43 protein-coding genes (2 of these 43 running past the window's edge) are annotated in these 57,671 nt (G+C 67.4%); 34 read left to right on the top strand and 9 right to left on the bottom strand.

Annotation, left to right across the window (positions count from 1 at the left end; all coding sequences use genetic code 11):
• From AC1HFW_RS25465 to AC1HFW_RS25445, 5 genes are all read left to right on the top strand, one after another.
• A protein-coding gene (locus tag AC1HFW_RS25465; protein WP_479285526.1) for an oxidoreductase crosses the window boundary here: on the top strand, positions 1-157 show its final stretch. The gene continues 698 nt to the left of window position 1, outside the view; only the last 157 of its 855 coding nucleotides appear in the window; the start codon falls outside the window, past its left edge; the stop codon is at positions 155-157.
• Between the two features lie 141 nt (positions 158-298).
• On the top strand, positions 299-907 hold the full coding sequence (locus tag AC1HFW_RS25460; RefSeq protein ID WP_479285525.1) for a TetR/AcrR family transcriptional regulator: 609 nt from the start codon (positions 299-301) through the stop codon (positions 905-907).
• The gene (locus AC1HFW_RS25455; RefSeq protein ID WP_479285524.1) at positions 904-2,124 is read left to right on the top strand and encodes a multidrug effflux MFS transporter; all 1,221 of its coding nucleotides are present in this window, start codon (positions 904-906) and stop codon (positions 2,122-2,124) included. The genes AC1HFW_RS25460 and AC1HFW_RS25455 overlap by 4 nt, the downstream gene beginning before the upstream one ends.
• 188 nt (positions 2,125-2,312) lie before the next feature.
• Positions 2,313-3,620: a chloride channel protein gene (locus tag AC1HFW_RS25450; protein WP_479285523.1), complete on the top strand. Its 1,308-nt coding sequence runs from the start codon at positions 2,313-2,315 to the stop codon at positions 3,618-3,620.
• Positions 3,621-3,630: 10 nt separating this feature from the next.
• On the top strand, positions 3,631-5,898 hold the full coding sequence (locus AC1HFW_RS25445) for an FdhF/YdeP family oxidoreductase (protein ID WP_479285522.1): 2,268 nt from the start codon (positions 3,631-3,633) through the stop codon (positions 5,896-5,898).
• Positions 5,899-5,902: 4 nt separating this feature from the next.
• Here the strand turns inward: AC1HFW_RS25445 and AC1HFW_RS25440 are convergent, their stop codons facing one another.
• The 3 genes from AC1HFW_RS25440 to AC1HFW_RS25430 all read right to left on the bottom strand — a co-directional run bounded on the left by AC1HFW_RS25440 (position 5,903) and on the right by AC1HFW_RS25430 (position 8,789).
• The gene (locus AC1HFW_RS25440) at positions 5,903-6,991 is read right to left on the bottom strand and encodes an alpha/beta hydrolase (RefSeq protein WP_479285521.1); all 1,089 of its coding nucleotides are present in this window, start codon (positions 6,989-6,991) and stop codon (positions 5,903-5,905) included.
• 46 nt (positions 6,992-7,037) lie between these two features.
• Complete coding sequence (locus tag AC1HFW_RS25435; protein ID WP_479285520.1) at positions 7,038-7,688, bottom strand: TetR/AcrR family transcriptional regulator; 651 nt, start codon at positions 7,686-7,688, stop codon at positions 7,038-7,040.
• Positions 7,689-7,823: 135 nt separating this feature from the next.
• Positions 7,824-8,789 carry a DMT family transporter gene (locus tag AC1HFW_RS25430; protein ID WP_479285519.1) on the bottom strand — a complete coding sequence of 322 codons (966 nt, stop codon included), beginning with the start codon at positions 8,787-8,789 and terminating at the stop codon, positions 7,824-7,826.
• A gap of 107 nt (positions 8,790-8,896) precedes the next feature.
• On the opposite strand from AC1HFW_RS25430, the gene AC1HFW_RS25425 reads away from it, so the two are divergent.
• Positions 8,897-9,748 (top strand): LysR substrate-binding domain-containing protein, encoded by an 852-nt coding sequence (locus AC1HFW_RS25425; RefSeq protein WP_479285518.1) that lies wholly within the window; start codon positions 8,897-8,899, stop codon positions 9,746-9,748.
• Between the two features lie 19 nt (positions 9,749-9,767).
• Here AC1HFW_RS25425 and AC1HFW_RS25420 read toward each other — a convergent pair whose 3' ends face one another.
• Complete coding sequence (locus AC1HFW_RS25420; protein WP_479285517.1) at positions 9,768-10,352, bottom strand: TetR/AcrR family transcriptional regulator; 585 nt, start codon at positions 10,350-10,352, stop codon at positions 9,768-9,770.
• Positions 10,353-10,494: 142 nt separating this feature from the next.
• On the opposite strand from AC1HFW_RS25420, the gene AC1HFW_RS25415 reads away from it, so the two are divergent.
• Genes AC1HFW_RS25415 through AC1HFW_RS25400 form a run of 4 tightly spaced genes read left to right on the top strand, consistent with a single transcriptional unit; the run spans position 10,495 to position 15,608 of the window.
• The gene (locus AC1HFW_RS25415; protein WP_479285516.1) at positions 10,495-11,652 is read left to right on the top strand and encodes an ATP-NAD kinase family protein; all 1,158 of its coding nucleotides are present in this window, start codon (positions 10,495-10,497) and stop codon (positions 11,650-11,652) included.
• Between the two features lie 59 nt (positions 11,653-11,711).
• On the top strand, positions 11,712-13,088 hold the full coding sequence (gene gcvPA, locus AC1HFW_RS25410) for an aminomethyl-transferring glycine dehydrogenase subunit GcvPA (protein ID WP_479285515.1): 1,377 nt from the start codon (positions 11,712-11,714) through the stop codon (positions 13,086-13,088).
• Positions 13,085-14,641 (top strand): aminomethyl-transferring glycine dehydrogenase subunit GcvPB, encoded by a 1,557-nt coding sequence (gcvPB, locus tag AC1HFW_RS25405; protein ID WP_479285514.1) that lies wholly within the window; start codon positions 13,085-13,087, stop codon positions 14,639-14,641. Before gcvPA ends, gcvPB begins: the two co-directional genes overlap by 4 nt.
• Positions 14,642-14,651: 10 nt before the next feature.
• Positions 14,652-15,608: an LLM class oxidoreductase gene (locus AC1HFW_RS25400; protein WP_479285513.1), complete on the top strand. Its 957-nt coding sequence runs from the start codon at positions 14,652-14,654 to the stop codon at positions 15,606-15,608.
• A 27-nt stretch (positions 15,609-15,635) separates the two neighbouring features.
• On the opposite strand, the gene AC1HFW_RS25395 is transcribed toward AC1HFW_RS25400, so the two are convergent.
• Together AC1HFW_RS25395 and AC1HFW_RS25390 are read right to left on the bottom strand one after the other, a co-directional pair.
• On the bottom strand, positions 15,636-16,157 hold the full coding sequence (locus AC1HFW_RS25395) for a cupin domain-containing protein (protein WP_479285512.1): 522 nt from the start codon (positions 16,155-16,157) through the stop codon (positions 15,636-15,638).
• 125 nt (positions 16,158-16,282) lie between these two features.
• Positions 16,283-17,263 carry an AraC family transcriptional regulator gene (locus tag AC1HFW_RS25390; RefSeq protein WP_479285511.1) on the bottom strand — a complete coding sequence of 327 codons (981 nt, stop codon included), beginning with the start codon at positions 17,261-17,263 and terminating at the stop codon, positions 16,283-16,285.
• Positions 17,264-17,408: 145 nt separating this feature from the next.
• Here AC1HFW_RS25390 and AC1HFW_RS25385 point away from each other — a divergent pair, with 145 nt between their 5' ends.
• The 3 genes from AC1HFW_RS25385 to AC1HFW_RS25375 all read left to right on the top strand — a co-directional run bounded on the left by AC1HFW_RS25385 (position 17,409) and on the right by AC1HFW_RS25375 (position 21,599).
• On the top strand, positions 17,409-18,164 hold the full coding sequence (locus AC1HFW_RS25385) for an SDR family NAD(P)-dependent oxidoreductase (protein WP_479285510.1): 756 nt from the start codon (positions 17,409-17,411) through the stop codon (positions 18,162-18,164).
• Positions 18,165-18,309: 145 nt separating this feature from the next.
• On the top strand, positions 18,310-19,803 hold the full coding sequence (locus AC1HFW_RS25380; RefSeq protein WP_479285509.1) for an aldehyde dehydrogenase family protein: 1,494 nt from the start codon (positions 18,310-18,312) through the stop codon (positions 19,801-19,803).
• A gap of 8 nt (positions 19,804-19,811) precedes the next feature.
• On the top strand, positions 19,812-21,599 hold the full coding sequence (locus tag AC1HFW_RS25375; protein ID WP_479285508.1) for a thiamine pyrophosphate-binding protein: 1,788 nt from the start codon (positions 19,812-19,814) through the stop codon (positions 21,597-21,599).
• Between the two features lie 35 nt (positions 21,600-21,634).
• Here AC1HFW_RS25375 and AC1HFW_RS25370 read toward each other — a convergent pair whose 3' ends face one another.
• Positions 21,635-22,936, bottom strand: a complete 1,302-nt coding sequence (locus tag AC1HFW_RS25370; RefSeq protein WP_104021697.1) for a citrate/2-methylcitrate synthase — start codon at positions 22,934-22,936, stop codon at positions 21,635-21,637.
• 176 nt (positions 22,937-23,112) lie between these two features.
• Here AC1HFW_RS25370 and AC1HFW_RS25365 point away from each other — a divergent pair, with 176 nt between their 5' ends.
• The 6 genes from AC1HFW_RS25365 (at position 23,113) to AC1HFW_RS25340 (ending at position 28,403) form a co-directional block, all read left to right on the top strand.
• The gene (locus AC1HFW_RS25365) at positions 23,113-24,117 is read left to right on the top strand and encodes a Bug family tripartite tricarboxylate transporter substrate binding protein (protein WP_479285507.1); all 1,005 of its coding nucleotides are present in this window, start codon (positions 23,113-23,115) and stop codon (positions 24,115-24,117) included.
• A gap of 5 nt (positions 24,118-24,122) precedes the next feature.
• The gene (locus AC1HFW_RS25360; RefSeq protein WP_479285506.1) at positions 24,123-24,743 is read left to right on the top strand and encodes a carboxymuconolactone decarboxylase family protein; all 621 of its coding nucleotides are present in this window, start codon (positions 24,123-24,125) and stop codon (positions 24,741-24,743) included.
• A complete protein-coding gene (locus AC1HFW_RS25355) occupies positions 24,740-25,741 on the top strand; it encodes an ornithine cyclodeaminase family protein (RefSeq protein ID WP_241070147.1) in 1,002 nt (333 codons plus the stop codon). The genes AC1HFW_RS25360 and AC1HFW_RS25355 overlap by 4 nt, the downstream gene beginning before the upstream one ends.
• Before the next feature lie 107 nt (positions 25,742-25,848).
• A complete protein-coding gene (locus tag AC1HFW_RS25350) occupies positions 25,849-26,967 on the top strand; it encodes a cupin domain-containing protein (RefSeq protein ID WP_479285505.1) in 1,119 nt (372 codons plus the stop codon).
• Positions 26,968-26,983: 16 nt separating this feature from the next.
• On the top strand, positions 26,984-27,889 hold the full coding sequence (dapA, locus tag AC1HFW_RS25345) for a 4-hydroxy-tetrahydrodipicolinate synthase (protein ID WP_479285504.1): 906 nt from the start codon (positions 26,984-26,986) through the stop codon (positions 27,887-27,889).
• Positions 27,890-28,007: 118 nt separating this feature from the next.
• Entirely contained in the window at positions 28,008-28,403 is a 396-nt protein-coding gene (locus AC1HFW_RS25340; protein WP_479285503.1) for a hypothetical protein, read from the top strand.
• Positions 28,404-28,456: 53 nt separating this feature from the next.
• Here AC1HFW_RS25340 and AC1HFW_RS25335 read toward each other — a convergent pair whose 3' ends face one another.
• Positions 28,457-28,912: a lysozyme inhibitor LprI family protein gene (locus AC1HFW_RS25335; protein WP_238888972.1), complete on the bottom strand. Its 456-nt coding sequence runs from the start codon at positions 28,910-28,912 to the stop codon at positions 28,457-28,459.
• A 381-nt stretch (positions 28,913-29,293) separates the two neighbouring features.
• Between AC1HFW_RS25335 and AC1HFW_RS25330 the strand changes: the two genes are divergently transcribed.
• From AC1HFW_RS25330 to AC1HFW_RS25280, 11 genes are all read left to right on the top strand, one after another.
• Positions 29,294-34,648, top strand: coding sequence for an autotransporter domain-containing protein (locus tag AC1HFW_RS25330; RefSeq protein WP_479286554.1), 5,355 nt, complete (start codon positions 29,294-29,296; stop codon positions 34,646-34,648).
• Positions 34,649-35,172: 524 nt separating this feature from the next.
• Positions 35,173-37,869, top strand: coding sequence for a hypothetical protein (locus tag AC1HFW_RS25325; RefSeq protein WP_479285502.1), 2,697 nt, complete (start codon positions 35,173-35,175; stop codon positions 37,867-37,869).
• Positions 37,870-37,892: 23 nt separating this feature from the next.
• Entirely contained in the window at positions 37,893-39,758 is a 1,866-nt protein-coding gene (locus tag AC1HFW_RS25320; protein ID WP_479285501.1) for a TULIP family P47-like protein, read from the top strand.
• Positions 39,755-41,149, top strand: a complete 1,395-nt coding sequence (locus AC1HFW_RS25315) for a TULIP family P47-like protein (RefSeq protein WP_479285500.1) — start codon at positions 39,755-39,757, stop codon at positions 41,147-41,149. Before AC1HFW_RS25320 ends, AC1HFW_RS25315 begins: the two co-directional genes overlap by 4 nt.
• On the top strand, positions 41,146-42,495 hold the full coding sequence (locus AC1HFW_RS25310) for a hypothetical protein (RefSeq protein WP_479285499.1): 1,350 nt from the start codon (positions 41,146-41,148) through the stop codon (positions 42,493-42,495). Before AC1HFW_RS25315 ends, AC1HFW_RS25310 begins: the two co-directional genes overlap by 4 nt.
• Positions 42,496-42,510: 15 nt before the next feature.
• Positions 42,511-46,260, top strand: a complete 3,750-nt coding sequence (locus AC1HFW_RS25305; RefSeq protein WP_479285498.1) for an autotransporter domain-containing protein — start codon at positions 42,511-42,513, stop codon at positions 46,258-46,260.
• A gap of 156 nt (positions 46,261-46,416) precedes the next feature.
• Positions 46,417-46,851, top strand: a complete 435-nt coding sequence (locus AC1HFW_RS25300) for a hypothetical protein (protein ID WP_479285497.1) — start codon at positions 46,417-46,419, stop codon at positions 46,849-46,851.
• A gap of 80 nt (positions 46,852-46,931) precedes the next feature.
• On the top strand, positions 46,932-48,128 hold the full coding sequence (locus AC1HFW_RS25295) for an NAD(P)/FAD-dependent oxidoreductase (protein ID WP_479285496.1): 1,197 nt from the start codon (positions 46,932-46,934) through the stop codon (positions 48,126-48,128).
• Positions 48,129-48,371: 243 nt separating this feature from the next.
• Positions 48,372-48,659, top strand: coding sequence for a co-chaperone GroES (gene groES, locus AC1HFW_RS25290; RefSeq protein WP_006221616.1), 288 nt, complete (start codon positions 48,372-48,374; stop codon positions 48,657-48,659).
• Positions 48,660-48,696: 37 nt separating this feature from the next.
• On the top strand, positions 48,697-50,337 hold the full coding sequence (gene groL, locus AC1HFW_RS25285; protein ID WP_006391317.1) for a chaperonin GroEL: 1,641 nt from the start codon (positions 48,697-48,699) through the stop codon (positions 50,335-50,337).
• A gap of 201 nt (positions 50,338-50,538) precedes the next feature.
• Positions 50,539-51,498 (top strand): YihY/virulence factor BrkB family protein, encoded by a 960-nt coding sequence (locus AC1HFW_RS25280; protein WP_479285495.1) that lies wholly within the window; start codon positions 50,539-50,541, stop codon positions 51,496-51,498.
• A gap of 60 nt (positions 51,499-51,558) precedes the next feature.
• Here the strand turns inward: AC1HFW_RS25280 and AC1HFW_RS25275 are convergent, their stop codons facing one another.
• The gene (locus tag AC1HFW_RS25275; protein WP_479285494.1) at positions 51,559-52,044 is read right to left on the bottom strand and encodes a MarR family winged helix-turn-helix transcriptional regulator; all 486 of its coding nucleotides are present in this window, start codon (positions 52,042-52,044) and stop codon (positions 51,559-51,561) included.
• 120 nt (positions 52,045-52,164) lie between these two features.
• On the opposite strand from AC1HFW_RS25275, the gene AC1HFW_RS25270 reads away from it, so the two are divergent.
• From AC1HFW_RS25270 to AC1HFW_RS25255, 4 genes are all read left to right on the top strand, one after another.
• Positions 52,165-52,698 carry a sigma-70 family RNA polymerase sigma factor gene (locus AC1HFW_RS25270; protein ID WP_061073327.1) on the top strand — a complete coding sequence of 178 codons (534 nt, stop codon included), beginning with the start codon at positions 52,165-52,167 and terminating at the stop codon, positions 52,696-52,698.
• Positions 52,688-53,683 carry a FecR family protein gene (locus AC1HFW_RS25265; protein ID WP_061073326.1) on the top strand — a complete coding sequence of 332 codons (996 nt, stop codon included), beginning with the start codon at positions 52,688-52,690 and terminating at the stop codon, positions 53,681-53,683. Before AC1HFW_RS25270 ends, AC1HFW_RS25265 begins: the two co-directional genes overlap by 11 nt.
• Before the next feature lie 109 nt (positions 53,684-53,792).
• Positions 53,793-56,177 carry a TonB-dependent siderophore receptor gene (locus tag AC1HFW_RS25260; protein ID WP_241073565.1) on the top strand — a complete coding sequence of 795 codons (2,385 nt, stop codon included), beginning with the start codon at positions 53,793-53,795 and terminating at the stop codon, positions 56,175-56,177.
• 130 nt (positions 56,178-56,307) lie between these two features.
• Positions 56,308-57,671 carry the 5' portion of a 2-hydroxymuconic semialdehyde dehydrogenase gene (locus tag AC1HFW_RS25255; protein WP_116519845.1) on the top strand. It continues 94 nt past the right edge of the window, so only the first 1,364 of its 1,458 coding nucleotides appear in the window; its start codon is at positions 56,308-56,310; its stop codon lies off the right edge, out of view.

Genomic DNA, 57,671 nt, shown 5'->3' with positions numbered 1-57,671 from the left:
GGCCATGGTCGAACTGGCCAACGCCGCCGAGCCGCCGCTGCGCCTGCCGCTGGGCAGCGACACCCTGGCCGCCATCGCCGACAAGCAGGCCTACGTGGCGCGCGAGACCCGGGCCTGGGAGGCGCTGGCGCGCTCGACCGATTTCGCCGCGGGTTGAGTGCGCGGCGCTTGCCGCCCCGGTGTATGCCAGGCGCTAGACTACCGACCGGTAGTTAGTTTAAAGTCCGTCCACCTGAAGACCGGCCCTTGTCGGTTCCCCGCCCCCGGCCTTCAGCGGACCGACCAGGAATTCCCCGCCATGACACGCACTGCTTCCGTCCAGCGCATCCTCGACGCCGCGCTCGGCCACTTCGCCAACCGCGGCTACGACGGCGCGTCGCTCGCCGACATCGCCGACACCGTCGGCATCCGCAAGGCCTCGCTCTATACGCACTTCGCCAGCAAGGACGTCCTGTACCGCGAGATCTTCGCCGATGCGCTGGCGCTCGAGATGCAGCTGGCGCGGGGCTGCTTCGACGCCGAGGCCGGCAACGCCCTGCCCGGCTCCGCCTATTGCGCCCACCTGGTCGGACGCCATGGCGACTCCCTGCACCTGCGCTTTTTGCTGCGCGCCAGCTACGTGCCGCCCGACGCGCTCGAGACCGCCATCACCGCCGACTATGAAACCTACCTGGCGCAATTGCGCACGGATTTCGACACCCGGCTGCGCGCCTGGGTCGGCAAGCGCGCCCGGCTGTCGAAGGCGGCCGCGGCGCGCTACGCGGAAGCCTACCTGGGCATGATCGACGCCGTGCAGGTCAAGCTGGTCTACACCAATGCCGACCAGGCGGGGCAGCGGCTGGCGGCCATGCAACGCCTGCAGGCCGACGCCCTGGCGCACGCCATCGGGCCGGAGCGCGCGGCATGAACGGCGCCGCCACGACCCAACGCGGCGGCCTGATCGGCGCCGGCCTGATCCTGCTGCTGGCGCTGCTGACCGCGCTCGACGCCATGGCGATCGACATGTACCTGCCGGGCATGCCCGCCATCGCCGAGGACTTCGGCGTCTCGGCCGGGCGCATTCAGCAGACGCTGTCCGTGTTCCTGGCCGGGCTGGCCATTGGCCAAGCCCTGTATGGCCCGTTGCTGGACCGCTACGGACGCCGCCTGCCGCTGCTGGCCGGCGTGGCCATCTTCGTCGCGGGCTCGGTGATGGCGGCTGTCGCGCCCACGGTGGAATGGCTGCTGGCGGCGCGCTTCGTGCAGGCGCTGGGCGCGGCGGCCGGACTGGTGACGCCGCGCGCCATCGTCGCCGACCTGTGCGGCGTGGCCGAGTCGGCGCGCATCTTCTCGCTCCTGATGCAGGTCATGATGATCGCCCCCATCGCCGCGCCGATCCTGGGCGGCAGCCTGCTCGCGCATGGCGGCTGGCGCGGCATCTTCTGGGTACTGGCGGGCCTGGGCGCGGCCGGGCTGGCATGGGGCTGGCGCGCCCTGCCCGACTCGCTGCCGGCCGAGCGCCGCGCGCCGCTGCATGCCGGCGCGATCCTGCGCGCCTACGGCAGCCAGCTGCGGCATCCGGTCTTCATGGCCTACACGCTGGCCGGCGGCTTCGTGCTGGGGTCGCTGTTCAACTACATCAGCGCGTCGGCCTTCGTGTTCACCGGCCACTTCGGGCTGAGCGCCACGCAGTTCAGCTATTTGTTCGCCGGCAACTCGGTGGCCCTGGTGCTGGGCGGCATGATCAGCAACCGGCTGCTGGGAAAAGGGCGCACGGCCGGCGCCATCCTGCTGGCGGGCATCGCGGCGCACGCGCTGGCGGGGCTGGTCCTGTTCCTGCTGGCGCGGGCCGGCCACGCGCCGTTCGCCGTGTACGCGGGCCTGCTGGCCGTGGCCGTCGGCGCGCTGGGACTGATCTTCGGCAACCTCACCGCCCTGACCATGAGCCACGCCGGCAGGCAGGCGGGCGTGGCGTCGGCGCTGATGGGCACGCTGCACTACCTGATGTCGGCCGCCATCGGCTATGCCGTCAGCCTGGCGCCGCAAGGGCCGGCGCTGCTGCCGCTGGCGATCTGCGCCTGCGGCGCGCTGGCCGCGGGCCTGTGCATGATCGCCATGGCCTCGGCCCGGTCGCCGCGCCGGTAAACGGGGTCATTTTCCCGGCGCCGCGGGGGGGAAAAGACAATGGCGCCCCAGGCCTGCGCCCGCACTACCATCCCCAGGGGTGACGGCCCCGGTCGTTAACGATTCGTTGACGTTGCCTGGTCTACCGTCCATCATCATCCACCGAAAGCGGGCCGCTGCCCGCCGCCCCGACAGGAGCCGATCCAGGCATGAACGAAGCGCCGGCTGACGCCCCACCGCGCTCTCATCCGCGGTTTTTGCTCGCCATCCTCCTTACCGGCCTGTCCGCCGGGCTGGGCGGCATGCTGCTGGGCATGTTGCTGCACGCCGTGCAGCATGTGGCGTACGGCTACAGCCTGGACCACATCGTCGGCCCCGAATCCTTCCTGCAGGGCGTGCAAGCCGCCGGCGGCCCGCGGCGCCTGGCGGTATTGATACTGTGCGGCCTGGTGGCCGGCGGCGGCTGGTGGCTGGTCTACCGGTTCGGACGGCCGCTCGTCAGCGTGACGCAGGCGGTGCAGGATCCCTCCGTGCGGATGCCGGCCAAGACCACCCTGGCGCATGCGATCCTGCAGATCGTCACGGTCGCGCTGGGATCGCCGCTGGGGCGCGAGGTGGCGCCACGGGAGGTCGGCGCGCTGGCGGCCAGCGGCGTGTCGGCGTGGCTGCGCCTGCCGGCCGACCAGCACCGCCTGATCGTGGCGTGCGGCGCCGGCGCGGGCCTGGCCGCGGTGTACAACGTGCCGCTGGGCGCGGCGCTGTTCGTGCTGGAAGTGTTGCTGGGTTCGTTCGCGTGGCCGGCCGCCGTGGTGGCGCTGGCGACGTGCTGCATCGGCGCCGTGATCGCCTGGATCGGGCTGGGCAACGAGATCCAGTACGCCGTGCCGCCCATGACCGCGGACGCCAGCCTGGTCGTCTGGTCGGTGATCGCGGGCCCCGTCTTCGGCGTGGCCGCGCACGGCTTCGTGCAGCTGACCTCCGCCGCGCGGCGCCATGCGGCGCGCGGATGGCGGCTGCCGGCGGCGGCGCTGGTGAACTTCACGCTGATCGGGGTCCTGGCGGTTTTTCTGCCGGCGCTGCTGGGCAACGGCAAGGGCGCGGCGCAGCTGGGCTTCAGCAGCGAGCTGACGCTCGGCATGGCGGCCCTGCTGCTGGTCCTGAAGGTGGCGATCACCAGCGGCTCGCTGCGCGCCGGGGCCTCCGGCGGCCTGCTCACGCCCGGCATCGCCATCGGCGCCTTGCTGGCGGTCGTGCTGGGCGCGGCCTGGAACCAGGTCTGGCCCGACGCGCCGCCCGGCGCCTACGCGGTGGTGGGCGCGGCGGCGTTCCTGGCGGCATCGATGCGCATGCCGCTGACCGCCACCGTCCTGATCCTGGAATTCACGCGCGTGGACCAGGGCTTCCTGGTGCCGATCATCCTGGCGGTGGTAGGCTCCGCGGCGACCCACCATTTTTGCGCGGCCCGGGCCACCCGGACCGCGGCAGCGGCCGGCGCGCCGCTGCCCGGCTCGACATGAAGAGGTTTGCATGACATCACGTAACTTGACCGGCATCGAACGCTATGACGCGCCCGCCGGCGGCTGGGGCGCGCTCAAGGCCACCGCGCAGGCCATCGCCGACCAGATGCGCATTGCCGAGGCGCCGGTGCTGCTGTTCCGCACCAACAAGCCGGACGGCTTTGACTGCCCCGGCTGCGCCTGGCCGGACAAGGCGCACACGTCCACGTTCCAGTTCTGCGAAAACGGCGCCAAGGCCGTGACCTGGGAAGCCACCAAGAAGCGCGTGACCCCGGCGTTCTTCGCCGCCCACACCGTGACCGAGCTCCTGACCTGGTCCGACCACGACCTGGAAGACGCCGGCCGGCTGACGCATCCGCTGCGCTACGACGCCGCCACCGACACCTACCAGCCGATCGCGTGGGACGACGCGTTCCAGCACATCGGCCGCACCCTGGCCAGCCTGCCCGACCCCGACGCGGTGGAGTTCTACACCTCGGGCCGCGCCTCGAACGAGGCCGCGTTCCTGTTCAGCCTGTACGCCCGCGAGTATGGCACCAACAACTTCCCCGACTGCTCGAACATGTGCCACGAGGCCACCAGCGTCGGGCTGCCGCAGGCCATCGGCATCGGCAAGGGCACCGTGTCGCTGGACGATTTCGATGCCTGCGACCTGATCATCTCGATGGGCCACAACCCCGGCACGAATCATCCGCGCATGATGGGCACGCTGCACGAGTGCGCGCGCCGCGGCGTGCCGATCATCGTGTTCAACCCGCTGCGCGAGCGCGCGCTGGAACGCTTCGCCGATCCGCAGAACCCCATCGAGATGGGCACGCTGGGATCGACCCGCATCGCCTCCACGTACTACCAGGTCAAGGTGGGCGGCGACGCCGCCGCGCTGAAAGGCATCATGAAGGCGCTGCTGGCCCTCGACCGGCAGGCGCCCGGCGCGATCGACCATGCCTTCATCGCCGAACACACGAACGGCTTCGAAGCCTACGTCGAGGACCTGGACGGCACCGACTGGGCCGACATCGAACGCGCCTGCGGGATGACGCGCGACAACCTGGAACAGGTCGCCGCGGCGTACGCCCGGTCCAAGGCCACCATCGTGACCTACGGCATGGGCATCACCCAGCACGCGCGCGGCACGCAGAATGTGCAGCAGATCGCCGCGCTGCTGCTCATGCGCGGCAACTTCGGCCGGCCGGGCGCCGGCATCTGCCCGCTGCGCGGCCACTCCAACGTGCAGGGCAACCGCACCGTCGGCATCACCGAGAAGATCGACCCGGTGATGTTCGACAACATCGAAAAGACCTTCGGCTTCCGGCCGCCCGAGCGCCACGGACACGACGCGGTCGACGCCATGAAGGCGATGGTGAACGGCGATGCCCGCGTGCTGATCTGCCTGGGCGGCAATCTCGCCATGGCGCTGTCCGACACCGAGCAGTGCGAAACCGGCATGCGTCGGCTGGACCTGGCCGTGCACATGAACACCAAGCTGAACCGCTCGCACCTGCTGATCGGCCGCGACGCCATCATCCTGCCGGTGCTGGGCCGTACCGAAAGCGACGTGCAGGCCGGCGGCGCGCAGTCCATCACCGTCGAGGATTCGATGTCGATGGTGCATGCCTCGCGCGGCAAGCTCGCACCCGCGTCCGAGCACCTGCGTTCGGAACCCGCCATCATCGCGGGCATGGCGGCGGCGACGCTGCCGAACACGCGGGTGCCGTGGCTGCACCTGGTGGAAGACTATGGCCGCATCCGCGACCTGATCGAAAAGGTCTACCCCGATTTTCACGGGTACAACGAACGCATCCTGCAGCCGGGCGGCTTCCGCCTGTCGCTGCCGCCCACCGAGCGCATCTGGAAGACGAAGTCCGGCAAGGCCGAGTTCCTGCCGTTCAAGGGCCTGCAGGAGGATCCCGGCGCGGTCGCGGCGGGCGCGCTGACGCTGACCACGCTGCGCAGCCACGATCAGTACAACACCACCATCTACGGGCTGGACGACCGCTACCGCGGCGTGTTCGGCCGGCGCGACGTGCTGTTCATGCATGCCGACGACCTGGCGCGCCACGGCCTGAAGCACGGCGACAAGGTGGAACTGCACAGCGGCCTGCCCGGCCAGGCGCACCGCCGCCTGCAACTGACCGCGATCGCGTACGACATCGCGCCCGGCTCGGTCGGCGCCTACTACCCCGAGGCCAACAACCTGTGCCCGCTGGACTACCAGGACCGGCAAAGCGGCACGCCCAGCTACAAGTCGATTCCGGTGGTGATCAGCAAGGCCGCCTGACCTCTCATCGCCCCACGACCGGACAACTCGCCGGCAGCGGCCGATCGAACAGCACCGCGATGCCGCATGCCGACGTGAACATCCCCAGGTTGTTGTGGCCGACGCCCGGCACTTCCACGACCTTCTGGTTCAATCCGGCCGGGTGCCTGCGCGTCAGGTAATCGAAATAGGCGCGGCCGCGTTCCAGCCGATTGGGGCCTTGCGCCATGCCGCCGCAGGAACGGTCGATGAAGTGGGTGTAGGGATCGGTGTCCGCCTGGCCCAGCAGATACACCACATTCCGGCTGGCGTAACGCGCCTCCACCTCGGCGGGATCCTGCGCGGCCACGTAGGGCGGGCCGCCCGTCAGCTGGTACTTCCATTTCGTCGCGGCGGGGCAGGTGCCGGCAGCCGGCAGCGCAGGCCGCTCATCGCTGAAATAGACGTAGCTGGAGGGGTTCGCGACGACGTAGCGCAACGGCACGCCGCGGCGCGCCAGGGCAGCGCTGCCGCGCCCCACGGCGGCGTATCGCTGAAGGATCTGCGCGCCCGCGGAATGCCCCATCACGACGACGTGCGTCAGGGCGGGATAGCGCTTCTTGTCCGCGAAGTGGTCCAGCAGCGCGTCGATCGCCTCGAACGAGCTGAGGGGCGCCGGGCCCAGCGCCGGCTCACCGCTCTTCCAGCCTTCCTGGGACCACCTCAGGGTGCGCGCGGACATCGAGAACTTCTCGACATCCGGCGCGGTCAGGAACTGCGGCGCGACCACCATCACCGTGCCGTCCGATTTCCCCGCCCCCGACACGATTTCCTTGCCGGTGTCGAAGTACGTGTCCGCGTTGCGCAAGGTGCCATGGATCACGATCAGCACGGTCGATATCTTCGGGGCCCGGGCCAGGATATCGGCGGAGGCATAGAGCGGCAGCTCTCCCTCTCCCGATGAACCCTTGATGAGCAGCGCCTGATTCGCCACCTGCTTGACCGGCGCCTCCAGCTTCGACGCCTTCGGCGCGGCGCGCGCCGCTTCGTGCGTGCCGCAACCGGCCGCCGCCAGCAACAGCGGCCCGCACAGCAAGCCCCACTTGATGCATGAAAGGAATTTTTCCGCTCTCATCGGTCCACTCCAGGTCGTACCGCGATCGTCTTGAATCCGGGGTTCATCAGCCGCCGATCCCGCCGCCCTGTCCCGTCAACGCCTGGCGGGCGGCGCCAGATGCACAAGCATCGCCCGGCTGGGCATGCCTGTCCGGGATGCTCCCCGCGCTCAGCGCCTGCAGATAGGCGCGGAACATGTCGGCCAGGAAGTCGGCCTGGTCTTGAATCTGGGCGGGCGTGCGCGGCGCCGCCGAGAATTGCTTGCCCGCGGCATTGAGGATTGACCGTATCCGCTCACCCGTGCGCGTGCGCGCATCGGCGGCGGCCCGCGGCAGCGCATCGGCCATGAACGTTTCCAGCGCATGGCCAATCGATTCCCGCGACTGCCCCGCCCCGGGCGTCTCGCGATAGCCCGGCGCCACATCGGCCAACGCGACCCGAACCGCCGCTTCGTCGCACTCCGACGCGATGAAGGCATGCACCCAGGCCCGCAGGCGCGCATCGGGCGATTGCGCCGAATCGGTCAGGATCGCGGACAGCGTTTCGGCCGATCGGGTCCATTCATCGCTCTGCAGCCGAAAGAGTATCGCGGCCTTGTTCGGGAAGTACTGGTAGACGGACCCGACGCTGACGCCGGCCCGCTCGGCAACGCGGGCGGTGGTGAAGCGTTTCGCCCCGGCGCTGGCCAGGACCTGGCTCGCGGCTTGCAGGATCACCGCCACCAAATCCGTGGACCGGACCTGCTGTGGCTGTCTGCGACTGGTCAGCTGGGGCGCGCGTCGGGTTGCCATGAGACTTGAATGGAGAAGAAAGCGCGGGTCAGGCACGGGCAAAGATGAGAATGGAGCTTATCACCGTTCGCGCCGTGACGCGCCTGCCGGCAGCGCCCGCTCCGACCGCGCCACCAGCCAGATCCCCAGGCCCGAGACCCCGGTGCCCAGCAGCATCAGCCATGACAGCGGCTCGCCGAACATCGCCCAGGCCCACAGCAGCGTCACCGCGGGGCTGAGATACAGCACGCTGGTCACGCGGGTCGGCGACGAACGCCGCAGGCAGGCCCAGTACAGGCCATAGCCGCCCAACGTGGAAAGCACGACCGTCCACGACACGCTCACGGCGAACCCAACGCTTGCGACCGGCATCAAGCTGCCTTCCCGCCCCGCCAACCCCGCGAACGCCACGGCCGACACGGCGCACTGCAACCACAGGCTGGGCAACAGACCCAGCGACGCCTCGGCGTGCATCTGCTTCTGCCACAACGTCGCCACGGCCAGCGACAGCATGCCCAGCAGCGGCAGGCCATACGCCCAGAGCGGCGCGTCCCCCCACGCCAGCGCATCGCGCGTCACCATCAGCACGCCCAGCAGGCCGACAAACAGGCCGGCCCAGCCACGCCCGCCAAGCCGCTTGCCGGGCAAACGCAGGGCCAGCAGCGCCGTCCCCAGCGGCAGCAGGTCGGCGATCAACGCCGCCAACCCGGCCGGGACGCCATGCTCGATGCCCTTGGCGACGCCCGCCAGGTAGCCCGCCATGGCCAGCAGGCCGATGCCGGCGTGGCGCAGCAGCACGGCCGCCGGCACGCGGCCAAGCGCGCCGATGGCCCACGGCAGCAGCACCAGCGTCACCACCACGCAGCGCCAGAACACCACCAGGAACGCGGGCGCGTGATCGATCGAAAAGCGCGTGCCCACGAAGCCCGAACTCCAGGCCACCACCAGCGCCGCTTCCAGCAGCAGGAGCGGCGCCACCCTGGGCGCGCCGCGGGACACGGTGGGCGGCGGGGAACAAGGGATCACGCGGGCATCGGCATCGGGCATGGAGGGTTCGGCTCATCAACACGTCTTTCTGATGCCTTGACCTTAGCGTCGCCCCACTATTAAATAAATCAAAATGTACTGACCATGTCGTTCAAGAAATCAAAATCATGAATCCTGTCCTGGACATCGAGCTGCTGCGTACCTTTCAGGCGGTTGCCCAGCTCGGGCAGTTCCGGGCTGCCGCCGAACACGTCCACCGCAGCCCCGCCGCCGTCAGCATGCACATCCAGCGGCTCGAGGCCGTTGCCGGTGGACGCCTGCTGGAGCGGGACAACCAGTCCGTCACGTTGACGCCGCTGGGCAAACGGCTGCTGGCCGGAACGGCCGACCTGCTGCGCCGCCACGACAAGGTGCTGGAGGATCTGCGCGGCACCGATCTGACCGGACGCATCAAGCTGGGCGTGCCCGACGAGTACGCGGTTCACGTGATTCGCGACGTGCTTCCCCTGTTCGCCGCGGCGTGGCCCAACGTGGTGCTGGATGTCTCGACCGCGCCCAGCTTGACGCTGCGCGCGCAGGCCGAACGCGGGCGGCTGCACCTGGCCCTTGCCGTGCGACCGGCGCGCGCCGGCCCCGCGGCGCAGGTGCTGGCGAGGACCACGCCGGTCTGGGTCGGCAGCGCGACGCGGACCGGCGATCTGCCGCGGCCCCTTCCCCTGGCGCTGCATGCCACGCATTGCCCCTATCGCGACGCCATGACCGGCGCGCTCGACCAGGCGGGACGCGCCTGGCGCATTGTCCTGAGCAGCCCGTCCAGCCAGGCCGTCGAAGCGTGCGTGGAGGCCGGCTTGGGCATCAGCCTGGTTGACCGTTCGCGGATCACCGCGGGCATGCGGGTGCTGGAAGCATTGCCGGCCATCGCCGCGCACGAGATCGTCCTGCTGCGCGCGGCCTCGGCCCTGGAAGATCCCGCCGCGAACCAGCTGGACAGCATCCTGCGCAAGCACTTCCGGGCCTAGCCGGCAGGACGCGGTCGGCTTACTTTCCCGCCGCCTTGGGCGGCTTGGCCAGAAGGCCGGACAGGAGCACGGGAAGACTCTCCGACACCCTGCGCGAAGACGCGTGCGGATCCTCGGCGTTCGCCACCCACAGCGAGGCGCCGAGCGCGGCCGCGCTCACCAGGCGCGCGGTGGCCTCGGCATCGACGGGCTGGACCACACCCTCGTCGATGAGCCGCTCGATGTGCCTCCTGGTGTTGCGGACGCAGGCAATCTGCGTCGGCCATTGGGATGGCTCGCCCAATACGGCGGGACCGTCCAGCAGGACGATGCGCTGGATTTCCGGCTCGGCCGCCATCGCCAGATAAGCCACCAATTCGTCGATCAGCGCCGCCCACGTCGAGGTCGCGCGGCTGGAGATCGCCGACAGGCGCTCCGTCATCTCCGCATCGATCTGCTCGATGACCGCCTCGAGCAGGCCCTTCTTGCCGCCGAACTGATGATAGAGCGCTCCCCGGGTCAGCCCGGCCTCGGCCGTGATGTCTTCCATCGGACTGTCGACATATCCCCGGGCCGCGAACGTTTTCCGCGCCGCGGCGATCAGTTTCTCGCGCGTTTCCGCCATGGTCTCAGCACGACTTCTCACCCCTTCCCCCATTTTTTCACATACATAATGTATTTCACTTGACATACACAATGTATGCCGCTCAGAATTCCACATTCACAATGTATGTGAAACCTGAAACCGTTGCAAGCATGGAGGCTGCATGGCCAATGTCGAGATCACCGCCGGCGCCGGGGTTGCTTGCCCGCTCATGGGGCTCATCGTCAATCCGATCGCCGGCATGGGCGGCAGCGTCGGCCTGAAAGGAACGGATGGCGCCGCCATTCTCCAAGCGGCATTGCTCCGCGGCGCGCGCCCCCTCGCCGGGTCGAAAGCGGCCAAGGCGCTGCGCCGAGCCGTCATGGCCTGCCCCGCCCTGCGTGTCCTGACCGTTCGGGGCGGCATGGGTGAAGACGCCGTCCGAAGCGCCGGACTCGCGCCCGCGCTGCTGCCGTTTCCAGGCGACGCCGCTTCCTCCAGCGCCGACACCCGGGCCGCCGCCGCCGCGATGCTGGACCACGGCATCGAGCTGCTCCTGTTCGTCGGTGGCGATGGCACCGCGCGCGACATCCTCACCGCCGTCGGCGATCGTGTCCCCCTGCTGGGCGTGCCCGCCGGCGTGAAAATGCACTCCGCCGTCTTCGGCACGAGCCCGGGCAACGCGGGCCTGCTGGCCGCGCTGCATCTTGGTGGGGACCCGGGCGTGTCGCTGCGCGACGCCGAGATCATGGACCTGGACGAGGCGGCCATGCGCCAGGACCGCGTCTCCGCGCGCCTGTTTGGCTATGCGAAAAGCCCGCACGCACGCCGGCTGGCCCAGAACGCAAAAGCCGGCGCCGGCCCCGGCGAGGACGCGACACTCGATGCGATCGCTCGTCAGATCGCCGCCGGCATGCAGCCGGACCGGCTTTACATCCTGGGCCCCGGCACCACCACCCGACGCGTCTCGCACGCGCTGGGGCTGCCCAGCACCTTGCTCGGCGTCGATGCCGTCTTGAACGGCGCGCTGGTCGGCCAGGACCTGGACGAACAGACCCTGCTGCGCCTGATGGCGCGGCGCGCGTTGCACCTCATCGTCGGCGTCCTGGGCGGACAAGGCAGCGTGTTCGGACGCGGCAATCAACAGATCAGCGCCGAGGTCATCCGTCAGGTCGGCCGCGACCGGATCACCGTCATCGCCAGCACCGAGAAACTCATCGCGCTCGGCAATGCGCCATTGCGCGTGGACACCGGCGACGACGAGGTCGACGCCCTGCTCACGGGCCATATCCGGGTCGAGATCGGCCCCGGCCGCAGCACCCGCCTCAGGCTCACCGCCTGACCCCTTCCCCCCAAACAAGACAGGAGCGTCCGATGCGACCATCCACAGCCCACCCCTACATGGCCAATTCCGTGCCATCGATACAGCAGGACATGTTGGCCTCGGTCGGCGTCCAGACCATCGAGGAACTGTTCGCCCAGATCCCCGCGGATCATCGATTGGCGCGACCGCTCGACCTGCCGCCGGCACTCACCGAACGCGAACTGCGACGGCATCTTGTCGAAACGCTCGCCAAGAACCAGACCACCGAGCAGAACCTGAGCTTCCTGGGCGCCGGCATCTGGCAGCATCACGTCCCCGCGGCCGTCGACGAAGTGGTCCGCCGCAATGAGTGGCTGACGTCCATCTTCGGCGAGCCCAGCTCCGATCACGGCCGCAACCAGGCGTGGTTCGAATTCTGCAGCCAGCTCGGCGAATTGCTGAACCTTGACCTCGTCGGCTTGCCCGTGCGCAGCTGGGGCACCGCGGCCGGCCACGCCATGCGGATGGCCGCTCGCCTGACGGCGCGCAGCGAGGTCGTGGTGGTGCGCGCGATCGATCCCGAGCGATTGTCGGTCATCCGCAACTATTGCGAGCCGCCCGAGATGGCAAGCCATATCGCCATCCGCCTCGTCGACTACGATCCCGCCACCGGCCTGATCGACCTGGACGACCTGCGCGCCGCCGTGAGCCCACAGACCGCCGCCGTGTACTTCGAGGTGCCGTCCTATCTCGGCGTGATCGAACATCAGGCGGCCGCCATCGCCGCCATCGCCCGTGCCGCTGGGGCCGAGACGATCGTCGGCGTCGATCCGATCTCGCTGGGCGTGCTGGCCTCGCCGGCCGACTACGGCGCCGATATCGTGGTGGGCACCATCCAGCCGCTGGGCGTTCACCTGCACGCCGGCGGCGGCCTCGGCGGCTTTATCGCATCGCGCGACGAACCTCGCTACGCCGAGGCGTACCCCACGCTCTTCATCAGCATTTCCGAGACCTTGAAGCCGGGCGAATACGGCTTCGGCCTCGGCCTTTTCCACCAGTCATCCTATGGCCTTCGCGACAAGGGCAATGACTGGACCGGGCATTCGGTCTACATGTGGGCGATCGCCGCCACCACCTACATGGCGATGATGGGCCCGCAGGGATTCGTCGACGTCGGCAGGCTGATCCTGCAGCGCGCCCATCATGCCGCGCGGCGCCTGGCGCGGATCGACGGGATTCGCATCCATTTCCCGGCGGGCTTCTTCAAGGAGTTCGTCGTCAATTTCGACGGCACCGGCAAGACCGTCGCGCACATCAACCGCGCCCTTCTCGCAAGGGGTATTTTCGGCGGCAAGGACCTGCGGGCGGACTTTCCGGAACTGGGCGAAAGCGCCCTCTTCAGCGTGACCGAAATCCACACCCTATCCGACATCGAGCGCCTGGCCGGCGCCCTCAAAGAGGTGACCCAGCAATGACAATCAAGCCCAAGGAATATCACGCCCCCGTCTGGAACGAACCCATCATCATGGAAATGGGCCATCCCGGACGCCGAGGCCTCCTGTTCCCGCCGATCGAAAGCGAGATCCGCGACCAGGTCGGAGACGCCGACGACCTCATCCCGTTCGCGCTGCGCCGCCAGGACAAGCCTGCCCTGCCGGAAATGTCCGAGCCGGAGGTTCTGTACCACTATCTGCGCCTGTCGCAACAGACGCTCGGCATGATGGGCACCAGCCTGTTCGGCACCTGCACGATGAAGTACAACGCGCAAATCAATGAGCAGATGGCGTGGCGCCCCGAGCTCACCCAACTGCACCCGCTGCAGCATGAAGACACCCTGCAGGGCGCCCTGGAGATCGTGCACAACATGGACCTGGCCTTGCGCGAGCTGTCGGGCATGGACCAGTTCGTGTTCCAGGCCGGCGGCGGCGCCGAGGCCGCGTTCACGCATTGCGCGGTGACGCGCGCCTACCACGCCGCGCGCGGGGAACTGGAACAGCGCGACGAGATCATCACGACCATCCAGACCCACCCCTGCAATCCGGCTACGGCGGCAACCGCGGGATTCAAGGTCATCACGCTGATGCTGGATGAAAACGGCTATCCGTCGCTCGACGCGCTGAAAGCGGCGGTTTCCCACCGCACCGCCGCCCTGATGGTCAACAACCCCGACGACATGGGGGTCTACAACCCCGAGATGAAGGAATGGATCCGCATCGTGCATGAGGCCGGCGGCCTGGCGTTCTACGACGCCGCCAACTTCAACGGCACCATGTCGAAGGTCAGGGCCCGCGAGATCGGCTTCGACGCCTGCATGTTCATGCTGCACAAGACCTTCGGCGCGCCCAAGAGCGGCGTCGGCGGCCCGGCCACCGGGGCCTATGGATGCACCGCCGAGTTGGCGCCGTTTCTTCCCACGCCGCTGGTGACGCATGCGGACGGCCGCTACCGCCTCGACCATGACCGGCCGCGAAGCGTCGGCAAGATCCGCGAGTTCTGGGGCAACGTGCAGGTCATCCTGAAAGCCTACGCCTGGGTCCGCGCCATGGGCGCCGCCGGCATCGCGCAAGCCTCCGACATCTCGGTGCTGGCCAACAACTACATGGAGAAAGGACTGCTCGCGATCCGCGGCGTCAACAGATCCCATCCCGAAGCGACGCTGCCAAGGCTGGAAATGACCCGCTACAGCCTTGAGCAGATGAAGGAGGAGACCGGCGTCGACGTCCATGACGTTCAGAATCGCATGACCGATTTCGGCATCGACGCCATGTGGACCAGCCACGAACCCTGGCTGCTGCCCGAACCGTTCACGCCCGAGGCCGGCGAGATGTACGGCAAGGAGGCGCTGGACCGCTGGATCGCGGTGCTCGCGCAGATTTCCGACGAAGCCTATTCCGATCCGCGCATCGTCAAGTCCGCGCCGCACAACCAGGCGATCCACCGCCTGAAGCCGGGCGACACCGACGCGCCGGGCAAACGCGCCATGACTTGGCGCGCGTTCAAGAAGAAGCAGTCCCCTTCGCCTCTCTGAATGCCAGATCATGAACGCGATCACACACCACCGTGGCTACTCGACCATGTACCGGGAGGCAAGCCTGACGCTGGGGCTCTTCTTCGCCATCGAGTCCTATTCCGGCGCCGTTCCCGACATGGACCTGGCGCAGCAGATCCGCACGGCCCAACTGGCCGAATCCCATGGCTTCGCGGCCCTGTACTTCCGGGACGTGTTCCTCAATGTGCCCTCGTTCGGCGACGTGGGCCACATCCATGACCCCTGGGCATTCATGGGCTACGTGACCGCGCACACGTCGCGCATTGCCCTGGCGACCGGCAGCATCATCACCACGCTGCGCCACCCCTTGCTTGTCGCCAAGGCGGCGGCGTCCATCGACCGCCTGTCGAACCAGCGCCTGGTGCTGGGCATCGCCACCGGCGACCGGCCGGCGGAGTTCCCGGCCTTCGGCCAGACCCTGGCCGCGCGTAGCGAACTGTTCCAGGAGGCCCTGGCCGTCATGCGCCAAGCCTGGGCCGAGGACTTTCCGCGGATCGCCACGCCTCGCGTGAACCTGTCCGGCGCGGACACGCTGCCAAAGCCGCAATTGCGGAACATCCCCGTGATGGTGACGGGCAACTCCCGCCAATCCATTGAGTGGATCGCCGAGCATGGCGACGGCTGGCTCTTCTATCCGCAGAACCTGGCGGAACAAGCCAGCACGATCAAGCGATGGCGATCGCTGACGCCCGCATTCAAGCCGTTCGCGCAATCGCTGTACATCGACCTGGCCGAGCAAGCCGATGCGCCGCCCGCTCCCATGCACCTGGGATTCCGCGCCGGCCGAAACTTCGTCATCCAGTACCTGCATTCCCTGAAGGCCATCGGCGTCAACCACGTCGGTCTCAACCTCAAGTACAGCCGCAGGCCGGCGCATGAAGTCGTCCAGGAGCTGGGGGAGTTCGTGGTGCCGGCATTCCCGGCGCATGCGGTCGCGGGGGACTAGGGGATCCCGCGGCCGGCCGCCCGCGGGTCATTCGTAAATCAGCGCGTCGTGCAGGATGGCGGGGACTTCCCTGTTGCGTTCGGAGTAGCCATCGAACGGTTGCCCCCGCTCGTCGACGCGCGCCAGCACGTCCCCCGCCCGGTCGATGGCGGCGCCCACCCGCAGCATCACCAGCGGTTCGGTCTCGTCGGCCTGGAACGAATAGAACGCGCCTGCCGGCACCAGCACGCAGTCGTTGCGCCCCACCCGCCGCGTTTCCCCGCGCGGCCCCAGGAAAGTGGCGACGCCCTGCAGCACGACGAAGACGTGGTCCTCGTTGGTGTGGGCATGGATCTCGTTCTCGCCGCCGCCGGCATAGGTCTTGAGCACGACGTTCATGTAAGGCGATGCGCCCAGCACCTGATTGGTTCGCCCCTGCCGCGGCAAGCGGGCGCGGATATGGAAGAAGCTCGGCGTCTTGCGTTTCGACATTTCCGACATCGCGTCGCGCCACTGCTGCGCGCTGTGGACGATGGGCGCGAATGCGGATCCTGAAGTTTCTGCGGGCATGGCTCGTCTCCTGATTGTGCGGCGCCTGTGCCGCTTCGGCTTGTAGAGTCGTCGCTATCCTAGAAGCCCGATCAACGTGTGTATAGGTTGATTTACAATCAATTTTTGACCGCGCGCGCCGCGGCTCAAGACGTCGCCGAATGCGCCAGCGCGCGCATTTCCCGGATGTTGCGGGCCGGAGGTTGGCCAAACATCCGCGCATATTCACGGGTGAACTGCGTCACGCTTTCATAGCCGACGCCATGGGCGGCGGCGCCGATGGCAACGCCTTCGGCGAGCATGCGCCGTCGCGCCTCGAGCAGCCGAAGCTGCTTCTGGAATTGCAGCGGCGTCAGCGTCGTGATGTTGCGAAAGTGCGTATGAAACACGGACAGGCTCATGCCCGCCGCCTCGGCCAGCGTTTCGATGCGCAGGGGCCGGGCATAGCCGGCCCTGAGCATCTCGATGGCGCGGGCAATCCTGCGACCATGGCCGTCGGCCACTCCGAGCACGCGAATGGCGCCGCCATGCCGGCCGGCAAGCAACCAGTAATGCAACTCCCGCACCAGCTGGCGGCCCAGCACCGCCAGCGATCGCGGCCTGTCGAGCAGCCTGAGCAGGCGCAAGGCCGCATCGGCGACCTCCGTTTCCGTCCGGCCCACCCGTACCGGGTGATCGGGTTGCAGCGGCAGCTCCCCCATTTCGCCAACCAACTCGGTGATCACCGCGGCATCCAGTTCCACGACCAACGAGTAGTAGGGCGCGGCCGCGCTCGCCGTGATGACCTGGCTCACCGTCGGCACGTCCATCGTGATCAGCAACGACTCGCCGGCGCCAAACGTAAAGCTGCGCTCGCCCATGCCGACGCGCTTGCCGCCTTGCAGCACCAGCGCGACCAGGGGCCGGGTGATGGCGTACTGCAAGGGCGACGGCGCGGTCTCGCGCAGGATGAACATGCCCTCGATGGGGGTGGCGGCCACGCCCTCGCCGTCAAGGCGTGCGTCGGCATATTGCCGTGCCGCCCGCAGCAGGGCCCCGGTCAGTTCGCCGGGCCCGGACAGGCCGGCCCCCGCGGGGCTTTCATCACAGGATCGGGCAACCTCTTTCATTTCTTCGGGCAATTGCATGGGGATTCCGCCTGCCGCCAACATAGCACCATTCAAGCCTGAACCGGCCCGAACAAAACAATCGGGCAAGAATTCAAAATAATCAGGCAACCTGCCCACGGCCCGGGTTCCTAACATCGAAGCTCACCCAACCAGGAGCTTCCCCATGACCACCATTTCCCTTGTGACCGGCGCCAGCCGGGGCCTTGGCCGCAACACCGCGTTGAACATTGCCCGCCATGGCGGCGACGTGATCGTCACCTATCGCGAAGGCAAGGACGCCGCGGATGCCGTCGTGGCGGACATCCGGGCGCTCGGCCGCAAGGCGGTTGCGCTGCGGCTGGATACGAGCAAAGTCTCATCTTTCCCGGACTTCGTCCTGGCTGTGCGCGCGGCACTCAGGGACACCTGGGGCCGCGATACGTTCGACCATCTCGTCAACAACGCCGGACACGGCGAGATGACGGCGTTTTCCGCCACCACGCAGGCGCAGTTCGACGCGCTCTTCGACGTTCATGTCAAAGGCGTGTTCTTCCTGACGCAGTCGCTGCTGCCGGCGCTGGCCGATGGCGGACGCATCATCAACTTCTCGTCGGGCCTGACCCGTGTGTCCTTTCCCGGCTTCTCGGCCTACGCGGCCGCCAAAGGCGCGGTGGAAACGCTCACCGTGTACCTGGCCAGGGAGCTGGGCGGCCGCGGCATCACCGCGAACGTCGTCGCCCCGGGCGCGATCGAGACCGATTTCCTGGGCGGCGCGGTGCGCGACACCCCGGACTACAACGACGCCTTCGCCAACATGACCGCGTTGGGCCGCGTGGGCGTGCCCGATGACATCGGCCCGATGATCGCCAGCCTGCTGGGCCCGGCCAACCGCTGGGTCAACGGCCAACGCATCGAAGTCTCCGGCGGCCAATCGATCTAGGCGGCCTCCCACCCTCTTATATTGATTTCAAATCAAGATTGACCGATGTGTATCCACGGCAATAGCCTAGGCGTTCTTCATCACCCCGCCGCCAGCGCGTAATCAGCACATCCCCGCGCGGGCCGGCCTGTCAGCGAGCACATTGATGATCACTCCCGACCAGGGGCCAGACCTGTCCGCGCAGGTGCCCCACGCCCTGCCGACCCGGCGCGACCTGTATTACGGCGGCGCCTGGCACCCGCCCCGCGGCGGCAACTATCAACGCAGCCACAGCCCCGGCACGCAGGCCGACCTGGGACCCTATGCGGTGGCCGATGCCGACGACGTCAACGCGGCCGTGGCCGCGGCCAGGCAGGCATTCCCCGCGTGGCGCGACACGCCGCCGCTGGCCCGCGCCGCGCTGCTGCGCCAGGCGGCGGCGATCATCCGCGAACACGGCCTGGAACTGGCCTTGATCGATGCCGTCGATTGCGGCAACCCGGTCAAGCAGATGCAGGACGACGCGGTGTTCGCCGCCGCGCAGCTGGAGTACTTCGCCGGCCTGGTGATGGAGTTGAAGGGCGAGACCATCCCCACGATGAACGGCTCGCTGGACTACACGCTGCGCGAACCGCTGGGCGTGGTGGCGCGCATCATCCCGTTCAACCATCCCTTCATGTTCGCCGCCGGCAAGATCGCGGCGCCGCTGGCCGCCGGCAACACGGTGATCGTGAAGCCGCCGGAGCAGGCGCCCCTGTCCACCCTGCGCCTGTTCGAACTGATTGCCGGCCTGTTTCCGCCCGGGGTGCTGAACTGCCTGGGCGGCGACCGCGAGACGGGCGCCGCGTTGTCGGCGCATCCGGACGTGGCGGCGGTGGCCCTGATCGGCAGCGTCAACGCCGGCAAGGCGGTGATGCGCACGGCCGCGGACGACCTGAAGAAGGTGCTGCTGGAACTGGGCGGCAAGAACGCCATGATCGTCTATCCCGACGCGGACCTGGACAAGATGCCGCTGGGCGCGGTGCGCGGCATGAACTTCACCTGGTGCGGCCAATCGTGCGGGTCGACCAGCCGGTTGTTCCTGCACGAGTCCATCCACGACGACGTGCTGGCACGCATCGTCGAGCTGACCGCGCAGCTGCACACGCCCGGCCTGCCCACCGACATGCGCACGACGATGGGCGCGCTGGTTTCGAGCCAGCAGATGGACAAGACGCTGTCCTATGTGGAATCGGCGGTGGCCGAAGGCGCGCGGGTGGCACATGGCGGCAAGCGCAGCGGCGACCCCGCGCTGGCGGCGGGCTACTTCGTCGAGCCGACCATCCTGGCCAACGTGACGCCGTCCATGCGCGTGGCGCGCGAGGAGATCTTCGGCCCGGTGCTGTCGGTGCTCAAGTGGTCGAACGAGGAAGACCTGTACGCCGCGGTCAACGGCGTGGAGTACGGCCTGACGGCCTCGATCTGGACCACCGACCTGCGCACCGCGCATCGCGCCGCGGCGCGCGTGCAGGCCGGCTACGTGTGGATCAACGGCTCGTCGGCGCACTTCATCGGCGCGCCGTTCGGCGGCTACAAGCAGTCGGGCGTCGGCCGCGAGGAATGCAAGGAAGAGCTGCTGGAATTCACGCAGACCAAGAACGTCAACGTCACCCTGGATTGATTCATTCGATGTCTACTCCCACGCACGCCCCGTCCCACCAAGACACGCCCCCGCCCGAATGGGGCAGCGACTACCTGGCCGCGCTGCTGCGGCATCTCGGCCTGGAGTACGTGGCGCTCAATCCGGGCGCCAGCTATCGCGGCCTGCACGACAGCCTGGTCAACTACCTGGGCGACGAATCGCCCAAGATGCTGACCGTGCTGCATGAGGAACACGCGGTCGCGATCGCGCATGGCTATGCCAAGGTGACGGGACGCCCCATGGGCGCCATCCTGCACGCCAACGTGGGCCTGATGCACGGCTCGATGGCGATCTTCGACGCCTATTGCGACCGCGTGCCCGTCATGGTGTTCGGCGCCACCGGCCCGGTCGATTCGGCGCGCCGCCGTCCGTGGATCGACTGGCTGCACACCTCGAAGGACCAGGGCGCGCTCGTGCGCTCGTTCGTCAAATGGGACGCCGAGCCGTACTCGCTGGAAGGCGCGCGCGATGCGGTGCTGCGCGCGCGGCAGATTGCCACGACGCAGCCGCAAGGCCCGGTCTACGTGTGTTTCGACAGCGCGCTGCAGGAAGCGCCCTGCGCGGACGCGCCGCCGCTGCTGCCGCTGGCGCGGCATGCGCCGCCGCCGCGCCCGGGCATTGCCGACCGCCTGGCGCGCGAGGCGGCGCAGCGGCTGCACGCGGCCAGGCGGCCCGTCATCCTGATCGGACGCGTCTCGCGCGACGAAGCCGACTGGGACCGCCGCGTGGCGCTGGCCGAACACTGCGCCGCCACGGTGCTGACCGACTTCAAAGTGGGTGCGGCGTTTCCGACGCGCCATCCGCTGCACGGCACGACGCCGTCGTTCTTCATGGCCGACGAAGGCCTGCAGGCGCTGCGCGAGGCCGATGTGGTCCTGAGCCTGGACTGGGTGGATCTGGCCGGCACGCTGCGCACGGCCTGGGGTCCCGCGCACACGCCGGCCCACGTGATGCAGGTGTCGCTGGACCAGGTGCTGCACAACGGCTTCGGCGGCGAGCACCAGGGGCTGGTGGGCGCGGACACCTATCTGATGTGCGATCCCGACGAGTTCGTGGCGCAGACGCTGGAGGCGCTGCGCGACCTGGGCGATGCGCGCATGGCGGCGGCCGACCTGCCGCCCGAGCCCGACATGGCGCCACAGGAATCGGGCGACGCCGCCGAAGGCATGTCGCTGGCCGTATTCTCGGGCACGGTCAGCCAGCACTTGCGCCGCCATGCGCCCGCCTGCCTGATCCGCGCCAATCTGGGCTGGCCCGGCGACGCGCACCCGCTGGCGCATCCGCTCGACTACCTGGGTTATGACGGCGGCGGCGGCATCGGCTCGGGTCCGGGCATGGCGGTGGGCGCGGCCCTGGGCCTGCGCGGCACGCCGCGGCTGCCGGTGGCGGTGCTGGGCGACGGCGATTATCTGATGGGCGCCACGGCGCTGTGGACCGCCGTCAGCTACGGCATCCCCCTTCTGGTGATCGTGGCCAACAACCGGTCGTTCTTCAACGACGAGGTCCACCAGGAGAAGGTGGCGCAAATGCGCTCGCGCCCGGTCGAGAACAAATGGATCGGCCAGCGCATCGAAGGCCCGGAGATCGACCTGGCGGGCCTGGCTCGCTCGCAAGGAGCGCTGGGCTGGGGGCCGGTGCAGACCGCGGACCAATTGGCCCGGGCGCTGGACGAGGCGATTGCCGCCGTGAAGGCGGGCAAGGTCGCGGTGATCGATGCGCGCGTGGCGCGCGAATACGCCAAGACCATGGCCAAGGCGCTGGGGCGCGGCCACTGAGGCCTGGCGGCGCGGACCTCAGGCCCGCGATGGCCTCACGAGGGCCCGATGTACCGCGCGCGCGGCCGCACCAGGAAACCGGCCAGGCGCTGCTCCAGCGCATGCGCCACCCACCCCGCCGCGCGTCCCACGGACATCAGCGCGCCAGCGGCCCCCAGCGGCGCGCCCAGCACCGCCGACAACACCGCCAGGGCCAGCGGCAGGTTGGGCTTCAGGCCCAGCTCGTTGCTGGCCTGGTCCACCCCTTGCAGCGCCATCTCGCCACGCGCGCTGGCGGGCCCGACCTCGCGCACCAGGTCCAGCAGCAGCGTGGCGCGCGGGTCGCCGTCGGGATAGAGCGGATGGCCGAACCCCGGCACGGGGCTCTTGCGCGCCAGCAGGCTCTTCAGTTGATCGAGATAGGCGTCGCGCGACCGCGCCTGCGCCAGCACCGACTCGGCCTGTTCGCAGCCCAGCCCGGTGAGCATGCCCTCGAAGGCGCCCAGCGCCGTCGTCACGCAGGAGAACAGGTCGGCCGCCGCCGACGCGGCGATGCGCGCGGCAAACGTGGCGGGCGCCAGTTCGTTGTCGGCGCTCAGGATCAATGCCGCGTCCAGCAGGCGCAGGTGCTCGGGCGTATCGCCCACGCGCAGATTGACGGCCAGTATCTGCGCGATGGATTGCGGCGTCTCGTTCAGCGCATAGGTGGGCGGGTCGGCCAGCAGGCCGGTGGCCGCGGACATGGCCTGAATCAACTGGCGCGCGGCCAGCACCGGCGCGCCCAGCGCCAGTTCGGGGTTGCGGCCCAGGCTGGCCGCATAGGCCTCGACCGCCACCGACAGCAGCCGGCGCGCCTGATTGCGCGCGGCCACCTGCACGATGCCGTCGGCCAGCGCCTGGAACCCGACCCCGGGCCTGGCGGGCTGCCAGGCCACCGAGGTGTCGGGCAGCATGCCGTTCCACAGCAGCTCGGTGCAGTCCTCGAAGGTTCGATGGTGCAGCACCAGCTCGGCCGCGGGCTTGCCCCGGTAGCGCGGCCCCTCGGGACCGATGGCGGTGATCGAGGTCTGCATGACCGCGTTGCCGCCCCAGCGGATCATGCGCTCGGCCCCCGCGCCGGTCATGGATCGGCCGCGTCCGCGCGCGGCCAGCGCATCCAGGTCTTCCACGTAGTACAGGTTGCCCTTGCCGCCCACCGCCGGCACCACGCGCACCCAGCCGCGGCTGACATAGGCATACAGCGTCTGCATCTTGATGCCCAGCCGCTCGATGGCGGTGCGCGCATCGACCAACGTCCCCGCGGCGGGAGCGTTCTCGTCAGCCGCCGGGGCGGCCGTTTTCTTGCGTCGGTTTTCCATGCTGCGTGTTCCCGGCCGGTGGCGCCAAGCGTCCGGCTGTAGCGGTTTTCCAGATCACCATGCTAGTTGATTGATTGTAAATCAATCTATACATAGGTTGATTGCGATCCTACGATGATATCCAAAATCACAACGCAAAGTTGGGAACAAAACCCAACAGCCACAAGGAGACAACCATGACGGAACGGAACATCCGCCTGCAGCAATCCCCGCATCGCCGCGCCATCCGCTGGGCCGCCCGGCTCGGCCTGACCCTGATGCTGGCCAGCGCCGCCCATGCCGGCTATCCCGAGCACCCGGTGACGATGATCTCGGCCTTCCCGCCGGGAGGCAGCACCGACGTCATCGGCCGCATGCTGTCGCCGCGACTGGGCGATATCTTCAAGCAGAGCTTCCTGGTGGAGAACCGTGCCGGCGCGTCGGGCAACATCGCCAGCGGCGCGGTGGCCCGGTCCGTGCCCAATGGCGAGACCATCCTGATCGGCAACAACACCATGACGGTCAACGCCGCGTTGGGCGTGGCGCAGAACTTCGATCTGCAAAAGGACCTGACCCCCATCATGGCGATCGCCGAGACTCCCGTCGCGCTGGCCGTCAGCACCAAGCTGCCGGTCAATTCGGTGCAGGAACTGATCGCCTACGGCAAGGCCCATCCCGGCACGCTCAGCTTTTCGTCCTGCGGCACCGGCACGGCGCAGCATTTCGCGGGCGTCGAATTCGCCCACCGGGCCGGCATCGACATGGTCCACGTGCCCTACAAGGGCTGCGCGCCGGCGCTGACGGATGGCATCGGCGGCCAGGTGCCCGTGATCTTCAACGCCATCTCGAACATCAGCCCGCAGCTGAAGACGGGCAAGATCCGCCTGCTGGCCGTGGCCACCAAGCATCGCGTGCCCTTCCACCCCGACGTGCCCGCGCTGGCCGAGCTGCCAGGGTTCGAGGACTACGACTTCGCCGTGTGGATCGGCTTCTTCGTGAGCGCCAGCACGCCGCGGCCCATCGTCGACAAGCTGAGCCAGGAATTCATGGCGCTGGCCCAGGACAAAGCCACGCAGACGGCACTGTCCGACCGCCTGTTCGTGCCCCTGCAGATGAACGGCCCCGAACTGCAGAAGCAGATCGCCGCCGAGCTCGTGAAATGGAAAAAGCTGGCAGACCAATATCACATCACCATCGACTGACGATCATGAGCCAGACCATTCCACGCCTGCAGCTGCAAGACATGCGGCCCGACCTCGCCGAGTACCTGACGCCACGGGTGCGCCGCCTGGGCTACCTGGGCGAGCTGTTCCAGGTCAGCGCCCACGCGCCCGACGTGCTGCTGGACTTCATGCGCTTTACCGAATCGCTCAAAGAGGCCCTGCCCGACAACCTGGCCGAAGTCGCGGTGCTGACCACGGCCACCCTGATGGACAACGCCTACGAGCGCCACCAGCACGAGCGCCTCTGCGTGCGGCTGGGCCTGGGCCGCGACTGGGTCAAGGACGCCGAACGCCTGCAACCCGATTCGGCCGTGTTGCTGTCCGAGGAAGAACGCGCCGTGCAGCGCTACGTCATGGCGGCGGTGCGCACGCGCGGCTTGCAGGCGCAGGACGATTTCGAGCGGCTGGCGGCGCTGCTGCCCGCCAGCCAGGCCGTCGCCATCGCGATGCTGGCCGGCCGCTACATCACCCACGCGCTGGTGGTCAACACCTTCGGGCTGCGCCCGCCGGTGCCTTCCATCTGGGACGACGGCTTCGGCGCCAATGCCGCCGCGGACGCCCCACCCACCGCCAACAGCGCGCCACCCAAGCAAGGAAACCGATGATGACGAATGCAGAACCCGTGTGGATCACTGAAGCCCAGGTCACCGCGCTGCTGACGCTGGACGAGGCAATCCCCGCGCTCGGCACGGGCCTGAGCATGCAGGCGCAGGGCCTGGCGGCCAGCATGCCCAAGACCATGCTGCAGTTCGGCCAGAGCAACCTGCACGCGCTGGGCGCGCGGCTGGGCCACTACGTCGGCACGAAAAGCTGGGCGCATACCGATGGCGGCACATGCCCGCTGCTGCTGCTGTGGAATGCCGAGGATGGCCAACTGGCCGCGATCATCGAGGCGTTCGCGCTGGGCAACATGCGCACCGGCGGCACGACGGGCGTGGCCACGGACTGGCTGGCCCGGCCCGACGCCCGCGTGCTGGCCATGGCGGGCGCCGGCAAGCAGGCGATGTCGCAGGTGGCCGCGGTGCTGGCCGTGCGCGACATCGAGGAAATCCGCGTCTACACCCCGACCGAGGCCTCGCGCGACGCCTTCGCCCTGCGCATCGCCGAAGCCTTCCCCGACCGCGGGCTGCGCGTCAAGGCCTGCGCCAGCATGGCGGCGGCCTGCGACGGCGCGGACGTCGTCACGCTGGCGACGCGCGCGCGCACCCCCTTCGTCGACGCCGGCATGCTCCAGCGCGGCGCGCACCTGAATGCCATTGGCGCCATCGCGCCGGACCGCGAAGAGTTCTGCCAGGACGTGTTCGACCGGGCCGGCGTGATCGCCGTGGACGACCTGTCCAGCGTGCAACGCCTGTCGCGCGAGTTCCGCACCCGCTATGGCGAGGACTGGGAGACGGTGCAGACCCTGTCGACCCGCATCCACGACGGCGCGCGGCGCCCCGCCGACGCCGATCTGACGTTGTTCAAGGCCATGGGCATGGGCCTGTCCGATCTCGCGCTGGGCGTCGAGATCCTGCAACGCGCGCGCAACCAGGGCATCGGCCGCGCCATGCCCGCGCCGGTCAAGAGCAAGCCGCGGTTCTTCGCCGCGCGGCAGGCCTGACGACACGCGCGAGCACCGCGGCCGACCCGCGCTACCCGCAGCCCCCAAAAACACGACGACGCTCGACATACCGACCCGACATCCACACCGAACCCGGAGATCGAACCATGAACGAATACACCCGCGAATTCGAAAAGCTCAATGGCCGCTTCCTTGATTGCGGCGGCGAACCGCCCATTTCGTACAACACGCAATGGGCGCCCATCGTGGTGACCAAGGAAGAAATCGACGCCGAGGTCGAGCGCCTGGCCGCCTCGCCGCTGCCGGCCTCGGGCCGCCGCGAGTCGCTGATCGCCCATCCCAATTCGCGCGAGTTCGCCCCCGGCATGGCGCCGGGCATCCAGGTCCGGCTGTCGGTGCTCAAGCCCGGCGAGCGCACCGCGCCCTTCCGCCACAACGCCACCGAGGTGAATTTCTGCATCCGCGGCCAGGGCGTGACCGAAGTGGGCGGCAAGCAGGTCGCCTTCAAGCAGTACGACGTGTGGAACCACCCCAGCTACACGCCGTACAGCCACTACAACGACGGCAAGGACCTGCAAGTACGCCTGACCTACTCGAACGTGCCGCTGCTGCAGTTCATGGACGTCTACGTGACGGATGCGCAGCCGGACATGGACGCGCGCGCCGGCACGGGCCAGCGCGAGGAGTCCGACGACCCGCGCCGCCGCAATCCCTTCGGCATCTTTCCCATCAACGACGACGGCGGGCTGCTGATGCCCTACGAGACCCTGATCAATCCGACCGCGGTGGATTCGCGCACGCTGCATTTCGCCTGGAACCAGGTCAAGCCGCAGCTGGACAAGCTGGAAGCGCTGGGCAAGGAATATGTGGGACGGCGCCTGTATATGTATTACAACCCCGCCACCGGCCGCTTCAACGGAATCACCCCGAACTTCTTCGCGACCATGACGATCCGGCCGCCGAAGATCATCGACCGCCCGCACCGCCACGTCTCCGCCGCCATCAACTACTACTTCTCCGGCAGCGGCTACAGCAGCGTGGCGGGCAACCGCTACGAGTGGAAAGCCGGCGACCTGATGCTGTCGGCGCCGGGCTGGGCGGTGCACAACCACGCCTCCTACGATGACTACGTGTACGAGCTGACCGTGCAGGACCAGCCCCTGAACATCTTCATGGAATCGCTGCTCTGGCAGGAAGACCTGCACCACCCCGCCGCCGTGCTGGGCAAGCAGGAAGGCTTCATCACCAACCGCAAGGCCGCCTGAACCCCGGAGCACCGCAATGATCACTTTGCAGAAGGACGCCCTGCGGGGCTCGATCCCGCCTATCGTGACGCCGTTCAGGAACGGCAAGGTCGATTACGACAGGCTGGCCAGCCTGATCGACTTCCAGGCGCGCAACGGCACGCATGGCGTGCTGATCAACGGCACCACCTCCGAGCCGTCGACGCTGACCCTCGAAGAACGCAACCAGGCCGTGACTATCGCCGTCGAGGCGGCCCGCGGACGGCTGCAGGTGGTGGCCGCCACCGGCTCGCAATCGCATGCCGAAAGCGTCGTGCTGACCGAGCACGCGGCCCGCGCCGGGGTCGACGCGCTGCTGGTGGTGACGCCGTACTACATCCGGCCGCCGCAACGCGGCGTGGCGGCCTATTTCATCGACCTGGGCCAGCGGGTCGACGTGCCGCTGATGATGTATCACATCCCTGGCCGCACCGCGTTCAAGACCGACCTGGCCACGCTGGAGCAGATTTCCGAGGCGGTTCCCCACTTCGTGGGCATCAAGCATGCCCTGGACGACCACTCGTTCGTGACCGAGATGTTGCATCGCTTCGGCCCCGAGTTCCGCGTTTTCGTGGGGCTGGAGGAATTCACCTTTCCCATGATGTGCCTGGGCGCGGGCGGCACCATGAATGCGGTGGCCAACGTGGCGCCGGCGGAAGTGGCGCAGCTGTGCAACCTGGTGCGCGACGGCAGGCTCGAAGCGGCGCGCGCGTTGCACTTCAAGCTGTTCGAGCTGATGAAGATGATCTTCTGGGACACCAACCCCATCCCGCTGAAATACCTGATGAAGCGGATGGGCCTGCTGGAAAGCAACGAACATCGCCTGCCCATGATGCCCGCGACCCCGGAACTGGAACGCCGCATCGACGCCCTGTTCGAGAAGCTGCAGCTCAAGGCGGACTGAGCCAGGGGGCCGCGTCGACACCCGGCGCGCCCCTGTCCGCGTTCACTGAAGTGGGTGCTCCCGCATGCGCCAGGGCAGATGCGAGTATCGTCTGGCCAGACATGCCGAAGGAGAAAACATGGAAGTCACGTTGCACGGCGTCATGGGCGGCCCGGAAACCGGCGTGCGGTACCTTGCCGCCATCGTGGGCTGCCGGCCGCGGCTCAAGGCCGCGCTCGCGCCGCTCGCGGTGTCCGGTCTCGCCACGCTCGATCTCTCGCTGTGGATCGGCGGCGGCGTGACGGACCACGGCCAGCACGGCTTCGAGGCCAAGGGCCGGTACCAGGCGGCGCGCGAGCAGCTCGGCCTGGTCATCGCGGTGCCACGCCACGAGGCCGAAACGATCGCGGGCGATGCCGAACCAGATGCCGTGCTCGACTGGATCAGGCGCGGCCTGGCGCAACCGACGCTTTCCGCCGCGGCGCGAAAGCTCGACCTCGGCGCCGTAAGCGAGGCGTTGGCCCGGGCTCGCTGAGCACCGTCTCACGCCGACCTGCGCCAGACATGAAGCCCGCAGGGCTTCGCGTATTACTTGCCCGCGGGTCCCAGCGCCTCTGCCCAGTTCTTTTTCATGGCGGCGATGCGGTCCTCGTAAGCGGATTTCAGGCAGGCGGCGTCGGGGCAACGGTCGCGCACGGTGGTGCGCCATTGCGTCTGCTCTTTCGCCACCGGATCGCGCCATTCACCGGTTTCGCCGTCACGGCCGGCGGTTTCGGCCTGAATCCTGTCGTAAAGCGCCTTCGTCTGATCGTCCAGCCTGGACAGCGCCGGGTCGGCGCAGATCAGATGTTCGACATGGGTTTTCGCGGCCTTGCAGTCGAAGCCGGCGGCATGGGCGGTTTCGATCGGCAGGAAAGGCGCGCTGGCGAAGACCGCGCAGATGACGGCCTGCAAGATCGCATGTTTGCCTTGAGCGCGTTGCCGGCGCCGGCCTTCCATGATGCCGGCCGGGATTGCCGCGAGAACGGGGTTGCGCACGTCCATCACTCCTGAATAGTCCACGGCCACCGATAGGGTGGACCAGCGGCCGATTCTCCCGTTTGTCGGGAGGTTGTGCAACTTTTGGCGCCGGTATGCCTTGCCCCCAAGGCAGGCGGCTTTTTCAGGATGGAACTGATTAGAGCCTCGTGTTACTCACCGATAGGGTCAATGGCCGACCACCCAGGCATGCGCCTTGAGTAACGCAAGCTGGATAAACATTGGCCCTTCTTCCGTTCTATTTTTGTAATAAAAAGTTGCGCAGCGGTATCGTCTCGCCCCCGCCGGAAATCGTCCGCGCCTGGCTGTCGCCGTCCTTGGCTGCTCCGCGTCGCGGACGCCACGCAGCGATCACCGCTAATCCTGGAGGAGCAGGCCTTGAATCACGTGTACCGCCTGGTATGGAACCGCGCTATGCGCATGTGGCAGCCCGTGTCGGAGCTGGCGGCCCAACCACGCGGCGGCGCGGCGCCCACGGAGGTTTACGCGCCGGTGCGGTGGCGCTTGCACGCGATGGCCGCGGCCCTGGGGCTGGGGCTGGCCGCCTGGGGGCCCGCCGCCATGGCGGACTGCGCCGTCTCCGGTATGACGGTGACCTGCGGCACGCCCGCCAATCAGCAGTTGCCCAACTACGCCGACGCGAGTGACGGCCTGAGCGTGACGGTAGGGCCGAACGGCACGGTGGGCGTGCTGCTGGGCACGGGCGGCACGGCGATGCTGCTGCAGGGCAACAATGGGTCGGTGATCAACAACGGCGTCGTCGACGCGTTTGCGTTGGGCAGCGGCCTGGCCGTGGTGTCGTCGGGCCTGGTTCTGGGCAAGCCGGAAGGGAGCACGCCCACGGTCGGCACGTACTCCGTCCAGAACGGGGCCCCCGGCCGCATCGGCGGCTCGGGCCGAGATACTTACGAAGCGCAACTGGCCGATCTGAACGGGATGGCGCTGTCCATCCACAACGGCCCGGGCGGCGTGACCAACGTCACCAACAACGGCATCATCCGCGCCGCGCCGGTGGCCAACGGCAGCCGGTCGGGCGCCGACATCGCGGCCGTGGCGATCTATGGCGGCGGCTTGACCAATTTCACCAACAGCAGCACCGGCACCATTGTCGGCCGGGTGGCTTTCGAGGCGGCCGGTTCCCTTCTCGGCAACTACTTCAGGAACGGCGGCGTCATCAATGGCAGTGTGTCGCTGGGGGCGGGTAGCAAGAATACGTTCATCGCCGAGTCCGGCTCCTCGGTCAGCGCGGCGGGCCTGACGACCGGAACGATCGGCGTCACGTCCGTGGCGGGCCTGCTGTTCGCCAAGCCCGGCACGGTGGATGGCGGCGCCGGCGGCACCAATTCCCTGGTGTTCGCCGACACCTTCAGCCGTGGCCTGACCACCGGCGTGGCCGCCGGCACCTACCTGAATTTCAACAGCCTGACCGTCACCGGGGGCACCTGGACGCTGTCGGGCGGTCCGTTGCTGCCCACCGGCAGCAGCATCACGCTCAACGGCGGCACGGTACGCGTCGATGGCAGCGGCGCGCTGGGCACGGGCGCGATCGATGCGGCGGGCGGCGCCGTCGGCGCATCCGCGGCGGGCGTGTCGGTGGGCAACACCTTCCGGCTGGGCTCGGGCGGCCTGACGCTGGACGGCGCCCAGGCGTTCACGGTGTCGGGCCTGTTGACGGGCACCGGGGGGTTGCGGGTGAGCGGCACCCAGGCGGTCACCTTGACGGGCGCCAATGACTACACGGGCAGCACGATCGTCAATGCGGGGGCCTCGCTCAAGGGAAACACCACCAGCCTGCAGCGCAATATCGTCAACAACGGCACGGTGACCTTTTCCGACGCGGCCAATGGCAGCTACGGCGGCGCGATATCGGGCAGCGGTAATCTGGTCAAGGAAGGCTCCGGCACACTGACGGTCAACGGCCTGCTCAGTCATGGGGGCAATACGGCCATCCAGGCCGGCGTCCTGCGGCTGGGCGCGGGCGCATCGCTGGGCCCAGCGACGACGGTGAGCTTGAGCGCCGGCGCCGCACTGGACCTGTCGGGAGCCGCGAATCAGTACATCAACGGACTGGCCGGCCTGGGCGGCACGGTCGTGTTGGGCGGGAATACGCTGGGCCTGTTCAATATAAACGCCACGACGTTCAGCGGCGTGATCGAAGGCAGTGGCGGCTTGGTCAAAGGCGGACTTCAGACGCAGACCCTGACGGGCGCCAATACTTTCACCGGCGGCGTCAACATCACGGGCGGCAAGTTGGCGCTGGGCTCGGGGGGCAGCCTGGCCGCGGGCTCGGTGGTGACGGTGGGGGCGCAGGGCGCCTTCGATATCGCGGCGGCCTCCGATACGACGTTGGCGGCGCTCAATGGCTCGGGCGGAGAAGTGACGCTGGGAAGCAGGACGCTTACGCTGGGAGCGGGCACCTACGCCGGCGTGATCACCGGCACCGGCGGCATCACCAAGAACACGGCGGGCAGCCTCACGCTCAATGGCTTGAACACCTACACGGGAACCACCCAGGTGAGCGCGGGCGCGTTGCTGGTGGGCGGTGCGGCCGCCAATGCCGGCGCCCGCTTGAACGGCGCGGTGACGGTGGCCAACGGCGCCTCGATCGGCGGCTTCGGCCAGGTGAACGGCAACGTGGCCGTGCAGTCGGGTGGCCGCCTGGCCCCCGGGGCGCCAGGCGGCGTCTTCACCGTCAATGGCAACCTGACGCTGGCGCAGGGCAGCCAGATGGACTTTTTCTTCGGCGCGCCCGGCAGCTCGGGCGCCGCGGGCGCCGGGCATAGCGTGCAGGTCAACGGCGACCTGACGCTGAACGGCGCGCAGCTCAACGTCAACGATGGGGGCGGCTTCGGCATCGGCCTGTACCGGCTGTTCGACTACACCGGTTTGCTGACGACGAACAACGGCGGCATCACCGGCCTGACGACCGGACAGACCTTGCAGACGCTCAGCGGATCCAAGCAGATCAACCTGATCAACGCGGCGGGACTGACGCTCAATCTCTGGAACGCCGATCGCACCGCGACGCCCAATCAACTGGGCGGCGGCTCCGGCGTCTGGTCCAGGACCAACGCCAACTGGACGGACGCCAGCGCCTCCGTGACATCGGCGTTCTCGCCCGTCAATGCGTTCGCCATCTTCGGCGGCACGGCGGGCACCGTCACGGTGGATGGTGGCGCGGGCAATGTCAGCGCCAGCGGCGTGCAGTTCGCCAGCGACGGCTACCGCCTGAACGGCGACGCGCTCAACCTGGTGGCGCCGTCGGCCGGCGCCCTGAGTGAATTTCGCGTGGGCGACGGCAGCCCCGCGTCGGCCAACTGGACCGCCACGCTGGACAACGTCGTGGCCGGCAATGGTATCAACAAGACGGGCCTGGGCACCCTGGTGCTGTCCGGCGCCAATACCTATGACCAGACGCGCCTTTCCGCGGGCACGCTGTCGGTGTCTTCCGACGCCAACCTGGGCGCGGCCTCGGGCGGCCTGGACTTCCAGGGCGGCACGCTGCGGGTCACGGGCACCGCCTTCCAGAGCACGGCGCGCACGATCACGCTGGGCGCGGCGGGCGGCGGGTTGGACATCGCCGACGCCGGCAACACCTTCACGGTGGCGCAATCCCTGTCCGGCAACGGCGGCCTGGCCAAGCTGGGCGCGGGCACATTGGTGCTGACCGGCGCCAACACATACCTGGGCACCACCACCGTGGCCGGCGGCAAGTTGCAGGTGGGCGATGGCGCGACCGCGGGCAGCATCGCCGGCGACGCCGACATCCAGGCCGGCGGCACCCTGGCGTTCAAGCGTAGCGACCGCGTGGTCTATGGCGGCGCGATTTCCGGATCGGGCAACCTGCGCCAGGAAGGCAGCGGTGCGCTGGTGTTGACGGGCGACAGCACGTTCACCGGTACCACGACCATCGCGTCCGGATCGCTGCAGGTCGGCGACGGCGGCGCCAGCGGCACGCTGGGCGGCACGATCAATATCAACAGCGGCAGCCTGATATTTAACCGGGCGACCGATTCCGTGTTCGCGGGCGCGCTCGCCGGCAACGGCTCGGTGTTGAAGGTGGGCGCGGGCGCACTGGCGCTGACGGGCGATAGCAGCGGCTACACCGGCACGACCGCCGTGTCGCTCGGCGACCTGCAAGTGGATGGCAAGCTGGGCGGGACGGTCCTGGCGACGGCGGGCACCACGGTGTCGGGCGTGGGCACCCTGAACCAGCTGAACGTGGGCTCGGGCGCCACCTTGTCGCCAGGCAACACCGCCACGCCGTTCGGCCGCCTGAATGTCCTGGGCAACTTGAATCTGTTGCAGGGCGCGTCGTATCGCGTCGCGGCGGCGGCCGCTGGCCAGCACAGCAGCGTCAACGTCAGCGGCGTCGCCAACCTGGCGGGCTCGGTGCTGCACATGGGCCAGAACGGCACCTACGCGCCGTCCACGACCTACACCATCCTGACCGCGGGCGGCGGGGTGCAGGGGCGGTTTGACCAAGTCTCCAGCAACCTCGCGTTCCTGACGCCGTCGCTGGCCTATGGCAGCAATCAGGTGGACCTGACCGTCCAGCTCAAGCAGGTGCCCGGTGACGGCGGCACGCGTCCGATCGAATTCGCCGACGCCGCCTTCACGGGCAACCAGCGTTCGGTGGCGCGTGCGCTGCAAAGCCTGCCGGCCGACAGCGCGCTGTTCCGCCGCGTGCTGAACCTGCCCAATGGCGCGCCGGCCGACGTGTTCAATGGCCTGTCCGGCGAAACCCACGCGACCACGCTATCTGTGCTGCAGGGCGTGGCCAACAGCTTCGTGCAGGTTCCGATGAACCGCTTGCGCGCCAATCTTGCGGCGGGCATGCTACCCGGCGTGCCGACGGCACAGCTGGGCCTGGGCAATGCCGCCGCCTTGCCGCAATCGGCCGCGCAACCTTTGTGGGCGCAGGTCTTTGGCAACTGGAGCTCGCTGGGCGGCAACGGCAATGCGGCCCGCACCACGCAGAGCGACAGCGGCGTGTCGGCTGGCGGCGACGTGGCCGTGGGCGGCGGCTGGCGCCTGGGTGGCGCGGTCGGCTATTCCAACAGCCGCAGCCGCACCGGCGACCGCGCGTCCAGCTCGGAGGCGGACAGCTACAGCCTGACGGTCTATGGCGGCAAGGCGTTCGACGCCGGCAGCGCCAAGCTCAACCTGAGCCTGGGCGCGTCCTACACCTGGCACGACATCAAGACGCAGCGCTACGCCGACGCGGCGGGCTTGCCGCAGACGCTGAAGGCTGACTACGACGGCAACACCACCCAGGTGTTTGGCGAACTCGGCTATGCCATGCCACTGACCGATCGCCTCACGCTGGAGCCTTTTGTCGGCGCCGGCTTCAGCAGCCTGCGCACGCGCGCCTTCACCGAGTCTGGCGGCGACGCCGCGCTGCGCGGCGATGCCGGCCGCAACAACGTCACCACCACCACGCTCGGCCTGCACGCCCGCAGCGCCTTCGAAAGCGCCGGCGCCCAGGGGCAGCTGTTCGGCACGCTGGGCTGGCGCCATGCCTTTGGCGATGTCGATCCGGCCAGCACCCTGTCGTTCGTGCAGGGCGGCGAGTCCTTCACCACCAATGGCGTGCCGATCGCGCGCGACGCCGCGCTGGTCGAGCTGGGCGTGAACATGGCGGTCAGCAAACGCACCACGGTGGGCGTGATCTACGGCGGACAGTTCGGCGAGGGCAATCAACAACACTCGGGCACGCTGGATGTGCGCTATCGCTTCTGATCGCGGACATCGATCCCCGCCTGGCCGCAAGACGTGACCCTGCCCGACACCTGGACTTGCCAGGTGCGGCAGGGTCAGGGGCAGAGAGCCCGTCGGAGACCACATTTCCGACTCCGTTGAACAGCTGCAACAAACTTGCTGCTGAGCCAAAAAAAATTCCTTTCGGCAAACCTACTCTGCATTCCAGCAAACCTCGCTGGTGGAATCTTTACGTACATACGATAAGGTTTGTTACATAGCATACGGATCGACCCGCAACGGGTCTGCACTCCGTGGCCTGCCCCGCCCCGGAACCATGGCAGGGCATCCCCCAATTCTTACCGGGACGAGCCATGTCGATTTTTCCAAGCGTCTGCGCATTCCCCCCTGCGGGAAGCCACCTGAACAACGCCACCCTGGGATGGGATGCCGTCTACGCGTTGAGATACAGCACCCTGAACCAGTCGCTTTCAGCGACAGCCGTCCCGCCCCCTCCATGGGTCCAACACGGCCCGCTTACCGTGGACGGGTTCGTGAATGAAGGCATGCTGCAGACCGCTTCCGTCATCGACGTGCGAATCGCCCGGGGCGGAACAGGCGAAACCCTGAAATGGCAGCTCCAAGTACAAGCGGCTGGGTACGCCAGTGCGCTGCCCGGCGTGCCCAACATCACTACGCCATTCCGGCTGACCATCGAGCTCGCCACCCAGCTGCGCATTATCGAGGACCCTGCCTCGCCCGGCCTGCTGCATGTCAAGGTGCATACGGCCAAGCTCGACCCTGCCCAACCTGACCTTGGTTACCAGCCGCCGGAAATCCGCAGTATCACCATCAATGCCTCGGATATCGCCTCAAGCGGGCTATCGGCGATGCAGGTCAGCGCCATCCAGCTGGTCATCCTCTCGATCCTCCAGAACACGTTGCCGCCGCACTATGCCGTGCTGTTCGACGCCACGCCGCTCTCAAGCATCCTGACACAGGCGTTCGCCAAAGAGGTCGACATCCCATGGCTCAAGCCTTCGCTCTATCGCGCCGCGGCCAAAGACCTGCCCCTGGATCCACAGGACGGCATACTTGCCGTTTTGATGATGACGGAAGACCACAGCCCCGATGGTGTCGACGTCGCCGTGTCGGCGCTGGCCTTCCCCGTCAATCCGGGGATAAACGCCGCGGTCATACTGAAAAGCGCGCTCCTGGCCCGCACCACCCTGCTCACGCAACTCAATCAGGAACTGACGAACAGTGCCTTCGGCACCATGCAGGAGTTGAAGGACGAGCCTGGCGTCCTCGCCAATGAAAGGGCCATCTCCCTGGCCTACCGCATCGACGACGACAATGGCCAGGCCACCCTGATCCCGACCAAGGCAGTCGCGGAATCCAATGGCGTGACCTTCCCCGCCTCGATCGCGCCAGGCGCCTTGAGATTCGAAATTGCCAACGGCGCCATCACCGTCAACATGACGGAAGTGCGCGTCAAGCTCGAAGGCAAAAACACCCTCGTGCTGTCCATGAGCGCCAGCTTCGGTCTGGTCGTCGATCCGACCACGCAGGAAATCGACATCAGCCTGGACGGCAGCCCCAAAATCGTCAGCCACTTCGAAGCGGCCCGCGAGTCGGGCTGGGTCGTCTGGGCACAGTATGGCGCCATCCTCGGAAGCATCATCATCGGCGAGGCCGGCGCCTTCGTGCTCGACAAGTTCCGGGGCCTGTACGCCGGCGTGTCCGACAAGCGAATGGCGGTTCACCTGGACGACTATTTCGCCGCCTTGCGTCAATCCGAGAAGGAAAATCGGCCGGTGGAAATTGGCATCGGGCTGAAACGCACAATGGTCGTGGACTACCGGCCCGGCGAGCCCGGGACCGTCCTCCAAGGCGAACGCGTATCCACGCCGCTGAATCCGGCATACCGAAAAGCGCTCAAACTGAATGCCGCCTATCCCGACGGGCTCGCGCCCGCCGGTGCTCGACCGGGCCAGATCGAACTCACAGGCAATCCCGCACAGGAACGCCCGCAAGCGAACCAGGGGAATCAGGGAACACAGCCAAACCTGGGAACCCAGCCGAACCTGATCACCGAGCCGCTGAATGACTCAACGATGCCTTTGACAGGCAATCAGCAGGATGGCCGGTCTCGCCGCCCCTTGAAGCCTGACGGGACGCCCTTGAAGATCTTGCGGCCCAATCGTGCGCGCCCACTCGTGATCGAGGCGCCCGTGCCCGACCACCCCGCTGGCGTGAGGGACCCGCTGCTCGACCCCCACCTGCCTCAAGGACTTAACGAACCAGACGAACCCCTGCACGCGCCTCGGCCGCAGTTGCGGCGCTTTGACCGCGACCAGGTTATCGCGCAAGGAAATCTCAAACTCAAGGCGGAATGGCTGATCGCCGACGTGCTCTATCTGACCCGCGCGGACCCGGCGCTGCGCGAGGACCTGATCACCACTTGCTCCCGACAGGTACCGGAAGCCCATCAGGCGGCTCTCGCCGCGGCGTTGAACAACATTGCCGAAGCCGACCACATCCAAAGTGGCGAAAGCACTCATCTGGGCAAGATCAGCCACATTCCGAACCTGGCGAAATCGACCTATGAAGGCACGATCAAGTGCCTGGATTCCTGGTTGAACTCCGGCAAGATCACGGCGGCGGAGTACCAGGTGATCGTCCAGCAATTCCCGGAGTTCACCCAGGAACCGGAGCTGGCCAAGGGGGCGGGCAGCCGGCACACAGGCGGAAGGGCGTCGCATATCCATGTCGAGACGCGCGCCAGATTCAGGGACGACGGCCACCCCGCCCCAATGCTGCTCGCGCAACTGGATGCCGCGGAGCGCACGATCATGATCGAGCGGGAAGGCCAGGCATCCATCAAAGGCAACGCGGCGCTGAGTCGTGCCCTGATGCGTCAGATCATGCAGGATGACCGCCGGCCGGCGTGGTTGCACCTGGCGGGCGTGGTGGGCTACCTGTCCATGCTGGCCATTGGCTACTTTGGCGGCAACGCCTTCTCCAACCTCCTGACTCCCGCCAGCAAGCAGCAGGCCGAGTCAGACCGCAAAGCCAGCGAAAAGCTCACCAATGCTGCCGCGGCGCAACCCAGCAGCATCATCTTCAACGCCATCACCTTCCCGCTGATGGCCCGTCACACGACCGGCGGAGTGATCGACCCGACCGTGCCTCCACCCTCCGCCGTGCTGAAGTGCGCCGCGGTGAACGGCGGCCTGGTGCTTGGCGTGTCCATCACCTGACCCACTTCGTAGAGAGATTTCACATGAGCGACTCGAGCTTCGTCACCAGTATCTTTCGCAAGGGGATAGGCACCGCGGAAATGGGCGGCTGGGACACCATTTACGCAGTGCGCACGCCGTTGATCAACGACGCGCTGCGTCGACATTTCGCCGACAACCCGGACACGCTGCGCTTTCGCCATGAACACGAAGGCTGCGGCATCGAAGGTGTATTCGGTCCGTGGCAGATCACCACGGGCGGTTCGGGCAGGCAACTGCGCCTGCATCTGCCGATCGTTTCAGGCACGGCCACGCTCAATGGCCTGGGCGTGCCGCTGGAGTACGACCTGTCCCGCGCCAGCGCAATCGCGGAAATAACGCTGGGGTTTCACCCCGTGTCGTCCAAACCCGATGGCAGCGCGCTACGAGCAGAACTGCGCATCAACGGCCGCCGACCGGCGCCCAGCGGCGGCGATGCGGCCTCGATCGGCGACCGGCAGCAGTACATCCCGGCCGACCAGGATGGCGATGCCGAAGCCGAGGACCCGCCGATCACGGTTCGCTCGCTGACCGGCGTCGCGAACAAGGGCGCAAAATCGCCCCTGGACAGCATCGCCCCTGGCATGATCAGCCATACGCTGGCGGCCTGGTTGCTGGAGCATGCTGAGGTATTCGATTTCGCATTTCTGTCCGTGAACATCGCCACCGAGGCCGCCAAGACCTTGACATGGCTGGCGCCGTCCCACGTCTGTTACGCCATCGCGCACCCGATGCAGGGCAAAGAGCAGACGCACGACGTGGAACACAGTATTTTCGCCATCATGGCGATGACCGAAGGCCGCGATCCCGATGGCGCCAGTGATACGCTGACGGCCAACGCCATCCCGCTCAACGAAGGCGTGAATGCCAGCTTCCTGATCTCTCCACGCCTGATCCTGGAGAAATTCCTGTTGCCCGGCCTGCCCGCCCTGTTTGACGCAAAGCCGGGCGACTTTATCCTCGGTTCGAACGGCAAGACCATCGAGAACTGCAGCGATCTACACCTCAAGCTGCAAATGGAGAACAGCACCTACTTGGGCACCAATCCCGTTCCCGCCACCATTACCGTAGGCAATTTCAGCCTGACACTGACCGACACGCACCTGGTGCAGGATTTCAAGGAAATTACTTTTCCCTACGGCAACCACAACGAACTCGACGTGCAAATGTCGCTGGCGGGGCAAAGCCAACTTGGCATCGACGAGAACAAGCATTTTGCGCTGTTGATGGAGCCCAACCCGCGCGCCACCCTGAGCGCGCAACCCGACCAGCGCAAGGTTGCCATGGAACAGATCGTCGCCATGGGCGTGACCCTAGTGCTGATGTTGGGCACTTCATTCCTGTTTGCCAGGATGGCGGGCGCCGCCCGCAGCGGGCAAGCCGCGACGCGCGCCGTGACGCAGGCCGAAGCCACTGCCGCGGAAGTGGCTTCGGTGGCAGAAAGCGGCGCAGCTCGCGCGGTCTCGGTCGAAGTCGCCGCCGAAGCCAATGTGGTGTCCTCCAGCACCGTCACGGCGGAATTGGTCGAGACCACGGCCGCCGAGATGCAACAGGGCAGCAGCTGGACTTTCTCAGGTTTTTTCGAACGCTTCTGCGCGAAGACGCTGACCATGATGCTTGCCCAGACCGTCTCCCAGATGGCCGGACAGGTCATCGGCAACATCAGCAACTTCGACTTGCTTTCGTTGTACAAGAACGAGCCCTCGAAGCTACCCACGCTGGCGACCTTCGGAACGCACTGCATCAGCGCGACTGAGTGGCCCCATACCGAAGGCGCCACGTTACTATGCGCGGGCCTGAACGGCCCGCTGGCGCTGGGCTTCGCACTGGAAAAGTCGCCGGAATCGGGGAAGCCCCCCGCGCAAGCATGAACGCGATCGTGCAAGCGCCTCGCCGGGGCGTTCCCACCATGGGCTGGGACCTGGTGTACGCCGTCGAGATCGGCCGCATCAACGCCCGAATCGCCGCCCGCCAGGAAGAGCCCCGTCTCTTTCATGCCACCTACGGCGACAAGGTCACCGTGCAAGGCGCGCTGGGCGCCTGGAAAATCGTGCCAGGCGGATCGGGACACCTGGTATTCCTGCGGGTGCCCATTCTGGACGCGCTGCTCCTCCAGGGTGACCACGAGCAGGCATTCCAGGGAGCGGCGACCCTGTCGTTCAGCCTCACCTATCTGGAAGAGGCCGGCGGCCACACGCTACGCGTGCGCCATGACACGAACGATAAGGACGCCGCCTTCCAGATCGAAAAACTGGAGGTCAGTGGACTGAGTGGATTGATGGCCCGCTCGATCGTCGAGACCGCCCTGCAGGAATGGCTGGCCGCGCACGACGATGCGTTCGAACACGTCTTTGCCACCATTCAGCTGGAAGCGTTGCAATCCGACTCGGCCCATGCCTGGCTCAAGCCGACGACGGTCAGCTACGCGTATGCCGACCGGCCCGCGCGCGGCGACGGGGTACTGGCCATCCTGGCCATGACGAATGGTCGCCCCGGCGATCACCTGGCGCAGCAAGTGATGGCCAGCGCCATCACCGACGACCAGGCGGCCGCGATGCTGATTTCACCGCACCTGCTGCTGGACTGGCTGATCCGGCCCTCGCTGCCCCTGGCCTACCCGGGAACGAAGCGCGAGGACTTCGAGTTCGTCGGCGATTTTCCGATGCTCCAGCTTCAAGCCCCCTGCAAGTTGACCGTGGACGCCGACAGCAAACTTCCCGCCGCTCCGACGCTCGAGGCCCTCACGATTTCGTTCAACGGCAACGAATTCGTCTGTGTCAGCGAGACGTCGGTCAGTGACGGCACCATCACCGAACATCGCCGGTGCAATAGCCGCCAGGTGCTTCGCATGCAGACCGATGCCAACGGCAAGCCTGGCATCGCGTTCGTCCAGCAGGGCCAGCCGGACGTCCGCTCCTGGACCACCGTCAACCCGGAAGCCCAGGCCAGCGCCAACAAGGCGGCCGAGTGGATCATGGCGGTGGGGACGGTCGTGGCGATCATGGTCGGCGGTCCGATCGCGGTCACCATCATGGTCATTTCCGTGGTGACCAGCGGCCTCATCAAGATCAGCCCAGTCCTCGCGGCACTTGCGCATCAGTACTTATCCAAGCCCTACGTGCAGAACGTGGACCTTCTGGCGCTCAACGCATTCAGGCCCTTTGCCTGGCACGGCGGTGCAGACTTCTCGCTGGAATCCGTGGACCTGGCTGAAAGCCTGCGCATTTCGGGCTCGCCGTGGCCCTCGGAGACGTCCGTATGAGTGTACGCGTCGACACCCTGGGCTGGGATATCGCCGTGGGCATTCCCCTGCCTATCGCCAATGCCGCGCTCGCCCGTTCCCACGACAGCCTGGTCACCGCCTTCGACTTCCTTGGCGAAGACATGGGGCAGCCGTATCGCCTGCACGGCGAGTTTGGCGCCTGGTCGGTGCTGGGCGGCGCGGGCGAATTGATCGATATCGCCCTCCCGGTCCAGACAGGCGTCTTTACGCTGCCAGCCGGCGGTCCGCTGGCTGCCGCATCCCATGACCTGGAAGGCGCCGTCGTACGGTTGCGCACGCGTTTGCGCTTCGCTGAGCCGGACGCCGATAGCGGCGCCGTGTCGTTGCTGTTCGCCTTCGATGAACTGGCGCCCGGCGGCGCCGCGGACGACATGGTAGGCGCGGCCCGCCTGATCGGCGGTCCCAAGCTCTCACCAGAGGCGGCCGCCATCCTGCCACAAGCCATAGCAGCCTGCCTGGCCCATCATTTCGCTGACGTGCGTTTCGTCTTCGCCACGTTCACTCCCCACGCCGACCTGCCCATCCCCCTGCAGCCGGCCTGCGCACATAGCGCCTATGTGGCGCATTGTCCTGCGGAAGGGCCGGGCGCGCTTATCGTCCTGTGGGCCAGCGAACGCCAGGATGCTAACGGAGCGACCTTGCCGCCCCCCCCTGCCATGGTGCCCGAGGCCATGCGAATCGTCGCGGACTGCGCCACGGTAGCGCTTTCCGCGGAACTGGCAGTCGGACACGTGCTGCGCGCGGCCCTGGCTCGCGGTTGGGAGCGCGCCCAGGATGACGACACGCTCAGGATCGCGCCGGACACCTTCGATTGCAGGGTGGAGGCTGACGGCACCACCTGGCTGCAGGCCCGCACCCCGCTCGATGCCGTAATCGCGGTCGAGGGCAAGCGATTCGGACTACGCGCCAAGGCGCTGACGCTGCAAGCGAAGGGAGACTATGTCACGCTCAGCTATCACTTGGGCTTCAAACCCCTTTTCTTTCCGTCCGCCATCATCACGCAGACCTATCTGGCACGGGTTGGAGCACACGGCCGGTTCGGCCTGGCGACGTCGGGCCTGACGCTGGAGCCCACGGCGCAGACCATCAGCCAGGGCGCTGGCACCGAGCCGATCAGCTTGGCGGATCTGAGGTCTCGCGAGGGCGCATGGGCCGAAGCCATCATGCGCGCGGCCAGGGTGCCGGAACGCTTGAAGTATGTCTTCGAGCTTGTGGCCGTTCCCCTGGGCATCACGCTGTTTGGCCATACCCCGGTCGTGCCCCAAACGGGCTATCTGAATGGCGGCATCTTCTTTCAGAGCGCCATTACCTTCCCCGCCGACTGATCATCCTCGTCCGCCATGATGCGCTTTTTCCCTCCGTCGTCCCTGCCATGGTTGCTGGCCGCGCTGCTGGTCCTGGCTTTGATGCCATGGACTGGCGCCAACGCGCAGTCGTGCGGCGCCACGCTGAGTTTCTCCGACGTCGGCGCCGAACAACAGGACAACTTTTCCTCATGCAGCACGGCACTGCAACCTTCCTCGGACCACCAGGACAATTCCAGTCCCCGGTGGAGCGGCCTGCAAACCTCGATGGGTGCGTCGGTACGCGGCCCCTTTGCCTGCGGCGCCGGCAGCGCCGTGGGTTGCGCCACGCCCCAAGCCACGACCCTGGGGGATGCCAATGCTACCTTCCAGGTTACGACCAATCTGCAGACGGGCGTGGCAACCTTCAAGCTGCTGTCGCGTGCCCGGACGGACGCCTTCACGGTCAGCATTACCCTGTACACATTCGTCGGCGCACCCGACGCACCCGTTGCCAGCTCGAAAACCAACACCGCCTACACGTATACGATGAGCGTCGCAGGCACAGGCGCACCGCTGGATCTGACCGCCCGCGCCTTGACCGACGGTCGTGTCGGCACTGCCTACAATGAACAATTGAGCGCCACCGGCGGCTCGCCCCCCTACCAGTTCACCTACTCCGGCACCTTGCCAGCGGGCTTGAGCTTGAGCACGACTGGTTTGATTTCGGGCCTGCCGACCGCGGTCGAAAGCCAGACGTTCTCGGTTACCGTGCGGGACGCGTCAAGCAGTACGGCCGCGCGTACCTTCTCCATTACCGTGAGCGAAAGCGCTCCTGCCGCCCAGAACAGCAGCGCCAGCCTGGCCGCCAACAGCGGCAGCACCGTGATGCCCCTGACCGTCGGCGGCGGCGCTCCCACCAGCATCACGATCCTGCAGGACGTGCAGCACGGCGCGCTGGCGATAACCGGCACCTCGGTGACGTACACGCCAACCCCTGGATATTCGGGCGCGGACTATTTCACGTACCGCGCCAGCAACAGTGCTGGCCATAGCGATGCCCGCGTCGATATCGACGTCAGGCCCCCTCAACTGGCGCTCTCCCCCGCAGCGGGTTCGCTGACGGGTGCCACGGTCGGTACGCCCTATGCGCTCACGCTTACAGCGGACAACGGCACCGCTCCGTACAGCTTCGCCTTTGTCGGACCCTCGCCACCCTGGCTGCAACTGGCCGGCACCGGCCAACTCACCGGCACGCCCGGCGCGGCAGGAACCCCCTCTTTCACCGTCCGCGCGACCGACAGATATGGGGCGACCGGAGATGCGACCTACTCGTTGCGCGTGGCAGGCCTGGCCCCGATTGCATCTCCCGTGAACGTCTCGGTCGACGCCAATGTGGCGTCCGTGATCCCGCCCAACCTGACCGGCGGCGCGGCCACCACCCTATACATCGTTGGCCAGCCCGCGCACGGCACGCTTTCGGTGGACGGCCTGCAGTTCCGCTACACCCCCAGCGCTGGCTACTCCGGTCCGGATACCTTCCTGTATGCCGCTGACAATGCCGACGGCCGCTCGCAAGACGCAACCGTCACCATCTCCGTGCGCGCGCCCGCGTTCACATTCACGCCCGCGACAGGCGACCTTGCCGCCGCCGTGGCCGGGCAGGCGTACGCTGGCGCCACTATCCAGGCGAGCGGTGGAGGCGCCCCATATCGCTACACCGTGGGCACGGGGGCGCTACCGGCTGGGCTGAATCTGGATCGCGATACTGGCGTCATCTCCGGCACGCCGACGTCAGCCACGAGTGCCTCGTTCACCGTGGTAGCGACGGACCGCCATGGCGCGACCGACTCGGTGTCCTATCGCATCGTCGTCGGCAGCCCTGCGCCTACCGCCGGCGATGTCACCGCAACCATCCCCGCCAACAGCCCTGGCACGCCCATCACCTTGCAACTGGGTGGCGGCAGCGCCACGGCCATTGTCATCGTCACGCCACCCAGCCACGGCAACGCGGTCGTGTCCGGAACCGCGGTTCAGTACACGCCACAGCCGGGCTACTCCGGGGCGGACTTGTTCACCTACCTCGCGCGCAACGCGTCGGGGGACTCGCCGACCGCCACCGTCCGACTCACCATCGCGCCACCCGCCCTGAGCTTCACCCCGGCGGCGGGCGCACTGCCCGCCGCCACGACGGGCAGCCCGTATGCACAGACCTTGACAGCCAGCGGAGGCACGGCGCCCTATCGCTATGCTGTAACGGGCGCGCTGCCGCCCGGCATTGCCCTGACCGGCAATATCCTGACTGGCACGCCCACCGAGGCGGGCGACTGGCGCTTCGCCGTGTCAGCCACTGACGCGTTGGGCGCCAGCACCACGGCGGTATACACCCTGAGCACGGGCGGCGCTGCCCCTATCGCCTCTGACCATGCGGTGCAACTGCTGGCAGGCACCCGCGTCACGATCGACTTGGCCACGCTCGCTTCGGGAGGCCCCTTCACAGCAGCCACGATCGTGGCCGCGCCCCCGGCCGACGCCGGCACAGCCCAGATCTCCACCCCTTGGAAGCTGGTCTACACCGCGGCGCCGAACGCCTCGGGCCCGGTGGTATTGCGCTACACCGTTTCAAATGCCTGGAAGACTTCCGCGCCAGCCACGCTGACCTTCAACGTGCTGGCCCGTCCAGATCCCAGCAAGGATGCCGAGGTCATCGGCCTGGTCACCGCCCAGGTGCGATCCGCCGAGCGCTTTGCCACGACGCAGATCGGCAATTTCGGCAGCCGGCTCGAGAATCTGCATGATGAAAGCTCCCGCCACGCGCAGCCGCTGGGTTTGCGGTTTGCGCAGGCAGGCAACGCCACGCGCCCTGGCCAACCCATACCGAGCGGCTTTGACGCGGTGTTCCCCGCTGCGGCAACCTTCGGCGCGCCGCCCGCGGCCCCGCTGGCTGCCGCCGACGGACGGGCTGATCGTGCAACGCCCCGAGGCCCGCTGGCATTCTGGACAGGCGGCTACGTGAATTTCGGCTCCGGCCGCGCCAGTTCGACCCGAATCGAACACACGCTGGTGGGCGTCAGTCTCGGCGCCGACTATCGGATATCACCCGACCTCGTGGCGGGCATGGGCGTCGGCTATGGCCGCGAAATCAGCGACATCGGCTCGAATGGCACCCGCAGCACGGGCACTGCCCTGAGCGCCGCCTTCTATGGCAGCTATCACCCTGCCCCCTACTTCGTGGACGCCCTGCTTGGCATCACCCGGCTCGATTTTGACAGCCGCCGCCATGTCACCGGCACCGATGAGCAGGCTCGCGGCAACCGCGATGGCAGCCAACTGTTCGGCTCGCTCGCCGTCGGCTACGAGTATCGCCAGGACGCCGTCCTCATATCGCCCTATGGCAGGCTGCAAGGAGCCTGGACACGCCTGAACGACTATACGGAAAGCGGCGCTTCCGTCTATAGCCTGCAATTCTCCCAACAGCGAACGTCTCTATTTTCCAGCGTGTTTGGCCTGCGGGGCGAGCATTCATCCGCCATGCGCTGGGGCACCCTGTCCATGCGCGGACGGGTGGAATTCAGCCACGACCTTTCGGGAGACAGCAGCGCCCGCATGGGCTATGCGGACCTTGGCGGCCAGCCCTATCAATTGGACGTGATCGGACTGAGCCGCAACGCACTCTCGTTGGAACTGGGCGTGCAGGGCGCCTTGTACAGCGGCCAGACGCTGGCGGTCGCGTATCGGACAGGCATCGGCTTCAGCGACCGGCAACGTGACAATAGCGTGATGGTGCGATTCAGCCACCGCTACTGACAAGGAATCCAGCACCCGCTAGTGGCCCGGGGCAAGGCTACGCAAGGACCCAGGCCCGGACGTGCGATTATTGACATCATGAGCGTTCAAGGCAGGCTTGGCCTTGCCGACGTCCATCACTCCTTTCACGCCGAATCCCGACAGGCAATCCGAACCATGAAAACTCTTGCGGCAGCGTTGCTAAGCCTTTCGTTCCTGGTGATGGCTCCCTGCGCCGCGGAGACTGACGCGGATCAAGCGGAGCTCCTGGGGACGCTGGCTGGCGGAAGTTGGCATTCCCGCGACGGGCAGGGCTCCTACCGGGTGATCTTGGAGAACGTGGGCTTCGAGCATGTGAGCTGCCGTGTCTGGATCGAGTGGCTGGCCACGACGGCATCCGGAAAGAAGCAGACCGGGCAACCGCCCCGCCTCGTCGCCAGGGCGGCGTACAACGAAATCTCCAGCGGCTTCTGGTCCTGCGATCCAAAGAAGGTCGGGTTGGCCGGCGCCACGCTGACCATCCGCGCCAAGCACGCCTATTCCGGCGAAGACCACAAGTTCTGCGCCGTGCTGGGTGCACCGGGTGAGTACCGCGATCAGGGCTTGTGTTGAGCCTGATGCCATATCGCGCGGGTTAGTACCCGCGGCACATCACGAACATTCCGACCCGTCTGGATATCTCGGCCCGGGCATTGTTCTCGAATCCCAAACTGGATTTCGGATGCGCTGAACGATTCGACACTCAACGACGTTATGATGCGTCCCATGGATCGAAGGGCGAATGCGACCCACTCTCGCCCTCAGCAAACTTCCCAGCCAAATACATGCCCGCTTTCCGCAAGCACGTCCCGGTCGCAAAAAGTAAAAGCAGAATCATCGTGGTGGGTGGCGGCATCATGGGCGCGTCGGCAGCTTGGCATCTGTCCAAAGCAGGCGCATCCGTCACGCTGATCGAACGTGCACCTAACTGCCTTGTCAGTGCGACCGCCTCCTCTTTCGGCTGGGTCGGTGCCAGCGCAAGCACGCCCTCCGACAACCGGCCCGCATTCGCTGAGCGATTGAAGGCGCTTGAGGAGTTTGCATTTATCGAGCGCGAACTCTGCCCGTTGCCGATCGCAGCGCGCGGCGCGCTTCTCTGGCGGTCCACGGAGGACGAAACGGCAGCAATGATCGCTGAACATCAAGCTGCCGGCACACGCATGGAGCGACTGACGCGATCCCAGATTGCCGAGAAGGTACCGAGGATTTCAAATCCGCCTTCGTTCGCCGCCTGGGCGCCCGCCGACTTCGCGTTGGAACCCGGTGCATTTGCACGCCAGTTCTTGGCAGGAGCGCAGGCCGCCGGGGCATCTGTCTGCCAGGGAACCGTCGAAGCTATCGAATCCGCAGGAAACCGCATCACGGGGGTCGTGGTGGACGGGAACAAACTTCCCGCCAACATTGTCGTGCTCGCCAATGGCTATGGCTCGCGCGGGGTAGCCTTGACAGTCGGCGTTGACCTTCCGATCCATGAATCGCCGGCAGTGTTGCTTCGATTCGGTAAGGAAGCAGATGGCCTTCGTCACCTTGTTTGTGCTCAAGAAATGGAGCTACGCCCATCCTTAGGAGGCGGCCTTGTTTCTGCGGCCGATTATCCAGAGAGCGGCGAGACCGGCCTTCCCGCCCTTGCCGCGCTGACTGGAGACGCGATTGCTGATCTTTTTGGGATCGCGACGACGCCATCCCTGCTTTCAATAACCGCTGCGCAGCGTCCAATGACGGCCGACGGACAACCGCTATGCGGCCACGTGGGAAGCATCGAGGGCTTATTTGCATTGGTCGCACACCCAGGCGTGATCCTGGCCCCTCTCCTTGGTCGTCGTTGCGCCGAAGCTGTTCTAGGATCTTGATCCGGACCGTACGTTTCGCCTTTGGTGTTGGATGATTTTCGACACCGGCGACAGCAAGACGGCACATAAAAAGGGACGCACCGCTCACCCGCCACACGGCGCCGCCATATGTAACAGCCACCCTCCCCCCCCTTGAACCCCGCGACATCATCCCTATAATTAGCACTCGACACCGGTGAGTGCTAACAGTCCTCCCGGGCCTAACCGATCATTCACTTTCTTCTTTAGTAACAGGAGTTCCTCATGGCCTTGCGTCCCCTGGGCGATCGCGTGATCGTCAAACGCCTCGAAAACGAGCGCAAGACTGCGTCGGGCATCGTCATCCCCGACAGCGCCGCTGAAAAGCCCGACCAGGGTGAAGTCGTGGCCGTCGGCCCCGGCAAGAAGACCGAAGACGGCAAGATCCTGCCGGTCGACCTGAAGGCTGGCGACAAGGTTCTGTTCGGCAAGTACGCCGGCCAGTCGGTCAAGGTTGACGGCGAAGAGCTGCTCGTCATCCGCGAGGACGAAATCCTCGCCGTGGTCCAGTAAACCCTGCCTCAAACGAATTTTCGAAGGAAGCTAACAAATGGCTGCCAAGCAAGTACTGTTCGGTGACGACGCCCGCGTGCGCATCGTCCGTGGCGTGAATGTCCTCGCCAACGCCGTCAAGACCACCCTGGGCCCCAAGGGTCGCAACGTCGTGCTGGAGCGCTCGTTCGGCGCCCCGACCGTGACCAAGGACGGCGTCTCCGTCGCCAAGGAAATCGAACTGAAGGACAAGTTCGAGAACATCGGCGCCCAGCTGGTCAAGGACGTTGCCTCCAAGACCTCCGACAACGCCGGTGACGGCACCACCACCGCCACCGTGCTGGCCCAGGCCATTGTTCAGGAAGGCCTGAAGTACGTTGCCGCCGGTTTCAACCCGATCGACCTGAAGCGCGGCATCGACAAGGCTGTCGCCGCCGCCGTCGCCGAGCTGAAGAAGCAATCCAAGCCGGTCACGACCAGCAAGGAAATCGCCCAGGTCGGCTCGATCTCGGCCAACAGCGATTCCTCGATCGGCCAGATCATCGCTGACGCGATGGACAAGGTCGGCAAGGAAGGCGTCATCACCGTCGAAGACGGCAAGTCGCTGGAAAACGAGCTGGACGTCGTCGAAGGCATGCAATTCGACCGCGGCTACCTGTCGCCCTACTTCATCAACAGCCCGGAAAAGCAAGTCGCCGCGCTGGAAGACCCGTTCGTCCTGATCTTCGACAAGAAGATCAGCAACATCCGTGACCTGCTGCCGGTGCTGGAACAAGTCGCCAAGTCGAGCCGTCCGCTGCTGATCATCGCCGAAGACGTCGAGGGCGAAGCCCTGGCGACCCTGGTGGTCAACAACATCCGTGGCATCCTGAAGACCACCGCCGTCAAGGCGCCTGGCTTCGGCGACCGCCGCAAGGCCATGCTGGAAGACATCGCCATCCTGACGGGCGGCACGGTGATCTCCGAAGAAACCGGCATGTCGCTGGAAAAGGCCGGCCTGGCTGAACTGGGCCAAGCCAAGCGCATCGAAGTGGGCAAGGAAAACACCACGATCATCGACGGCGCTGGCGACAGCAAGTCGATCGAAGCGCGCGTCAAGCAGATCCGCATCCAGATCGAAGAAGCCACGTCCGACTACGACCGTGAAAAGCTGCAAGAACGCGTGGCCAAGCTGGCCGGCGGCGTTGCCGTGATTCGCGTTGGCGCTGCCACCGAAGTCGAAATGAAGGAAAAGAAGGCTCGCGTCGAAGACGCCCTGCACGCCACGCGCGCTGCGGTGGAAGAAGGCGTTGTGGCCGGCGGCGGCGTGGCTCTGCTGCGTGCCAAGCAAGCCATCTCCGACCTGAAGGGCGACACGCCTGACCAGAACGCCGGCATCAAGCTGATCCTGCGCGCTGTGGAAGAGCCCCTGCGCACCATCGTCACCAACGCCGGCGAAGAAGCCAGCGTCGTGGTCAACACCGTGCTGCAAGGCAAGGGCAACTACGGCTACAACGCCGCGACCGGCGAGTACACCGACCTGGTCGAGCAAGGCGTGCTGGATCCCACCAAGGTGACCCGCACCGCCCTGCAGAACGCCGCCTCCGTCGCCAGCCTGCTGCTGACCGCCGAAGCCGCCGTCGTGGAACTGGCCGAAGACAAGCCCGCTGCCCCGGCCATGCCCGGCGGCATGGGCGGCATGGGCGGCATGGACTTCTAAGTCCCGCTTCCCTTGCATGGCCTCCCCGGCTTCGGCCGGGGAACGCAGTACCCCGAAAGACCCCCGGACCTTCGCCCCGGGGGTTTTTCTTTTTGCGGGCCGGCCATCGCGCCAGGTCTCGGAACGTTTGCCAACAAGTTCATGGTTTCGCGCCGGCGCATGCGTCCCTACAATGAAGGCTCCCTAGCCCGAGCCAGACCCATGCGCCTTCCCAACAGCCTGCGTGTCCTGCGTCCGTCGGAGATCGGCGGGCTGCTGATGGATTCCGCCAACCAGTGGTCGACCCATCGCGCCTCCAGCAAGGGCGCGGCGCTAGCGTTGTACATGGTGTTTTCGCTGGCGCCCATGCTGATCCTGGTGATCGCCGTGGCCGGCGCCTTCTTCGGCGAGGACGCGGTGCGCTCGGAACTGTTCGCGTCGCTGCGCGACCTGACCGGCGAGCGCGGCGCCGAGGTGATCCAGACGGTGCTGGCCAGTGCCCACGAATCGGGCGGCGGCTGGATCGCGGCGCTGATCTCGATCTTCGTGCTGATCTTCAGCGCCACCACGGCCTTCGCCGAGCTCAAGGCCAGCCTGGACGACCTGTGGGAAGTGTCCGGCAACCAGAAGGGCGGCATCCAGGGCATGGTGCGCAGCCGCATGCTGTCGTTCGGCCTGGTGCTGGTGCTGGCGCTGTTCCTGCTGATTTCACTGACGGTGAACGCCGGCCTGGGCGCGGCGCGCAAGTACTACGGCGACCTGTGGACCGCGTCGGCCTTCGCCACGGTGGCCGACTGGGCGTCGACCCTGTTTTCGTTCTCGGTGGTGGTGGCGCTGTTCGCCGTGATCTTCAAGCTGCTGCCGAGCGCGCGGATCTCCTGGCGTGACGTGATCCCTGGCGCCATCGTCACGGCGGCGCTGTTCCTGGTGGGCAAGTGGGGCATCGGCGTCTACCTGAGCCGGGGCGCGGCGGTGTCGGCCTACGGCGCGGCGGGTTCCCTGATTGCGCTACTGCTGTGGATCTATTACTCGGCGCAGATTTTCTTTTTCGGCGCGGTGTTCACGCGGCAGTTCGCGCTGCGCTTCGGCCGCGCGGCCAACGACAAGCACGCGACGGCGGCATCATCGCCCGCCCCGGCGCCACAAAACACCGCGCCGCCCCCGCCGTCCGACGCGCCCTGAGGCGCCGCACGGCCGCGTTACGGCCCGATGCCGCGGGAACGCGGCGCGGTCACAAGCCGCTCAGGTTCCCGCCGGCGGCTCCAGCCCCGCCATCAATCTCAGGCATTGCAGGAACACCGGCCGCAGTTCCTCCGGGATCGGCGCCAGCACCTGCGCCTCCACCTGCGCATCACGCGGCAGCACCCGCGCCAGCAGCGCCATGCCCTCGTCGGTGATCTCCAGCGCATAGGCGCGGCCGTCCTCGGCCGAGCGCGTGCGCCGCACATAGCCCTTGGCGGTCATGCGGGCAATCATTTCGGCGAAGGAATTGCGGTCCAGCGCGATCAGTTCGGCGATGCGGCTCTGGGTCGCGCCCGGGTTCTGGTGGACCGTGATCAGCAAGGCCTTCTGGCGCGGCGTCAGGTCCTCGTCCGGAAACGCTCGCGCGAACAGCGCCTCGGCCCGGAAGTGGGCGCGGCGCAGCAGGTGCGAGGCCACCTGGGTCAGGTCGAATTGCTGCAGGGCCCGGGCGCTGGCCGGGCGGACGGATCGGGCGGAAGAGGTCATCTGGGATCCAGGGAATCGGCCTGGCGATTGTAGGCCGGGAACCCACGGGGCTGGCACGGACGGCGAAGCCGCGTACAATCCGCAAGCTGATAACGCTTCTCAATTCCTGGCTTTTCCACCATGTCCGGACCGAACGTCCTGCCGGCCTTCCAGAATCTTTACGCGGCGCATCACGGCTGGCTGCGCGCCTGGCTGCTGCGCAAGCTGAAATGCCGATTCCACGCCGAGGACATCGCGCACGACGCCTTCCTGCGCCTGTTGCGGCATGGCGGCCTGGAAACCGCGGACCAGCCGCGCGCCCTGCTCGCCACCACGGCCAACCGGCTGGTGATCGACGAACGGCGCCGCCAGGATATCGAGCAGGCCTATCTGGCGCTGCACGCCGAGCAGCACGCGCTGCGCGCGGAGGCCTCCGCCGAGCAGGTCGCCATGGCCGTGCAGGCGCTGGCGGCGGTCAGCCAGGCCATCGATCGCCTGCCACACAAAGCCGCGCAGGCTTTTCTCATGAGCCTGTACGACGGCATGCCGCAACACGACATCGCGCAGGTCTTGCGGGTGTCGGAACGCTCGGTCAAGCTGTATATCGCGCAGGCCTTGCTGGCCTGCCATGACGCGTTGGCCGAATCGGCCGCGGACCGCGCCCATGCTGTTTGACGATGCCGCCGGCCCGTCCGGCGAGGCGACGCTGCCACGCGCCGCGCTGGAGCAGGCGGCGCATTGGCACAGCGTGATGGACGGCGCCCCCAGCGCGGAAGAAGCGCGCGCGTTCGAGCAATGGCGCAGCGCCCATCCCGATCACGAACGCGCCTGGCAGCGCATGCAGGCGCTGTGGGGGCTGCTGGCGGCCCCGGCCCAGCAGGCGCCGGGGCACCGCTTGAGCGCCATGCTGCAAGAAACCCGCGGCCGGCGCCGCAAGCGTCGCGGCGCGGCCGTGCGAACGGCGGCGCTTGCCCTGGCCGCGCTGGCGCCGCTCTGGTGGGCGCTGCACGCCCAACTGCCGTGGCTGGCCGCCGACCTGCGCAGCGGCGTGGGCGAACACCGCACCATCGAACTGAGCGACGGCAGCCGCCTGACGCTCAACACCGACAGCGCGGTCGACATCGTCTACACCGCGCAGGAACGCCGCATCGTGCTGCGGCAGGGCGAGATACTGGCCGAAGTGGCGCCGGGCCAGGCCGGCCGGCCCTTCGTCGTCGACACCCGCGATGGCAGCGCCACGGCGCTGGGCACGCGCTACATCGTCCGCCTGCTGCCCGACGCCACCCGCGTGACGGTGACCGAATCGCGCGTCAAGGCGTGTCCCGCGCGTCCGGGCGCCGCCTGCCAGGATGCCGCGGCCGGCCAGACGCTGGATATCCGCCCCGACTCGGTCGGCCCGCCGCGGACCGCCCCGCGCGATGCCGAGGGCTGGACCCAGGGCCGCCTGTCGGTCAGTGACACGCCGTTGCCCCAGGTGCTCGATGAACTGGCGCGCCATCGCCGTGGCCTGCTGCTGTATGACGCGCAGGCGCTGGCCGACTTGCGGGTGTCGGCGGTGCTGCCGCTGGACGGCGACGCCGCGCTGGCCTCGCTGCAGGAAAACCTGCCCATCCGCGTGCGCCACTACGGTCCCTGGCTGCAACGGGTCGAACGCCGCTAGCGCCGGCGACACCCGGATAGCGGCGGCCCAGGAAAAGTTGTAACCGCCATTTCCCCTTTGGACGCCTGGCGCGTCATCTCTTCCATGCACAACCGCATGGAGCATTGCGATGTACCCGAGACGATTGCGCCGGACCCTGGCCGGCCTGACCCTGTTGCTGCAGACGGTGGCCCACGCCGCCGGCGAGGCGCCGATTCCGGCCGGACCGCTGGACGACGCGCTGGGCGCCTATGCCCAGCGCCATGGCCTGGTGATTTCCTACGATGCCGCGCTGACGCGCGGGCTGCGCAGCCCCGGCCTGCCGGCGCCGACAGGGACCGATGCGGATCTGTCCGGCCTGCTGCGCGGCACCGGGCTGTCGGCGCGCCGCAACGCCGAAGGCCGGTTGCAGGTCTTCCGCACGCCGGCGCCGGACGCGGTGGAACTGACGCCGATCACGGTGCCGGGCCTGCGCGAATCCGCGTTCGGGCCGGTGGACGGGCTGGTCGCCACGCGCAGCGCTTCCGGCTCCAAGACCGATGCCGCGCTGCTGGAAACGCCGCAGACCATCAACGTCATCAGCCGCGCCGAGATGGATCGCCGACCGGTGCGCAGCACCGCCGAGGCCCTGGCCTACACGCCCGGCGTCAATGCCGCCTGGGCAGGCTATGACGTGCGCTTCGACGTGATCCAGCTGCGCGGCTTCAACGCCAACTACGCCACCTACCAGGACGGCCTGCGCACCGCCACCGGCGAATACGTGATTCCCCGGCTCAACCCCTACGGCGCCGAGCGCATCGAAGTGCTCAAGGGACCCGCCTCGGTGCTGTATGGCCAGAATACGCCGGGCGGCCTGGTCAACTACGTCACCAAGGCGCCGCCCGATGCGCGCCAGGGCGAGATCCAGCTCGAAGGCGGCAACAACGGCCACAAGCAAGGCGCCTTCGACCTGGGCGGTCCGCTGAACGAGGAGGCGACGCTGCGCTACCGGCTGACCGGGTTGTATCGCGATGCCGACGCCTCGCTCGACCACGTGTCCGAAACCAACCGCTACTTCGCCCCGGCCTTCACCTGGGCGCCGAACGCCGACACCAGCTTCACCCTGCGCCTGCAATACCAGCGCGACCGCGTCGATGGCTGGACCGGCTACTTCCTGCCCGCCGAGGGCACGCTGTACGACAACCCGAATGGCGGCCTGAAGCGCTCACGCTTTCCGGGCGAACCGGGTGTCGATCGCTGGGACGTGGAACAACGCTCGGTCGGCTATCGCCTGGACCACCGCCTGGACTCGACCTGGAAGGTCAGCCAGAACCTGCGCTACGCCGAGATCGACTTCAGCGCCCGCAACAGCTTCCTGAATGGCTTCCTCGATGCCGACAAGCGGCTGGTCGACCGCAGCTACGTCGGCTGGCGTGAACAGGTCTACGCCTTCAGCGTCGACAACCAGGTGCAGGCCGAGTTCGACACCGGCCCGCTGTCGCACACGGTGCTGGCCGGGCTGGACCTGCGCCGCACCAACAACGGCTACCGCTTCTACATGGGGTCGCTGGGTCCGCTGGACCTGTACCGCCCCGTCTATGGCCAACGGCCGCAGGACATTGCCGAATACACCAACACCCGCACCCGCGCCACGCAGATCGGCTATTACCTGCAGGACCAGATCCGCGCGGGCCAGTGGGCCTTCACCGGCGGCGTGCGCCACGACCGCGCCTGGAATCGCAAGCAGGGCATCAATTTCGGCAGCGATGCGGCCAACAGCCAGGACGACACCGCCTGGACCGGACGGGCCGGCGTGGTCTACCTGGCGCGCAACGGCCTGGCGCCCTATGTCAGTTATTCAACGTCGTTCGACCCCGCCATCGGCGCGACCCGCTCCGGCACGCCGTTCAAGCCGACCAAGGGCGAGCAGTACGAAGCGGGCATCAAGTACGAGCCGCCCGGCCAGAAGGCGTTGATCACCCTGTCCGTGTTCCAGCTGACGCAGAAGAACGTGATCGCCACCGATCCGACCAACCCCGCCTTCAGCGTGCAGACGGGCGAAGCGCGCGTGCGCGGCCTGGAGCTGGAAGGCAAGGCGGAACTGGGCGGCGGCTGGAGCGTGATCGCCTCCTATGGCTACAGCCAGGGCGAAGTGACGCGCAACACGCCGGATGCCATGGGCGTCAACACCGAGGGCAACGCCCTGCAGAACCTGCCGCGCCACCAGGCCGCGCTGTGGGCCGACCACCGCTTTGGCGGCATCGCCCAGGGCCTGAGCGCCGGCCTGGGCGTGCGCTATCGCGGCAGCACCTACGGCGATGCCAACAACACCCTGGCCATGAAGCCCGTGACGCTGGTTGACGCGCGCCTGGCCTACGACCTGGGCGCGCTGGATCCGTCGCTCAAGGGCCTGGCCGTTGCGCTGTCCGCCACCAACCTGTTCGACCGCCGCTACGTGGCCAGTTGCGGCAGCACGACGTCGTGCTATTGGGGCCAGGAACGCCAGGTGTACGGCACGCTGAGCTATCGGTGGTAATCCGGCGCCATCCCCGAGGCCGGCCCGCGGGCCGGCCCATCGCTTCCCCCCATTGACTTGCCGCCAGCCGCTGCCTAATATTTTCCAATATGGTACGTATACGTACTTAATTGGCATTGGAAAACAGGCCATGACAATCCGCCAGCTGCGCAACTACATCGACGGCCGCTTCGAAGACGGCGCGTCCACGTTCGACAAACACAGTCCGGTGGATCATGCGTTGATCGCCCAGGCCCACGAAGCCAGCCGCGAGCAGGTCGACCGCGCCGTCGCCGCCGCGCATCGCGCCCTGCCGGCCTGGGCGGCGCTGCCGGTGGCCAGGCGCACCGACCACCTGCTGGCGCTGGCCGATGGCATCAACCGCCGCTTCGATGATTTCCTGCAGGCCGAGATCGGCGACACCGGCAAGCCTGTTTCCTGGGCCGGCCAGATCGACATTCCGCGCGGCGCCGCCAATTTCCGCGCCTTCGCCGAACTGGCGCGCACGCTGGACATGGAAAGCTACATGACCGACACGCCCGACGGCCGCCAGGCGCTGAACTACGCCTACCGCAAGCCGCTGGGCGTGGTCGGCGTGATCTCGCCGTGGAACCTGCCGCTGCTGCTGCTGACCTGGAAAGTGGCGCCGGCGCTGGCGTTCGGCAACACCGTCATCATGAAGCCGTCGGAAGTCACGCCCTCCACCGCCACGCTGCTGGCCGAGGTCGCGCACGAGACCGGGCTGCCGCCCGGCGTGCTGAACCTGACCCACGGCTTCGGGCCCGGGTCCGCGGGCGAGTTCATCACCACGCATCCGGACATCGACGGCATCACCTTCACCGGCGAATCGGCCACCGGCGCGGCCATCATGCGCGCCGTGGCGCCGGGCGTGAAGCCGGTGTCGTTCGAACTGGGCGGCAAGAACGCGGCGCTGGTGTTCGCCGACGCCGACTTCGAGGCGGCGGTCGACGGCACCGCGCGCTCGGTGTTCGCCAACTGCGGCCAGGTCTGCCTGTGCACCGAACGCGTGTACGTGCAACGCCCGATCTACGAACGCTTCGTCGCCGCGCTGGCCGAACGCGCGCGGGCGCTGCGCATCGGCTGGCCGGATGATCCGGACACCGGCATGGGGCCGCTGGTGTCGCGCGAGCATCGGGAAAAGGTGCTGTCGTATTTCGCCCTGGCGCGCGAGGAAGGCGCCACCGTGGTCACCGGCGGCGGCGTGCCGGTGTTCGGCGATGCGCGCGACGCCGGCGCCTACGTGCAGCCGACCATCTGGACCGGCCTGCCCGAGAGCGCCCGCTGCATCAAGGAAGAAGTGTTCGGCCCGGTCTGCCACGTGGCGCCGTTCGACACCGAGGAAGAGGCGATCCGCCTGGCCAACGACACCCGCTACGGCCTGGCCGCCGCCGTCTGGACGCAGGACCTGACCCGCGGCCACCGCGTCGCGCAGGCAATGAAGGTTGGGCTGGCGTGGGTCAATTGCTGGTTCCTGCGCGACCTGCGCACGCCGTT

Source organism: Achromobacter sp. ISS7 (assembly GCF_056523125.1).
The sequence above is the reverse complement of the archived record's forward strand: the minus strand, read 5'-3'. Positions and strand labels throughout refer to the sequence as shown.

Coding starts and splice junctions, on each gene's coding strand:
- AC1HFW_RS25310 (WP_479285499.1), top strand. CDS start 41,146: ATGAGTGTACGCGTCGACACCCTGGGCTGGGATATCGCCGTGGGCATT.
- AC1HFW_RS25365 (WP_479285507.1), top strand. CDS start 23,113: ATGACGGAACGGAACATCCGCCTGCAGCAATCCCCGCATCGCCGCGCC.
- AC1HFW_RS25375 (WP_479285508.1), top strand. CDS start 19,812: ATGTCTACTCCCACGCACGCCCCGTCCCACCAAGACACGCCCCCGCCC.
- AC1HFW_RS25270 (WP_061073327.1), top strand. CDS start 52,165: ATGTCCGGACCGAACGTCCTGCCGGCCTTCCAGAATCTTTACGCGGCG.
- AC1HFW_RS25430 (WP_479285519.1), bottom strand. CDS start 8,789: ATGCCCGATGCCGATGCCCGCGTGATCCCTTGTTCCCCGCCGCCCACC.
- AC1HFW_RS25455 (WP_479285524.1), top strand. CDS start 904: ATGAACGGCGCCGCCACGACCCAACGCGGCGGCCTGATCGGCGCCGGC.
- AC1HFW_RS25315 (WP_479285500.1), top strand. CDS start 39,755: ATGAACGCGATCGTGCAAGCGCCTCGCCGGGGCGTTCCCACCATGGGC.
- dapA (WP_479285504.1), top strand. CDS start 26,984: ATGATCACTTTGCAGAAGGACGCCCTGCGGGGCTCGATCCCGCCTATC.
- AC1HFW_RS25395 (WP_479285512.1), bottom strand. CDS start 16,157: ATGCCCGCAGAAACTTCAGGATCCGCATTCGCGCCCATCGTCCACAGC.
- AC1HFW_RS25445 (WP_479285522.1), top strand. CDS start 3,631: ATGACATCACGTAACTTGACCGGCATCGAACGCTATGACGCGCCCGCC.
- AC1HFW_RS25450 (WP_479285523.1), top strand. CDS start 2,313: ATGAACGAAGCGCCGGCTGACGCCCCACCGCGCTCTCATCCGCGGTTT.
- AC1HFW_RS25420 (WP_479285517.1), bottom strand. CDS start 10,352: ATGGCGGAAACGCGCGAGAAACTGATCGCCGCGGCGCGGAAAACGTTC.
- AC1HFW_RS25335 (WP_238888972.1), bottom strand. CDS start 28,912: ATGGACGTGCGCAACCCCGTTCTCGCGGCAATCCCGGCCGGCATCATG.
- AC1HFW_RS25360 (WP_479285506.1), top strand. CDS start 24,123: ATGAGCCAGACCATTCCACGCCTGCAGCTGCAAGACATGCGGCCCGAC.
- AC1HFW_RS25340 (WP_479285503.1), top strand. CDS start 28,008: ATGGAAGTCACGTTGCACGGCGTCATGGGCGGCCCGGAAACCGGCGTG.
- gcvPB (WP_479285514.1), top strand. CDS start 13,085: ATGACAATCAAGCCCAAGGAATATCACGCCCCCGTCTGGAACGAACCC.
- AC1HFW_RS25350 (WP_479285505.1), top strand. CDS start 25,849: ATGAACGAATACACCCGCGAATTCGAAAAGCTCAATGGCCGCTTCCTT.
- AC1HFW_RS25440 (WP_479285521.1), bottom strand. CDS start 6,991: ATGAGAGCGGAAAAATTCCTTTCATGCATCAAGTGGGGCTTGCTGTGC.
- AC1HFW_RS25425 (WP_479285518.1), top strand. CDS start 8,897: ATGAATCCTGTCCTGGACATCGAGCTGCTGCGTACCTTTCAGGCGGTT.
- AC1HFW_RS25275 (WP_479285494.1), bottom strand. CDS start 52,044: ATGACCTCTTCCGCCCGATCCGTCCGCCCGGCCAGCGCCCGGGCCCTG.
- AC1HFW_RS25300 (WP_479285497.1), top strand. CDS start 46,417: ATGAAAACTCTTGCGGCAGCGTTGCTAAGCCTTTCGTTCCTGGTGATG.
- AC1HFW_RS25320 (WP_479285501.1), top strand. CDS start 37,893: ATGAGCGACTCGAGCTTCGTCACCAGTATCTTTCGCAAGGGGATAGGC.
- AC1HFW_RS25265 (WP_061073326.1), top strand. CDS start 52,688: ATGCTGTTTGACGATGCCGCCGGCCCGTCCGGCGAGGCGACGCTGCCA.
- AC1HFW_RS25305 (WP_479285498.1), top strand. CDS start 42,511: ATGATGCGCTTTTTCCCTCCGTCGTCCCTGCCATGGTTGCTGGCCGCG.
- AC1HFW_RS25385 (WP_479285510.1), top strand. CDS start 17,409: ATGACCACCATTTCCCTTGTGACCGGCGCCAGCCGGGGCCTTGGCCGC.
- groL (WP_006391317.1), top strand. CDS start 48,697: ATGGCTGCCAAGCAAGTACTGTTCGGTGACGACGCCCGCGTGCGCATC.
- AC1HFW_RS25355 (WP_241070147.1), top strand. CDS start 24,740: ATGATGACGAATGCAGAACCCGTGTGGATCACTGAAGCCCAGGTCACC.
- AC1HFW_RS25460 (WP_479285525.1), top strand. CDS start 299: ATGACACGCACTGCTTCCGTCCAGCGCATCCTCGACGCCGCGCTCGGC.
- AC1HFW_RS25370 (WP_104021697.1), bottom strand. CDS start 22,936: ATGGAAAACCGACGCAAGAAAACGGCCGCCCCGGCGGCTGACGAGAAC.
- AC1HFW_RS25260 (WP_241073565.1), top strand. CDS start 53,793: ATGTACCCGAGACGATTGCGCCGGACCCTGGCCGGCCTGACCCTGTTG.
- AC1HFW_RS25380 (WP_479285509.1), top strand. CDS start 18,310: ATGATCACTCCCGACCAGGGGCCAGACCTGTCCGCGCAGGTGCCCCAC.
- AC1HFW_RS25325 (WP_479285502.1), top strand. CDS start 35,173: ATGCTGCAGACCGCTTCCGTCATCGACGTGCGAATCGCCCGGGGCGGA.
- groES (WP_006221616.1), top strand. CDS start 48,372: ATGGCCTTGCGTCCCCTGGGCGATCGCGTGATCGTCAAACGCCTCGAA.
- AC1HFW_RS25280 (WP_479285495.1), top strand. CDS start 50,539: ATGCGCCTTCCCAACAGCCTGCGTGTCCTGCGTCCGTCGGAGATCGGC.
- AC1HFW_RS25390 (WP_479285511.1), bottom strand. CDS start 17,263: ATGCAATTGCCCGAAGAAATGAAAGAGGTTGCCCGATCCTGTGATGAA.
- AC1HFW_RS25415 (WP_479285516.1), top strand. CDS start 10,495: ATGGCCAATGTCGAGATCACCGCCGGCGCCGGGGTTGCTTGCCCGCTC.
- gcvPA (WP_479285515.1), top strand. CDS start 11,712: ATGGCCAATTCCGTGCCATCGATACAGCAGGACATGTTGGCCTCGGTC.
- AC1HFW_RS25400 (WP_479285513.1), top strand. CDS start 14,652: ATGAACGCGATCACACACCACCGTGGCTACTCGACCATGTACCGGGAG.